We start from the raw sequence: 55,705 nt of genomic DNA on the forward strand, positions 1-55,705 counted from the left end.
GTGAAACATTCGGATTTCGATATTGTCGTGATCGGGGCCGGACATGCCGGCGCCGAGGCTGCACATGCTGCGGCACGCATGGGAATGCGTACTGCCTTGGTTTCCCTGTCCGAACGCGACATTGGCGTGATGTCCTGTAACCCGGCTATTGGCGGTTTGGGTAAGGGGCATCTGGTTCGCGAGATCGACGCACTTGACGGGGTCATGGGGCGGGTGGCCGACAAGGCCGGGATTCAATTTCGTCTGCTCAATCGGCGCAAGGGTCCTGCGGTCCAGGGGCCGCGCGCTCAGGCCGATCGCAAGCTCTATCGCCTGGCGATGCAGGAAGAAATGCGCAATCGCCCCGGACTGACCATCGTCGAGGGCGAGGTTACTGATTTTCGAATGCAAGGTGATCGCGTTGCCGGCGTCGTTCTGGCCGATGGGTCCGAGATTGCATCGCAAGCCGTGATCTTGACCTCGGGCACGTTCCTGCGCGGGATCATTCATATTGGCGATGTTTCGCGCCCCGGTGGGCGGATGGGTGACCGACCTTCAGTTCCGCTTGCCGAAAGGCTGGATGGATTTGCGTTACCGATGGGGCGACTAAAGACCGGAACGCCGCCGCGACTGGACGGACGCACCATAGACTGGTCTATCCTCGAGCGTCAGGACGGGGATGACGATCCGGTGCTGTTCTCGTTCCTGTCAAAAGGGGCCTATGCGCGTCAGATCGCCTGCGGTATCACGCATACCAACGCCCAGACGCATGAGATCATTCGCAAAAACCTGTCCCGTTCCGCGATGTATGGCGGACATATCGAAGGCGTCGGCCCTCGTTACTGCCCCTCGATCGAGGACAAAATCGTGCGTTTCGCTGACAAGGATTCGCATCAGATCTTTCTTGAGCCCGAGGGGCTGGAAGATCACACTGTCTATCCGAACGGTATCTCGACCTCGTTGCCGGTCGACGTGCAAGAGGACTATGTCCGTTCGATCCGGGGGCTGGAACAGGTTGAGATCTTGCAGCCCGGTTACGCGATCGAATACGACTATGTTGATCCCCGCGCGCTCACGTCGCAACTGTCTCTGCCGAATGTTCCGGGCTTGTACCTAGCCGGTCAGATCAATGGAACAACCGGGTATGAAGAGGCTGCGGCGCAGGGAATGGTTGCCGGGTTGAACGCAGCCACCGCGATTTTGGGTCACGAACCGGTCCCCTTCAGTCGTGCCAACAGCTATATCGGTGTGATGATCGACGATCTGACCACACGCGGTGTGGCAGAGCCCTATCGCATGTTCACCTCGCGGGCCGAATTCCGCCTGTCCTTGCGTGCGGATAACGCGGATCAGCGGCTGACGCCCTTGGGATTGGAATTGGGTTGTGTCGGTGACGAACGGCGCGACGTCTTTGCGCGTAAGGCAGAGAAACTGGCGACAGCCTCGGCGCTGCTCGATCAGAGCAGCTTTAGCCCCAAAGAGATTGCCACAGCTGGTATCACCATCAGTCAGGACGGCAATCGGAGAAACGGCTTCGCTGTCCTCGCCTTTCCGGACGTCAGGTTTGACGACCTTGTGCCACTAATCCCGGAACTTGCAGACACCGACGCCGAAACCCGCGCGCAGGTAGAGCGTGATGCGCTTTATGCCAATTACATCGCGCGGCAGGAACGGGATGTTGAGGCGATGAAACGGGATGAGGCGCTGGTCATTCCGATCGACTTCAACTTTTCTGCCCTCGATGGGTTGTCAAATGAGTTGAAGCAAAAACTCACATCCGCGCGACCGGAAAATATCGCGCAGGCCGGGCGTGTTGAGGGGATGACGCCAGCGGCGCTTGCGCTCATCCTGGCCCGCCTTCGCCGTGGCGACCGAGCACGAAGCGCATGATGGTTCCCGATGCGAACACGCTCAATGTTTCACGTGAAACATTCGAGCGGCTGAAAATCTTTGCTGATTTGGTGCACAAGTGGAATCCCCGGATCAACCTGGTATCCAAGCGTAGCCTGGAAGATCTGTGGACTCGTCACATAATCGATTCCATTCAGGTGTTTCGCAACGCCCCGAAAGGTGATCTTTGGGTCGATCTCGGCAGTGGTGGCGGGTTTCCAGGTTTGATCTGCGCTATTCTGGCTGCCGAAGAGAAACCCGAAACCCAGTTTATCTGCGTTGAAAGCGATCAGCGAAAATCGGCGTTCCTGCGTAGCGCTGCGCGCGAATGCGGCATCGCATGTCAGGTGATATCCGAGCGTATCGAGCATCTTGATCCGCTGGACGCGGACATCCTTTCCGCTCGGGCCTTGACCGATCTGACCGGTTTGCTGGGCTTTGCTGAACGGCACCTCAAGATCGGCGGAACCGCGCTGTTCCCCAAGGGGGCCGCATGGAAAAAAGAGCTGCAAGACGCCGCGAAGCAATGGAATTTCTCCTACGACGCGGTTACTAGTTTAACCGAGCCCCAGGCCGTTCTTTTGAAGATAACAGGAGTCACGCGTGTCTGATCTTTCCCGTCCTGCCGGACCCCGGATCATTGCGGTCGCCAACCAGAAGGGCGGCGTGGGAAAGACCACAACTGCCATCAACCTCGCCGCAGCATTGGTGGAATCCGGCCAGCGTGTGCTGGTTGTGGATCTTGACCCGCAAGGGAATGCCTCGACCGGGTTGGGTGTGGATGAACGAGAATTGACGACCTATGAACTGTTGGTTGATGACGCGCCGTTGAATTCGGTGATCCAGAAAACCAGCATCGACGGCCTGTCGATCGTGCCGGCCACGGTCGATCTGAGTTCGGCGGATATCGAGCTGATTTCGAATGAAAAGCGCAGTTTCCTGCTGCATGACGCCCTGCGGCAGACGGCGATGGATGCCTATTCTTGGGACTATATCCTGATCGACTGCCCGCCCTCGCTGAACCTGTTGACGGTCAACGCCATGGTTGCCGCGCATTCAGTTCTTGTGCCGTTGCAAAGCGAGTTCTTTGCGCTCGAAGGCCTGTCCCAGCTGATGCTGACCATCCGCGAGGTGCGACAGGCAGCAAACCCCAATCTGCGGATCGAGGGGATTGTATTGACCATGTATGACCGACGCAACAACCTGTCGCAGCAGGTCGAGAAGGACGCGCGCGACAATCTGGGTGATCTGGTATTCGAAACCAAGATCCCCCGCAATGTGCGGGTCAGCGAGGCACCGTCTTTTGCCATGCCGGTGCTCAACTACGATCCGAACTCTCTGGGTGCGATGGCCTATCGTGACCTGGCCGCGGAACTGATGAAGAAACATAACAAGATCGCCGCCTGACCGCGGTAGAGAGGAGCGACACATGGTTTCGAACAAGCCCCGGGGATTGGGACGCGGATTGTCCGCGTTGATGGCCGATGTGACGCAGCCGGCCGAGGCCGCCGCTAGCGAGGCAGCGCGTCGTCCGGACCGCACCGTTCCGATCGAGAAACTGCGTGCCAACCCCAACCAGCCTCGCCGCACCTTTACCGAGGACGCGTTGCAAGAGCTTGCCGCTTCGATCAAGGAAAAGGGGGTTCTGCAGCCCTTGATCGTGCGTCCCGTTGATGGCGATATGTACGAGATCGTTGCGGGAGAACGTCGCTGGCGCGCGGCGCAGCTGGCGCAACTGCATCAGGTGCCTGTTTTGGTCCGCGAGCTCGACGATACCGAAGTCCTGGAAATCGCGATCATCGAGAACATTCAGCGCGCTGATCTGAACGCGGTGGAAGAGGCGGCGGGCTATCGCCAGCTGATGGACAAGTTTGGCCACACCCAGGAAAAGCTGGCCGAAGCTCTGGGCAAAAGCCGAAGCCATATCGCAAACTTGCTGCGACTTCTGTCGTTGCCTGACGACGTTCAGACACTTGTTGTCGAGGGGAAATTGTCCGCGGGCCATGCGCGCGCCCTCATCACCAGCGACAACCCGTCAGAACTGGCCAAGATCGTCGTGCGGGACGGGCTGTCGGTGCGCGCGACCGAAGCGCTGGTCAAGAAGCAGGCCGAAGGGGACAAGCCGACCGCGACGGCGCGTCCGAAATCCATCACTGCGGACAAAGACGCCGATACCCGGGCGCTGGAAAAGGATCTGTCGGCCATTCTGGCGATGAAGGTAGCGATCAATCACAAGCCGGGAACGGAAACCGGGCAGGTGGTGCTGACCTATGAGAACCTCGATCAGCTTGATGATCTTTGTGCAAAACTCAGCCGTTAGGGCGGGTCCAGATAAAGATCAGAACCCCGCTTAGCACCACGGCCTGAATCAGCAGGACGTGCGAGGGGACTGCGAAAACGAGTGACAGGCCAAACACGGCGGCAATCGACAAGGTTGCCGCCTTTTTTGCGCCGGGCCGAATGGCACCCGATTGCTGCCAATCCAGAATCATCGGGCCAAACAGGCGATGGGTCACCAGCCATGTGTGCAGGCGCTCTGATGACCGGGCAAAGAAAAAGGCGGCGAGCAGCAGGAACGGTACGGTCGGCAGCAGCGGCAGCGCAACGCCAATCAGGGCGAGGGCAACGCAGACCAGTCCAAGAGCTGCCCAGATAAACTGCATCCTCTACTCCGACATCAGGTCCAGAATGACCGCGTTCAGCACCGCACGCCCCTGGGCGGTGGCCTTCAGCCGCGTACCTTCGATCTCGATCATGCCCAGTTCGGTCAAATGGGCAAGGCGGTTCCGGTTTAGGGGCTGCGGCGAAAGCGCCTCGTATCGGTGGATATCTAGTCCTTCGGCAATACGAAGCCCCATCATCAGGTATTCGTCGGCTTGATCTTGTAGCGAGAGGGCTACTCGGCTCAACTCACCACTTCCCTTTGCCACTGCGCCCAGCCAGGCGCCAGGGTTCAGCGGGCTTTCGGTGGCGAAACGCTGGCCATCCACGGTGATGCGACCATGTGCGCCGGGGCCGATGCCGACATAATCGCCATAGCGCCAATAGATCAGGTTGTGGCGCGATTCCGAACCGGGGCGGGCGTGGTTCGAGACCTCGTAGGCGGGCAGGCCATGCGTGGCGCAGACCTCTTGCGTGATCAGGTACATGTCGGCGGCGTCGTCATCGGCGGGTAGGCCGCGCAGCTTGCCGCGGGCATAGCGGTCGCCAAAGGCGGTGCCGTCCTCGATCGTCAACTGGTAGAGCGACAGGTGATCGACCGCCATGGCCAGCGCCTCGTTCAACTCGGCACGCCACGCTTCGGGTGTCTGGTCCTGCCGGGCATAGATCAGGTCGAAACTGACCCGCTCAAAACAGCGCCGCGCAATGTCGAAAGCTGCCCGCGCCTCGGCCACGCTGTGGATGCGGCCCAGCCGGTGCAGGTCCCGGTCGTTCAGCGCCTGCACCCCCATCGAGATCCGGTTGACCCCGCCATCGCGATAGGCGGCAAAGCGCCCGGCCTCAACCGAGCCGGGATTGGCCTCGAGCGTGATTTCCATGTCGTTGGAGGTGGGCCAGAGACGGCGGACGGTTTCGATCACTGCCGCGACCGTTTCCGGCATCATCAGCGACGGGGTACCGCCGCCAAAAAAGATGGTGTTCAGAACCCGGCCCGGCAGCTCAGCGGCACAGCGTTCAAGTTCGGAAACATAGGCTCTAACCCAGGCTTTCTGGTCGATTTCACGGGCAACATGGCTGTTGAAGTCGCAATAGGGACACTTGGCCTGGCAAAAGGGCCAATGCACGTAGAGGCCAAAGCCCCCATGCTGCCAGTCATCCGCCAAAACAGCCCTTCACGAATTTCTCCACCGCCCGTGCGCGGTGGCTGATCTTGTTCTTTTCCCAGCGATCCATTTCCGCAAAGGTCACGTCATACCCTTCGGGCACGAACATCGGATCATAACCGAAGCCTGCGGCGCCACGAATGGGCCAGACCAGATGGCCGGGGGCGACGCCTTCGAACACCTCGTCATGGCCATCGGGCCAGGCCAGAACCAGCGTGCAGCGGAATTGCGCCAGCCGGGGATGCGGGGCGCTTTTGGCTTCCAGCGCGTCATGGGCGCGGGTCATCGCCATCAGGAAATCGCGCCCATTGCCGGTCTCGGCCCAGTCGGCGGTATAGACGCCCGGCGCGCCATCCAGCGCGTCGATGGTGATGCCGCTGTCATCGGACAGGGCGGGCAGGCCGGTGGCCCGGGCCGCGGCGTGCGCCTTGATCCGGGCATTGCCGACAAAGGTGTCTTCGGTCTCTTCCGGTTCGGGCAGGTTCATTTCGGCGGCGCCAACAACCTTGACCCCAAAGGGCTGGAGGAGATGTGCCATCTCTTCCAGCTTGCCCTTGTTGTGGGTCGCGATCAGCAGTGTGTCGCCGTCGAACGCCCGTGTCATGCGGTGGCGGCCATTTGCGCGGCAACCAGTTCGCCTACGCCCTTTTCGGCGAGGCCTAGCAGCTGATCCAGCTGCGCGCGGTTGAAGACAGAGCCCTCGGCGCTCATCTGCACCTCGATCAGCTTGCCCGAACCGGTCATGATGAAATTGCCGTCAACGCCTGCCTCGCTGTCCTCGGGGTAATCTAGGTCCAGCACCGGTTGCCCGGCATAGATGCCGCAGGACACGGCGGCGACCGGATCGACCAGCGGATCGGAAATCACGTCGCCAGCCTTCATCAGCTTGTTCACCGCCAGACGCAGGGCCACCCAACCACCGGTGATCGAGGCGCAGCGGGTGCCGCCATCGGCCTGGATCACATCACAGTCGACGGTGATCTGGCGTTCTCCCAGGGCCACCCGGTCAACGCCGGCGCGCAGGGCGCGGCCGATCAGGCGCTGGATTTCAACGGTACGGCCGCCTTGCTTGCCGCTGGCGGCCTCGCGCCGCATGCGGGTGTTGGTGGCACGCGGCAGCATGCCGTATTCGGCGGTGACCCAGCCCAGGCCCGAGCCCTTGATAAAGGGGGGCACGCGGTCCTCGATGGTGGCGGTGCACAGGACATGCGTGTCGCCCATCTTGATCAGGCACGAGCCTTCGGCATGTTTGGTGAAACCGGTTTCGATTGAAACCGGGCGCATTTCGCTTAGATCTCGTCCAGAGGGTCGCATGGGTCATCCTTTGTCTGTTGCGGTGGGGATACCGCCCGCAAGGGCGTGGATGCAAGCCCGATTGACCTTTTCGGGGCAGGGGATTTAATGGCCACTCAGCCAGGGGGTACCCAGGGGTTTCGATGAGCGATGCGCGCAAAATACTGGACGATTTGAACGACCGCTCGCGCGAGGTGTTTCGCCTGATCGTTGAATCCTATCTGGACAGCGGCGAACCGGTCGGCAGCCGCACCCTGACGCGTACACTCAGCGAGAAGGTCAGCGCCGCAACCGTGCGCAACGTAATGCAGGATCTGGAGTTCCTGGGCCTGCTCGACAGCCCCCATATCAGCGCCGGGCGTATCCCGACGCAGATGGGGCTGAGGATGTTTGTCGACGGGCTGCTCGAGGTGGCGGATCTGAGCCTGGATGATCGGGCCAAGCTGGACGCGACACTGGGCACAAACGCGGGCGACGTGGGCGGGACGCTGGACCGGATCAGCGCCACGCTCAGCCGGGTGACACAGGGGGCCTCGTTGGTGCTGACGCCCAAGCACGAGGCCGAAATCCGCCATATCGAGTTTGTCTCGCTGGCGCAGGATCGGGCGTTGGTGGTGCTGGTCTTTTCGGATGGCCATGTGGAAAACCGCCTGTTTGCGCCGCCCCCGGGGCAGACCCCCAGTTCGATGCGCGAGGCGGCCAATTTCCTGAACGCGCTGATCGAGGGCAAGACCCTCAGCGAGGTGCGCCGCCTGATGCAGACCGAGATCGGCGCCCGCCAGCAGGAAATCGACCAGCTGGCCCGTCAGATGGTCGAAAGCGGTCTGGCGGTCTGGGACCGCGAGGGCGAAGAGGCCGCCCGGCTGATCGTGCGCGGGCGGGCGAATCTGCTGGAGGGAACCGGCCAGGAACAAGAGCTGGAGCGGATCCGGGTGCTGTTCGACGATCTTGAGCGCAAGCGCGACATCGCCGAGTTTCTGCAACTGACCGAAGACGGCGAAGGTGTGCGCATTTTTATCGGCTCCGAGAACAAACTTTTCTCACTTTCGGGTTCCTCTTTGGTGGTGTCTCCATATATGAACGCGGATCGAAAGGTTATCGGTGCGGTGGGGGTGATCGGCCCGACGCGCCTGAACTATGGTCGCATCGTTCCGATCGTGGATTACACGGCACAGCTGGTCGGGCGTCTGATTTCCGACCGGAGTTAGAGGTAGAAAGATGGCAAAGCCGAACAACGAAGAGTTTCTGGACGATATCGCAACCGCCGAGGCCGAGGAACTGGCCGAGGAGATGGCCGAGATCAGCGACGAGGCGGCAGAGCTGGATACGCTGCGGGCCGAGCGGGATGCGTTCAAGGACAAATTCATGCGCGCGCTGGCAGATGCCGAGAACGTGCGCAAGCGGGGCGAACGCGCCCGGCGCGAGGCCGAGCAATATGGCGGTTCGAAACTGGCCCGCGACATGCTGCCGGTCTATGACAACATGAAACGCGCGCTGGAAACCGTGACCGACGAACAGCGCGCGGTATCGGGGGCGCTGATCGAGGGCATCGAACTGACGATGCGGGCGCTGCTGGATGTGTTCGGCAAGCATGGCATCCAGGTGCTGTCGCCGCAGGTGGGCGACCGGTTCGACCCGCAGATGCACGAAGCGATGTTCGAGGCGCCGGTGCCCGGCACCAAGGCGGGCGATATCATCCAGGTTTCGGCCGAAGGCTTCATGCTGCACGACCGTCTGCTGCGCCCGGCGCAGGTCGGCGTATCGTCGATGCCCGCGGGCTGATTTGGCTGCGCCAAGCCTCCGGCAGGAGTATTTTCAGCAAAATGAAGGGGCGGTCAGCGGGCCGCCTCTTTCAGTTTATAAAGCATCTCCAGCGCCTGGCGGGGGGTCAGCTCGTCGGGGTGGATCTCCTTGAGCATCGCATCGGCGGGTGAGGTTTTGGGCGCGGGTGGTGGCAGTGGCGGCGCGGCCGAGAACAGCGGCAGATCGTCGATCAGCGCCTTTTGCTTGCCGCCCTCGCGTTCGGATTTCTCCAGCTGGTCCAGAACCACCCGGGCACGCGCGACAACCGAAGGCGGCAGGCCCGCAAGCTGGGCGACCTGCACACCATAAGAGCGGTCGGCGGCGCCTTTGCGCACCTCGTGCAGGAATATCACCTCGCCCTCCCACTCTTTGACCGCGACGGTCAGGTTCTCGACCCCGTCGAGGGTCGCGGCGAGCGCGGTCAATTCATGGTAATGGGTGGCGAACAGAGCGCGGCAGCGATTGGTCGCGTGAAGATGTTCCAGCGTGGCCCAGGCGATGGAAAGCCCGTCATAGGTGGCGGTGCCGCGCCCGATCTCGTCCAGGATGACCAGCGCATGGTCGTCGGCCTGGTTCAGGATGGCGGCGGTTTCCACCATCTCGACCATGAAGGTCGAGCGGCCGCGCGCCAGATCGTCCGAGGCGCCGACGCGGCTGAACAACTGGCTGACCACCCCGATATGGGCGCTGTCGGCGGGCACGTAACTGCCGATCTGGGCCAGCAGGGTGATCAGCGCGTTCTGCCGCAGATAGGTCGATTTACCAGCCATGTTGGGGCCGGTCAGCAGGCGGATCGCGGCGCCCTTGTCGGCGCTGAGATCGCAGTCATTGGCCACAAAAGGATCCCCCCCCTGACGGCGCAGCGCGTGTTCCACCACCGGGTGGCGGCCGCCTTCGATGGCAAAGGCGCGCGAGGGATCGACGCTGGGCCTGCACCAGTTTTCGGCGCGCGCCAGATCGGCCAGCGCGGTGGCCAGATCCAGTTCGGCCAGGCCGCGTGCGGCGATATTAAGGCGGGCGGCCTGCTCCAGAACTGCCCCGGAAAGGCTTGAATAGAGCCGCTTTTCGATCTCGAGCGCGTGATTACCGGCGTTCAGGATACGGGTTTCCAACTCGCTCAGTTCGACCGTAGTAAAGCGCACCTGATTGGCTGTGGTCTGGCGGTGGATATAGGTCTCGCTCAGGGGCGGGTTCAGCATCTTGGCCGCGTGGGTCGCGGTGGTTTCGATGAAGTAGCCCAGCACGTTGTTGTGCTTGATCTTCAGCGAGGCGATGCCGGTATGTTCGGCATATTTCTGCTGCATCCCGGCGATGACGCCACGGCCCTTGTCGCGCAGCTCGCGCGCCTCGTCCAAATCGCTGTCATAGCCTGGCGCGATAAAGCCGCCATCACGGGCTAGTAGCGGCGGTTCGGCCACCAACGCGGTGTCGAGCAGGCCAAGCAACTCGTCGAACCCGTTCAGATCGGCGCAGGCACCCGCGATCAAGCCGGGCAGTTCCAGCCCGTCGCAGAGGGCCGCAATCGCCTCGGCCTGACCCAGCCCGTTGCGGATCGCGGCAAGGTCGCGCGGCCCGCCCCGGTCCAGCGCCAGCCGCGAAAGGGCACGGTCCAGATCGGGCGTCTTGCGCAGGGCCGCACGTAGGTCGGCGGCCAGGGTCGAATGGTCGATGCAGAAATCCAGCGCCGAAAGCCGGGCGTGGATTACATCCAGGTTGCGCGACGGGCTGCCAAGGCGCTGTTCCAGCAGGCGGGCGCCCCCCGGCGTGACCGTGCGGTCGATCACCGACAAGAGCGAGCCGCCGCGCTCGCCTGACAGGGAACGGGTCAGCTCCAGATTGCGTCGCGTGGCGGCGTCGATCTGCATCACCCGATCCTCAGCCTCTTGCACCGGGGGTTGCAGCAGCGGCAGTTTGCCCTTTTGCGTGATGTCCAAATAGTCGATCAGCGCACCCATGGCCGACAGTTCGGCGCGCGCGAACGTACCGAACCCCTCCAGCGAGCCAACCTTGTACAGCTCGCACAGGCGCTTTTCGGCGGCCATGCTGTCGAAACTGGCCTTGCCCAGTGGGGTCAGCGGAATGCGGTGATCGTCAGCCAGCGGGCGCAGCTGCTGGAACACCGGTTCATCGACCACCAGCAGCTCGGACGGGGCCAGCCGCGCCAGTTCCGGGCTGAGGCGCGGGCGGGTCACCGGCATCACGTGGAAATCACCGGTCGAGATATCGGCCCAGGCCAGCGCCGCGCCACTGCGCACCTCGGCATAAGCCACCAGAAAATTGTGGCGACGCGCCTCAAGCAGCGCGTCCTCGGTCAGGGTGCCCGGGGTGACCAGCCGCACCACATCGCGCCGGACCACCGATTTCGATCCACGCTTCTTGGCCTCGGCCGGGCTTTCCATCTGTTCGCAGACCGCTACCCGGAATCCCTTACGGATCAGGGTCAGCAGATAGCCCTCGGCGGCGTGGACCGGGACGCCGCACATCGGAATATCCTCGCCCTCGTGCTTGCCGCGCTTGGTCAGCGCGATATCCAGCGCCTCGGCCGCGGCGACCGCGTCGTCAAAGAACATCTCGTAGAAATCGCCCATGCGATAGAACAGCAGGGCATCGGCATAAGCCTCTTTGATTTCCAGATATTGTGCCATCATGGGCGTGACGGTGGTCAAGGCATTATTCTCCGGCGGCTGGTGCGCGCGACCTTACAAATCCGGCCCCTGCGGCGAAAGGCGAAAACGCATTGTCGTTGAGGCGCGCGATTGCCTGCGCTATGAGGCTGAAAGCCCGCATAGCAGAGAAACGACCCATCCCATGCCCAAAGCGAAGATCACCAACGAAGAGGCGCTGGCCTTTCACCTGGAACCGACCCCCGGCAAGTGGGAGGTGCAGGCCACCGTTCCGATGACCACGCAGCGCGATCTGTCGCTGGCCTATTCCCCCGGCGTGGCAGTACCGTGCGAGGCGATCGCGGCCGATCCGGGGCTGGCCTATGACTATACCAACAAGGGCAACCTGGTTGCGGTGATCTCGAACGGGACGGCGGTTCTGGGTCTGGGCAATCTGGGTGCGCTGGGCGGCAAGCCGGTGATGGAGGGCAAGGCGGTGCTGTTCAAACGCTTTGCCGATGTGAACTCGATCGACATCGAGCTGGATACCGAGGACCCGGACGAGTTCTGCCGCGCGGTGCGGCTGATGGGGCCGACATTCGGCGGCATCAACCTGGAAGACATCAAGGCGCCCGAGTGTTTCATCATCGAGCAGCGTCTGAAGGAAGAGATGGATATCCCCGTCTTTCACGACGACCAGCACGGCACGGCGGTGATCTGTGCGGCGGGGCTGATCAACGCGCTGCACATCTCGGGCAAGAAGATCGAAGATGTGAAGATCGTGCTGAACGGCGCCGGCGCGGCGGGCATCGCCTGTATCGAACTGCTGAAAACCATGGGCGCGCGGCATGAAAACTGCATTGTCTGCGATACCAAGGGTGTGATCTTTCAGGGTCGCACCGAGGGCATGAACCAGTGGAAATCGGCCCATGCCATCAAGACCGAGCTGCGCAGCCTTGAAGAGGCGATGAAAGGGGCCGACGTGTTCCTGGGCGTCAGCGTCAAGGGTGCGGTGACGCAGGAAATGGTGCAGAGCATGGCCGACAATCCGGTCATCTTTGCCATGGCGAACCCCGATCCGGAAATCACACCCGAAGAGGCGCATGAGGTGCGTCCCGATGCCATCGTTGCCACCGGGCGCAGCGACTATCCCAACCAGGTCAACAACGTGTTGGGCTTTCCCTATCTGTTCCGCGGCGCGCTGGATATTCACGCCCGCGCCATCAACGACGAGATGAAGATCGCCTGCGCCCATGCGCTGGCGGCGCTGGCCCGCGAGGATGTGCCCGACGAGGTTGCGATGGCCTATGGCAAGAGCCTGGCTTTTGGACGCGACTACATCATCCCGACCCCGTTCGACCCGCGCCTGATCCACCGCATTCCGCCCGCCGTCGCGCGCGCGGGCATGGATACCGGCGCCGCGCGGCGGCCGATCATCGACATGGATGCCTATGAGCTGGGCCTGAAATCGCGGATGGACCCGACCGCCAGCATCCTGCGCGGCATCAACGCCCGCGCGCGCAAGGCGCAAAGCCGGATGATCTTTGCCGAGGGCGACGATCCCCGCGTGCTGCGCGCGGCGGTCACCTATCAGCGCTCGGGCTATGGCAAGGCGCTGGTGGTGGGTCGTCATGACGACGTGAAGGCCAAGCTTGAAGCCGCCGGCCTGGGCGACGCGGTGCGCGAGCTTGAGGTGGTGAACGCCGCCAACACCACGCATCTGGAGACCTATAAGGAGTTCCTGTACTCGCGCCTGCAACGCAAGGGCTTCGATAACAAGGACGTACACCGGCTGGCCGCGCGCGACCGGCATGTGTTCTCGGCCCTGATGCTGGCGCATGGCCACGGCGACGGGCTGGTGACCGGCGCGACCCGGAAATCGGCGCATGTGCTGCACCAGATCAGCCATGTGTTCGACGCCGATGCGGCGCATGGGGCGGCGGGGATCACCGCATTGTTGCACAAGGGCAAGATCGTGCTGATCGGCGACACGCTGGTGCATGAATGGCCCGACGAACACGATCTGGCCACCATCGCCGAACGCGCCGCTGACGTGGCCCGCCATATGGGTCTGGAGCCGCGCGTGGCCTTTGTCAGCTTCTCGACCTTTGGTTATCCGATCTCGGAGCGGACCGAAAAGCTGACGAAGGCGCCCAAGGTACTGGAAGCGCGCGGCGTGAGTTTCGAGTTCGAAGGCGAGATGACTGTCGATGTGGCGCTGAACCCGCGCTCGAAAGAGGCCTATCCCTTCTCGCGCCTCACCGGCCCCGCGAACATCCTGATCGTGCCCGCGCGGCATTCGGCGTCGATCTCGACCAAGCTGATGCAGGAGATGGCGGGTGCCACGGTGATCGGCCCGATCCTGACCGGTGTCGACAAGCCGATCCAGATCTGTTCGACCGTCTCCACCGCCAATGACATCCTGAACATGGCGGTGCTGGCCTCGGCCGAGATCGGCTAGGCCATGGCGATCTGGAACCTCGGTTCGATCAATGCGGACATGGTCTATGCCGTGCCGCATCTGCCCGGGCCGGGCGAAACCCTGGCCGCCTCGGGGTTGGAGCGGTTTCTGGGCGGCAAGGGCGCCAATATGTCGGTGGCCGCCGCCCGCGCCGGATCGCAGGTGCGCCATATCGGCGCGGTGGGGCCGGAGGGGCGCTGGGCTATCGACCGGCTGACCGAATATGGCGTCGATACGCGCCATATCGCGACGCTTGAGGCACCCACCGGCCATGCGATCATCGCGGTCGAGCCGGGGGGCGAGAACCTGATCGTTCTGTTGCCCGGTGCCAACCGGGCCATTTCACCCGAACGGGTCGGCAGTGTGCTTTTGGATGCCGCGCCCGGTGATCTTCTGGTGATGCAGAATGAAACCAGCGCCCAGGTCGAAGCGGCGCGGCTGGGTCGCGAACGCGGTCTGACCGTGTGTTATGCCGCCGCCCCCTTTGACGCGCAGGCGGTGCGCGATGTTCTGCCCTGGCTCGATTTCCTGATCCTGAACGCGGTCGAGGCCGAACAGCTGCAAGAGGCGACCGGGCTGACACCGGATCAGTTGCCGGTCTCGCATGTGATTGTCACGCTGGGGTCGAAAGGCGCGCGCCATTTCGACACTGACAAGGGGATTTCGACCGAGTATCCGGCCTATCGGGTCAAGGCGGTCGATACCACCGGGGCGGGCGATACCTTTACCGGCTATGTGCTGTCCGGGATGGATCGCGGCTTGCCGATGCCGCAGGCAATCACTCAAGCGATGCGCGCTGCCGCATTGATGGTGATGCGCCACGGCACGGCCGATGTGATCCCCGACCTGAAAGAGGTGCTGGCGGCGCGGTTCTAGCTGCCCGCAAAGGGCGCCGCATCCCCCCAAAGCTGTTTCACCCGCGCATCGCGGCCACAGGATTTGCGATAGAGCTTGTAGGCCTCTTGCTGCCGTTTCGGGCCGAACCGGGTCAGCACCAGCTTTTCTCCCTTGGCATAGTCCTGATGATAGGCCTCGGCCGGATAAAACCGGCCCGCCGTCAGGATCGGGGTCACGACAGTTTGGCCCAGTTCCGCTTCTGCGTTGGCTTTGGCCTGAGATGCCAACGCACTTTCCACCTTGTTAGAGACGAATATCGCGGTGCGATAGCTGTCACCGCGATCACAGAACTGGCCGCCTGCATCGGTTGGGTCGACCGAGCGGAAAAACATATGCAGCAGGCGTTCGCGTGAAACCTGATCCGGGTCGAACAGGATCTGCACCGCCTCAAAATGCCCGGTGCCGCCGCGCGTGACCTGCTTGTAGGTCGGGTTGTCGAGTGTCCCGCCAGTATAACCGGACACCGCGCCCAGCACGCCGGGCACTTTCTCGAAATCGGCCTCGACACACCAGAAACAGCCACCCGCAACGGTCAGGGTCTGGGTCTCTGCGGCCTCTGCCTTGCCCCCTTGCAGGATGGTGGCCAGGGCCATGGCGGCGATCAGGGCAATGGGTTTGAGTGTCTGGATCGGGAACATGCTGCTCCTCCTTTTCCGGGTGCGATCAGGCTGCCTTGTGTCACTGGCCCGGGCAAGCCACCGACATCAAATGTCACGCGCTGTTGAAGCGGTGTTTATCACTTGGAACCGGCCGGGCAGGGCGTTAGCGTGCGGCCAAAACCGGCAATCGGAGAGCAGAACATGAAAATCGCCATGTGGTCGGGGCCGCGCAATCTGTCGACGGCGATGATGTACGCCTTTGGCGCCCGGACCGATTGCGCGGTGATCGACGAGCCGTTCTATGCCGCCTATCTGGCGATGACCGGACTGCATCATCCGATGCGCGAAGAGGTTCTGGCCGCCCAGTCGCAAGACCCAGGTCAGGTGGCGGCAATGCTAAGCGGGCCCAATCCCGGGGCGCGGCCGTTCTGGTATCAGAAGCACATGACGCAGCACATGATCCCCGGCATCCCGCGCGACTGGATGCGGTCGGTCTGCAACGTGTTCCTGATCCGCCATCCGGCGCGGGTGATCGCCAGCTATGCCGAAAAGCGCGAGAACCCGACGCTGGAAGATATCGGTTTTCGTCAGCAGGCGGAACTTTTTGACGAGGTGTCTGGCTGGGGCGGCGACCCATTGGTCATCGACAGCCACGATATCCGCGAAGATCCGGCGCGGATGCTGGAACGGCTCTGCGACCGGATTGGCGTCCCGTGGTCGCCGCATATGCTGAGTTGGCCCAAGGGCGGCCACAAGGATGATGGAGTCTGGGCGCGGCACTGGTACGGGGCGGTCTGGAACTCGACCGGATTCGCAGGGCCCGAAGGCGATTTGCCCGAGGTTCCAGAGGCGTTGCAGCCGGTCTTGCAAGCCGCGATGCCATTTTATGAGCGCATGCGCGCCGTCAAGATTTGACCGGCGCGCTCATCCGCCCGCATGGGCGTCTTCGCGAAGAGGCCCGTCAGGGCTGATTGAGCGCGCCCTAGCCCAGCAATTGCCCCAGCTTCATCGCCACACCCATGTTGCCGCTGATCTTGAGCTTGCCCATCATCACGCCGGTCATCGGGTTCAGCTTGCCGGTCAGCAGCTTGACCAGATTGTCCTGGCTCAGGCGGATGGTGCAGTCGGTGTCGCGGTCCTGGGTGCTGGCGGTGTTGTCAGCCAGAACGATCACACCATCGTCGCCACAGTCGAATTTCAGCGACCCGTCAAAGCTTTTGCCCGCCAGTTCGGTCTGCATCTTGTCGGCGATATCCTGAAGCATGTTGCGCCTCTCATGTTGTTGGGAAAAGCGGTAAGAAACCGGCCCGCGCTTGGCAAGCCTGACCAAGCGGCAGGGTCAGCCGCCCAGCGCGCGCAGGGTCAGGGGGCAGGGCGATCCGTCATAGAACGCCTCCAGAACCGCGCGGAATTCACCCGGCGCATCCGGCACCGCGGCGAACAGCGTCATGGAAGAACGCAGCTTCTTGGCGTCGATGCTGCCAAGGATATCGTCGGGCCGTTTACCGGCATGGGTCAACATCAGGCGGCTGACCTCGATCAGTCGGGCGCGCAATGCGGGATGGGCCAGATAGGCGGCCGCCTCGTCCAGATCCCCGATCCCGTAAAGCTGCGCCATATGCGACTGGCCGAGTTCGGCCAGCTGCGGAAAGACGAACCACATCCAGTGGCTCGTCTTTTGCCCCAAAGTTAGTTCGCGCAGGACATCCGGCCAGACGGTGTCCTGCGCCTCGACGAACATCTCCAGTTCGTCATCATCGTCAAACTCGTCTTCGCCGATCACTTGCCAGCAACGCGACGGTTGCGGGTCGCAAGCAGTTTCAGCCGCAGCGCGTTCAGCTGGATGAAGCCCTTGGCATCCTGCTGGTCATAGGCGCCGGCGTCCTCTTCGAAGGTCACGTGGGCCTCGGAATAGAGCGAGTGATCCGACCAGCGGGCGACGGTGCGCGCCGAACCCTTGTAGAGTTTCAGCCGGACGGTGCCGGTGACGTGCTCCTGGCTCTTGTCGATCAGGGCCTGCAGCATCTCGCGCTCGGGGCTGAACCAGAAGCCGTTATAGATCAGCTCGGCATAGCGGGGCATGATCGAATCCTTCAGGTGGCCCGCGCCGCTGTCCAGCGTGATCTGTTCGATGCCGCGATGTGCCTCGAGCAGGATGGTCCCGCCGGGGGTCTCGTAGACGCCGCGCGATTTCATCCCGACAAAGCGGTTTTCGACGAAATCCAAGAGGCCGATACCGTGCTTGCCACCCAACTCGTTCAGACGGGTCAGGATGGTTGCGGGCGACATCGCCTCGCCGTTGATCGCCACCGCGTCACCCTTTTCAAAGGTAACTTCGATGAACTCGGGCGTGTCGGGGGCGTCTTCGACCGCGACGATGCGTTGGGCGACGTAATCGGGCGCCTCGACGCCCGGATCCTCCAGCACCTTGCCCTCGGACGAGGTGTGCAGCAGGTTCGCGTCGACCGAGAACGGCGCCTCGCCGCGCTTGTCCTTCGAAATCGGAATCTGATGCGCTTCGGCGAATTCCAGCAGACGGGTGCGGCTGGTCAGATCCCACAGGCGCCAGGGCGCGATCACCCTGATCTCGGGGTTCAGCGCATAGGCGGAAAGCTCGAACCGCACCTGGTCGTTGCCCTTGCCGGTGGCGCCATGGGCCACCGCGTCAGCGCCGTGTTCGGCGGCGATCTCGACCAGACGTTTCGAGATCAGCGGCCGCGCGATCGAAGTGCCCAGCAAATACAGCCCCTCGTACACCGCATTGGCGCGGAACATCGGAAAGACAAAGTCGCGCACGAACTCTTCGCGGACATCCTCGATATGGATGTTCTCGGGCTTGATGCCCAGCAGCTCGGCCTTTTTGCGGGCGGGTTCCAGCTCCTCTCCCTGGCCGAGATCGGCGGTAAAGGTGACAACCTCGCAGCCATATTCGGTCTGCAACCATTTCAGGATGATCGAGGTATCGAGGCCACCGGAATAGGCCAGGACAACTTTCTTGGGCGCGGACATCGGATTTCCCCTTAAACGCATGACGTGTGGGGCCTAGCGGGTTTTGCGGTTGGGGGCAAGTTGTGGTGGTTGACAGAGGCGGGGAAACGAGATGAAACAACAGAGTGCCACACAAGTTATGGTTGAGGGGTGTTTCAAAATGTTAGGTTGGCGGATTTTCCTGTATTCGATCCGGATGGTTCTGCGCAATTGGCGACACGCTCTGCGGCTGGCCCTTGTGCCCGCGATCCTTGGCAGCGTGGCGATGATGACAATAGCCTGGGTCATGCAAAGCGGCCCTGCGTTTGAACAATTTTTCGGGGCAGGGCTCAACGATCTCGACAAGACCGAGATGACCCGCCAGCATACGCTTTCCTCGCTGTTGGTCCTTGTGCCTCAAGCTGTAGCCAGCCTCTGGATCGTGATAACTTGGCATCGGTTCATTCTGCTGGAAGAAGCGCAGGACGGCTGGGTGCCGCCCTTGCGTCCGGGGCGAACCCTCGCCTATTTCGCCCTGTCGGTGGGGATCGTGTTGATCTTTGCGGCTGTCGCGTTTCCTGTTGTCTATGCGACGGTCGTTCTTGCTGCTGCGTTGGGGCTGCGTGGCATGGCGGTTGCGCTCACGTTAGCGGTATTGCTGCTTCTGTCGCCCTTGTCGCAAAGGGCACTACTTGTCCTGCCTGCCTCTGCCATCGGCCAACCGCTGAGTTTCGGTGACGCGCTGACGCTGACACGCGATCACTACTGGACCATGCTGATTGTCGCGGTATCGGGGTCTGCCATGCAACATGGGCTTTCGACCGTGCTGTCTTTCGTAGGCGGAACCTCTACCGTTGGGCCGGTCGCCGCGCTTTTCCTGACGCTGTTGTTGCAACCGCTGCTCTGGGCGAGTGTTCTGACCACTCTCTACGGGGTCTTTGTGGAGAAGCGCCCGCTTGGCTGACGCGCGTACACCAATGTATTCCTTGTCTCGGGCGCGGGGTTGCGGCAGTCAGGTGGAATGAGCGATTTCATGACCCGAGCCCGCGCCGCCGAACAGGCGATGCGCGAAGTTTTCCCCGCCACGCCGTTGCAGCGAAACGACCATCTGTCGGCGCGTTATGGCGCCGATATCTGGCTTAAGCGCGAGGATCTGAGCCCGGTCCGCTCCTACAAGATCCGAGGTGCGTTCAACGCGATGCGCAAGCAGCCGGGGCAGGGGCTGTTCGTCTGTGCAAGTGCCGGCAATCATGCCCAGGGCGTGGCCTTTATGTGTCGGCACATGGGGGTACGGGGCGTGATCTTCATGCCGGTGACCACGCCGCAGCAGAAGATCCAGAAGACCCGCATGTTCGGCGGCGATCAGGTCGAAATTCACCTGACCGGCGACTATTTCGACCAGACGCTGGCCGCCGCACAGGCCTGGTGCGCGCAGGAGGGTGGGCATTTCCTGTCGCCCTTCGACGATGCCGATGTGATCGAGGGGCAGGCCTCGCTGGCCGTCGAGATCGAGGAACAGCTGGGCGGCGTGCCCGATCATGTGGTGCTGCCGGTGGGTGGCGGCGGCATGTCGGCGGGGGTGGCGACCTGGTTCGGGGATCGCAGCCATTGCATCTTTGTCGAACCCGAGGGCGGCGCCTGCCTGCGCGCGGCGCTGGCGGCGGGGCATCCGGTAAAGCTGGATCATGTGGACAATTTCGTCGATGGCGCGGCGGTGGGCCGGATCGGGGAAAAGACATTCGAACTGCTGAAATCGCGGCACATGTCCGATGTGCTGGTGATGCCCGAAGATCGCATCTGCACCACCATCATCGAGATGCTGAATGTCGAGGGGATCGTGCTGGAACCCGCCGGCGCGCTGTCGGTCGAGGCGGTGGCCGATGTGCAAAGCTTTGTCCGGGGCAAGACGGTGGTCTGCGTCACCTCGGGCGGCAATTTCGATTTCGAACGCCTGCCCGAGGTCAAGGAGCGCGCGCAGCGCTATTTGGGGGTCAAGAAATACTTCCTGCTGCGCCTGCCACAGCGACCGGGCGCGCTGAAGGAATTTCTGAACATTCTGGGGCCCGATGACGATATCGCCCGGTTCGAATACATGAAGAAATCGGCGCGCAATTTCGGCTCGGTCCTGATCGGGATCGAAACCGCGAGGCCCGAGAACTTCGAACGCCTTTACGCCCGTCTGGACGAGGCCGGGTTTACCTATACCGATATCACCCGCAACGAGACGCTGGCGCAATTCGTGATCTGAGCGCTCTCAGATATGACCGGGCAGTTCCGATTGGAACACCGATTTCGACGCCTCGAAACTGTTGATGATGGCATCCAGGTCGACCGTGTCCGCATGACCGGCGGCCGATTGCCGCTCGCCATCCTGGCACAGGGCGGAAAAGGACTGAAACCCAAGGCTGAGCGCGCTGCCCTTGAGAAAATGCAGATCCTTTTCAAGCAGGCTGCGATCCGGTGCCTGCCGAAGACGCGTGATCACCTCTTCGACCTCTTCCAGGAACAGGTCCACAACCTCTTCGAAATCCTCCGCACCGACCTCTTCCCGCAATTGGGTCACGCGGGGCCAGTGAATCATGGCGCACCTCCGTTCTCTCTGCCCCATTCACCCATCATTAGGAGATCGAGGGTAAACAGCCGGTAAAGAGAGACGGGACCAAAAGCGGCAATTCTCTCTTTCATGAGATGTTAACGGGGACCTGCCTAGCGTGGGCCGTATCCTTGGCCTTGGTGAAATCGGGACAGACAACAGTGTTGCATGGTAGGGAAATGGAGGCCCAGACCGATATGGAACCGGGCGCAATCCGCCGGGTGCTGGTTGTTGACGACAGCCGGTTGCAGCGCCGCATCCTGTCGAGCTCGCTGAAGAAATGGGGATTCGAGGTGATCGAGGCCGAAAGCGGCGAGGAGGCGATGGAAATCTGCGCTCGCGCCATGCCCGATCTGGTGTTGAGCGACTGGGTCATGCCGGGGATGAGCGGCGTCGATTTCTGCGAGGCGTTCCGGCAACTGAATTCTGACCGATACTGCTATTTCATCCTGCTTACATCGAAGAGCGAAAAGAACGAGGTGGCGCAGGGGCTGGATGCCGGGGCCGACGATTTCCTGATCAAGCCGGTCAGCTCGGACGAGCTGCGGGCGCGGATTTCGGCCGGGGACCGCGTGATCGGCATGCAGCGAGAGCTTTCGGCCAAGAACGAAGTGATCGAACAGGCGCTGGACGATCTGAAACGCGCCCATGACGCCATCGACAAGGACTTGATCCAGGCGCGCAAGATTCAGGAATCGCTGGTGCCCGACTTCAGCCAGGATTTCGGTTCCTCGCGGATCAGCCTGCTGCTGAAACCCTGTGGGCATATCGGCGGCGATCTGGTGGGCATGTTCTCACCCGGGCCGAACCGGGTCGGGTTCTACAGCATCGACGTTTCAGGCCATGGCATCACCTCGGCGATGATGACCGCGCGTCTGGGTGGCTATCTGTCCAGCCGCTATTTCGACCAGAATGTCGCGATGGAGAAGCGGTTCAACAAGTTTTTCGCCCTGCGCCAGCCGCAAGACGTGGCCGAGACCCTCAACTCCCGCCTGATCGCCGATACCGGGATCGAGGAATATTTCACCATGGTCTACGCGATCATGGACCTGCGCAGCGGCATGTTGCGGATGGTGCAGGCCGGACACCCGCACCCGCTGCTCTTGCGTCGGGACGGTACGGCGGAATTCATCGGTGAGGGTGGCGTTCCCATCGGTCTGTTGCCGGGCGTTCCCTTTACCCAGGTCGAGGTGCAGATGGAGGTTGGTGACCGGCTTCTGCTTTACTCCGACGGGTTTACCGAATGCCGCCTTGCCAATGGCGAGATGCTGGAGCCAGAGGGGCTACTGGCGCTGGTCAATGAGTGTAATCCCGAACAGGGCGGTCAGGAGTTTCTGGATGACTTGTTCTGGCGCCTGACTCAGGTCATGTCGCCTGAACACGGGCTTGAGGATGATGTGTCGGCAACGTTTTTCGAGTTTAACGGGCCGTGATCCGCGCCAGATGCCGGGCGGCGAAATGACGGTCGCCGGCATTGCCCAGCAGTTGCGCTGCGCTGTGGGCCGGCATCCACAGGGCGGCGTGATCGGGTTCTGTCGGCGGGCCGATACGGCGCACCGGCCGGGCGCGGTAGATCAGACAGATCTTTTCGGCCCAGAGATTGTATTCCGGCATATAGGCAAAGCGGCGGAACGCCCCTATCCGGCGCGGTGCGGCGATCAGCCAGCCGGTTTCCTCGTAAACCTCGCGATGCAGCGCGGCGACCGGCGATTCGCCCGGATCGATGCCGCCACCGGGCAGTTGCAGGTCGGGATCGGGGTCATACTGGCTGGTCAGCAGCAGATCCGATCCTCGCGGCAGCAGGGCATAGGCTCCGACCCTGCGGGTGTAACGGCGGCCCGGCTCGGGGCTTTCCCCAAAACGTCTGATCATGTAGAGGCCCTTTCAACGCGGCTTGTCCGACCCTATATGGTCGCGATATGCCAAGACTTGGCGTGCAAGGAAACCCATGACACTCGGAACCAAAATCGCGTGGGACGACACTGTCCTGCCCTTTCAGCTCGATTTGCCTGACATGCGTGGCCGCGTGGCGCGGCTGGACGGTGTGCTGGACGGCATTCTGAAACAACACGATTATCCCACAGTGGTCGAGGCCCTGGTGGCCGAAATGGCATTGCTGACCGCGCTGATCGGCCAAACCATCGGCCTGCGCTGGAAACTGTCGCTGCAGGTACAGTCCAAGGGCGCGGTGCGGATGATCGCCACCGATTACTATGCCCCTCGGGCCGAGGGCGAGCCGGCGCGCATCCGTGCCTATGCCGGTTTCGACGCCGACCGGCTGACCGACGGTGCCCCGTTCGATCAGGTGGGTGAGGGCTATTTCGCGATCCTGATCGACCAGGGCAAAGGGACCCAACCCTATCAGGGGATCACCCCGCTGGCGGGTGGTTCGCTAAGCGCCTGTGCCGAGGCCTATTTTGCCCAATCCGAACAGCTGCCGACACGGTTTCAGCTGCGCTTTGGCAAGTCCACCGAACCGGGCGTGCCAGAGCATTGGCGCGCCGGCGGCGTGATGTTGCAGCATATGCCAAAGGCCTCGCCCTTTGCGGCGGGCGGACCGGGAACGGGCGATATCCTGACCGCCGCCGATCTGGTGGACGGCGCCGAGGGCGAGAACTGGAACCGGGTCAATATCCTGCTCGACACGGTCGAGGACCTGGAGTTGATCGGCCCGGCGCTGCCGCCGACCGACCTGCTGGTGCGGCTGTTTCACGAGGAACAGCCTCGTGTCTATGACGCGCAGTCGGTGCGGTTTGGCTGCACCTGCTCCGAAGAGCGGGTGCGCCAGAGTCTGTCGATCTACTCCGTCAAGGATATCGGCCACATGACCACCGACGAGGGTACAGTGACCGCCGATTGCCAGTTCTGCGGCGCGCATTACGTGTTGGATCCGGCCTCGGTCGGGTTCGAGGCGGATCAGGGTGACTGATCCGATCGACAGTTTGATGGCGGCCCTGGCCCGGACCGGGCCTGGGTCGAGCGACTTTGACCTCAACCCGGGCACCATTCTACCCGAGGGGCGCAGGCTGCGCCCCGCCGGGGTGCTGGTGCCGGTGACGCTGGCCCACGGTGCGCCCCGGGTGATCCTGACCAAGCGGTCCTCGGCGCTGAAACATCATCCGGGTCAGATCGCCTTTCCCGGCGGCAAACAGGACGAGGGCGACGCGGATGTGATCGCCGCCGCCCTGCGCGAGGCCGAGGAAGAGATCGGTCTGACCCGCACCCTGCCGCAGGTGCTGGGCACCCTGCCGGCGCATGAGACGGTGACCGCCTTTACCGTCACGCCTGTGGTGGCGGTGGTCGAGCGCACCTTCGACGTCCGGCCCGAGCCGGGCGAGGTCGAAGAGGTGTTCAGCGTGCCGCTCGCACATCTGATGCGGCCCGAGAACTACTCGGTTCAGTCGCGCCGCTGGCGCGGACAGCGGCGGCATTACTTCACCGTGCCTTTCGGGCCCTACTACATCTGGGGCGCCACCGCGCGGATGCTGAGGGGGCTGGCCGAAAGGATGCAGCAATGACCCGGATTGACGAGGCATGGCTGACCGAACCGGCGACGCAACAGGTGTGCCGGGCCCTGACCGAGGGCGGTGCGCAGGCGCTGTTCGTCGGTGGCTGTGTGCGCAACGCACTGTTGGGCGCGCCGGTCAGCGATATCGACATCACCACCGACGCCCATCCCGAGCGGGTGATGGCGCTGGCCGCCGCGGCCGGGATCAAGGCGGTTCCCACAGGCATCGCCCATGGCACCGTGACGCTGGTTGCCAATAGCATTCCGCATGAGGTCACCACTTTTCGCCGCGATGTGGAAACCGACGGCCGCCGCGCGGTGGTCGCCTTTTCCGACTCGATCCACGAGGATGCCGCGCGGCGCGATTTCACCATGAACGCGCTTTATGCCCGGCCCGACGGCACGGTTCTGGACCCGTTGGATGGGCTGCCCGATCTACAGGCGCGGCGCGTGCGGTTCATCGGTGATGCGACCGACCGCATCCGCGAGGATTACTTGCGCTCGCTGCGTTATTTCCGGTTTCACGCCTGGTATGGCGATGCCGAGGCCGGTTTCGATGCCGAAGCGCTGGCGGCGATTGCCGGTAATCTCGACGGGCTGTCCCGCCTCTCGCGCGAGAGGGTGGGGGCCGAGATGTTGAAACTGTTCGCCGCGCCCGACCCGGCGCCCTCGGTCGCTGCCATGCGCGCCGCCGGGGTGCTGGCCCAGCTTCTGCCCGGTGCGGATGATCGGGCGCTGGCGCCGCTGGTACATCTGGAAGACGGGTTGGGGGCCGATCCGATCCGGCGGCTGGCCGCGCTGGGCGACGGCGAAGCACTGGCCTCGCTCCGGTTGAGCAAGGCGCAGATGGCGTTGCTGGACACGCTGCGCCGAGCTGCTTTGGGCACCGCCGGGGCCGGAGAGTTGGGGCACGAACTGGGCGTCGAGGCGGCGCGCGATGCACTTCTTCTGCGGGCCGCGCTGCTGGAACAACCGCTTGACCCGCACGCGCCCGCCGCCATTGCGCGCGGGGCTGCGGCGGTGTTTCCGGTCACTGCCCGCGATCTGATGCCAGCCTATTCTGGCCCCGCGCTGGGCGCGCGGCTTGCCACGCTAAAGGCGCGCTGGATCGCCTCGGACTTCAGCCTGAGCAGGGCGGCTTTGCTGGTTGACAAGGATTGACGCAAGGTCAATCAATTCCTGCGTGACAGGGCGAACCTTGCAAGGTTAGGTTTGCCTCGAAACCGATAGGAGGGATGCGAATGTATTACGGGCTCTGGTTCAGCTGAGGCTGGGATAACCGACCCGTTCGGGTGGTGTCCTGCACGCCGCCTCTTTCGCATATTCCCTAACTGCTCAACGGAGCATCCTTCATGTTTCGCTTTTTCGAAAATCTTGTCGATCCCTTTGTCGCCTATGACGAGACCGACACGCCGCCCACCCGGTTGTGGCCCTTTATGCTGGATTACTCCCAGCCGTTTCTGCGCGTCTTTGTCTGGACTGCGCTGCTGTCGATCATCGTCGCCGGGGTCGAGATCGGGCTGATCTACTACATGGGCCGTGTCGTCGATGTGTTGAACGGCGAACCGGCCGAGGTCTGGGCGCGCTACGGCACCGAGTTCATCGTGCTGGCACTGTTCGTCCTGCTGATCCGGCCTGCGCTGCATGTGGCCGATGTGCTGCTGTTGAACAATGCGATCCTGCCCAATTTCGGCACCCTGATCCGCTGGCGCGCGCATAAACACGTATTGCGCCAGTCGGTCGGCTGGTTCGAGAATGATTTTGCCGGGCGCATCGCCAACCGGATCATGCAGACCCCCCCGGCGGCGGGCGAGGTGATCTTTCAGGTTTTCGACGCGATCTCGTTTTCGCTGGCCTATCTGTTGGGCGCGGCGATCTTGCTTATGGCGGCCGACATCCGGCTGCTGCTGCCATTGCTGATCTGGTTCGCGCTTTATGCTTTGCTGGTGCGCTGGACGATCCAGCGGGTTGGGCCAGCGTCGCAGGCGGCCTCGGATGCGCGTTCGACCGTGACGGGGCGGGTGGTGGACAGCTATACCAACATCCATTCGGTCAAGATGTTCGCCCATGACGACCGCGAGCTGACCTATGCCCGCGAAGCGATCGAGGAAACGCGCCGCACCTTTCAGGTGGAAATGCGGATCTTTACCATCATGGACGTGGTGCTGGTCACCCTGAACGGGCTGCTGATCGTCGGCGTGGTTGGCTGGGCCATCGCGCTCTGGATGCAGGGGCAGGCCAGTGTCGGCCTGGTGGCCGCAGCCTCGGCCCTGACCCTGCGGCTGAACGCGATGACCGGCTGGATCATGTGGGCGCTGACCAGTTTCTTTCGCCAATTGGGTGTGGTGGCCGAGGGGATGGAAACCATCGCCCAGCCCATCGACCTGGTGGATGCGCCGGATGCCCGGCCGCTGGAGCTGAGCGAGGGCCGGATCGAACTGCAACAGCTGTCGCATCACTATGGGCGCGGCGCCGGCGGGCTGGACCAGTTGGACCTGACAATTGCGCCGGGTGAAAAGATCGGGCTGATCGGACGCTCGGGCGCGGGCAAGTCGACGCTGGTCAAGCTGCTGCTCCGGTTCTACGACCCCGATAGCGGTCGCATCCTGATCGACGGACAGGATATCGCCCGGGTGACCCAGAACAGTCTGCGCAGCCATATCGGCATGGTGCAGCAGGACAGCGCCCTGTTGCACCGCTCGGTCCGTGACAACCTGCTTTATGGTCGTCCCGACGCGAGTGAGGACGAGATGATCGCCGCCGCCAAACAGGCCGAGGCGCATGACTTCATCCTGGACCTCGAAGATCCGCAGGGCAGGCGCGGCTATGATGCCCATGTGGGCGAGCGCGGCGTCAAGCTGAGCGGCGGGCAACGCCAGCGGGTGACCCTGGCGCGGGTCATTCTGAAGAACGCGCCCATTTTGCTGTTGGACGAGGCGACCAGCGCGCTAGATTCCGAGGTCGAGGCCGCCATTCAGGACACGCTCTACGGCATGATGGAAGGAAAGACCGTGATCGCCATCGCTCACCGGCTGAGCACAATCGCCCAGATGGACCGTATCCTGGTGCTGGATCAGGGCCGGATCGTTGAAGAGGGCGATCATGCCGACCTGCTGGCGCAGGGCGGGCTCTATGCCCAGTTCTGGGCACGGCAATCGGGCGGGTTTCTGAACACCGAGGCCGCTGAATGAGGTTTGCCGACCTCATCGACCCGTTTCGTGACACCGACACGCCCCCGCCCCAGCGGCTGGGGGCGTTCATTCGCTGGGCATTGAGCGGCGCCTGGCCGGTTCTATTCGTCGCCGCCCTGTTTTCTGCCCTGGCAGGCATGTTCGAGGCGATTACCGCGTGGATACTGGGGCAGGTGGTCGACCGGGCGGTCGAACTTGGTCCCGAAGGGTTTTTTGAGGGCACCAACCTGGCGACAATCCTGGTTGCAGTGGGCTTTTTCGTGTTGATCCGGCCGGTTGCCTTTGGCCTGTCGGCCTTCTCCAACAACTATATCGTCATGCCCAATATCCCGCCGCTTGTGCTGGCCAAGCTGAATCGGTGGACGCTGGGACAATCGGTGGGCTTCTTTGATGACGATTTCGCCGGTCGGATCGCGCAGAAACAGATGCAGACGGCAAGCGCGCTCAGCTCGGTGGTATCCGAGACCATCAGCGCGATCGTCTTTGCACTGGCATCGCTGATCGGCAGTTTGGCCTTGTTAGGGTCTATTCATCCACTGGTCATGTTGCCTTTTGCGGTGTGGCTTTGTGGCTATTTTCTGCTGATCCGCTGGTATCTGCCACGGGTTCGCAAACGATCGGCGGCGCGGGCGGGAGCGCGGGCGATGGTGTCGGGCCAGGTAGTGGACACGATCACCAATATCAAGACGGTCAAGCTGTTCGCACATGCCGAGGCCGAGGATGTGACCGCGCGCAATGCCATGGCCGACCTGCGCGAGAGGTCGCTGGATTTCGGCTGGCTTTCGGCCAGTTTCCGGTTCTTCCTGATGTTGCTGGCGGGTGTCTTGCCGGTGATCCTGCTGGGTTCGGCGCTGATTCTCTGGCGGGCAGGGGATGCCAGCGCGGGCGACGTTGTGGTCGCCGGATCGGTCTCCATCCGTATCGCGCAGATGTCCGGTTGGGTCAGTTTCACGCTGATGAGCCTTTATGCCAACCTGGGAGAGGTGCAGAACGGCATGAACAGTCTTGCGCGGGCTGAACGTATCGAGGATGTCGCGGATGCGCGGCCTTTGGTTGCGGGCGCTGGCAAGATCGATTTCGAGGATGTCGGCTTTGCCTATGGGCGAAAATCCGGCGGGGTCGATGCGTTGTCGCTGACCGTTGCGCCGGGCGAAAAACTGGGGATTGTCGGTGCCTCAGGGGCGGGCAAGTCGACGCTGGTTTCGTTGCTGCTCAGGCTCTATGAAGCGGAAAACGGACAAATCCGCATTGACGGGCAGGATATCACTACCGTGACGCAGGACAGTTTGCGGCGGCAGATCGGGCTGGTGACGCAAGAGACGGCGATGTTCAATCGTTCGGCCCGCGAGAACATCCTTTATGGCCGCCCAAATGCGAGCGAGGCCGAGTTGATCGCCGCCGCGCAAAAGGCCGAGGCGCATGACTTCATCCTGGATCTTGCCGACGCCAAGGGACGCACCGGATATGACGCCCATCTGGGCGAGCGTGGCGTCAAGCTGAGCGGTGGTCAGCGGCAGCGGATTGCGCTGGCGCGCGCTATCCTCAAAGACGCGCCGATCCTGGTGCTGGACGAGGCAACCAGCGCGCTTGACAGCGAGGTCGAGGCGTCGATCCAGACCGCGCTGCACCGGGTGATGGAGGGCAAGACCGTGCTGGCCATCGCGCACCGTCTGTCGACCCTGTCGGAAATGGACCGGATCGTGGTGCTGGATCGCGGCCGGATCGTCGAAAGCGGCACGCATGAAGCGCTTTTGGCGCGCGACGGTCTCTATGCCCGGTTCTGGCATCGTCAGTCGGGTGGCTTTATTCGCACCCAGGCCGCCGAGTAAGGGCTTTTCGCCTCGCGCGTGCCCCTGTATCAGGCGGCCATGACACAAGAGATCACCATTACACGGCTGGGCCATCAGGGCGACGGGATCGCCCCGGGCCCGGTCTATGTGCCGCGCAGCCTGCCGGGCGAGGTGGTCAGCGGCACGCCCGAGGGCGACAGACTGGCCGATATGCGGGTGGTGACACCGTCGCCGCATCGAGTGGCGCCGCCCTGCCGCCATTACCGCGCCTGCGGCGGCTGCCAGTTGCAGCACGCCTCGGACGGGTTCGTCGCCGAGTGGAAGCAAGAGGTGGTGCGCGCCGCATTGGCGGCGCAAGGGATCGAGGCGGTGATGCGCCCCGTTCATACCTCGCCGCCGCAGTCACGCCGCCGCGCAACCATCGCGGTGCGCCGCACTAAAAAGGGTGCGCTTGCCGGGTTTCATGGCCGCGCCTCGGACGTGATCACCGAGATTCCGGATTGCCATTTGCTCGACCCTGCGCTGCTTGCCGCCATTCCGATGGCCGAGGCGTTGGCCATGCTGGGCGGCAGCCGCAAGGGGGTCATGGCGGTCACGCTGACCCTGTCGGTGGCTGGGCTAGATGTGGCGGTGCGCGGTGGCAAGCCACTGGACGGCCCGCTTGAGGTGGCGCTGGGCCAGTTGGCCGAGGTGCAGGGGCTGGCCCGGCTGGCCTGGGAAGACGAGGTGATCGCCATGCGTCACCCGCCGGCGCAAAACTTCGGCAAGGCGGCGGTCGTGCCGCCGCCGGGCGCCTTTCTGCAGGCCACCCGCGACGGGGAACAGGCGTTGTTGGCAGCGGTGCGGGAAACGATTGCGGGCGCCCGCCGGGTCGCCGATCTGTTTGCCGGCTGCGGCACCTTTGCCCTGCCGCTGGCCGAAACCGCCGAGGTGCACGCGGTCGAGGGTGAGAGCGCGATGACTGCCGCGCTTGATCGGGGCTGGCGTCGTGCGCAGGGCCTGAAGCGCGTGACCACCGAGGCGCGCGATCTGTTCCGCCGCCCGCTGCTGCCCGACGAACTGGCCGCATTCGACGCGGTGGTGCTGGACCCGCCCCGCGCCGGGGCCGAGGCGCAGGTGGCCGAACTGGCCCGCGCCAAACCACCCGTCATCGCCTATGTCAGCTGTAACCCGGTGACCTTTGCCCGCGATGCCAAAACGCTGGTTCAGGCTGGATATAGCCTGAATTGGGTGCAGGTGGTCGATCAGTTCCGCTGGTCGGCACATGTGGAGCTTGCGGCGGCCTTCTCGCTGGCCCATATCGGCGGCTAAGCAACGAGGAGCGCGCGATGCAAAGAATGCAGGCCTTTATCGACCGGCCCGGTTTCGGCCGGTTCATTACCGCCGTGATCATGCTGAACGCCGTCGTGCTGGGGATGGAGACGTCGCCCTATCTGATGGAGCGGTGGGGCGGGCTGATCCTGGCCGCTGACCGTATCTGCCTAGGCATCTTCATCGTCGAGATCGCGCTGAAACTGACGGCGCAGCGGCAGCGCTTTTTCCTGAACGGCTGGAACCTGTTCGATTTCGTGATCGTCGGGATCGCCCTGATCCCCGCCGCCGGGGGTCTGTCGGTGCTGCGGGCGCTGCGCATCCTGCGGGTGCTTCGCGTGATCTCGGTCGCGCCGCGCTTGCGCCGCGTGGTCGAAGGCTTCATCACTGCGCTGCCCGGCATGGCCAGCGTGTTTCTGTTGATGACCATCATCTTCTACATCGGCGCGGTGATCGCGACCAAGCTGTTCGCCGCCTCCTTTCCCGACTGGTTCGGCGATCTGGGTCTGTCGGCCTATACGCTGTTCCAGATCATGACGCTGGAAAGCTGGTCGATGGGCATCGTTCGCCCGGTGATGCAGGTCTATCCCTATGCCTGGCTGTTCTTTGTCCCCTTCATCATGATCACCACATTTGCGGTGGTTAACCTGCTGGTCGGTCTGATCGTGAACTCGATGCAGGACGCTCATCACGCCGAGGATGGCGAGCGGACCGATGCCTATCGGGACGAGGTTCTGGCCCGCCTGGAACAGATCGACCAGCGGCTGAATGCGCTTGGTGAAACCAAAAAGTGATTTTGCCCGACCCCGATTCCGGGGTATTCCGGGGACCATTGAGAAAAAGAACGAGGCAGTGATTATGGATCGTCGGCATTTTGGTCTTGGCGCGGCCGCCGCGCTTGGCCTGTCGGCCTGCGGCAGCCAGGACAGCAAGTTCCGCCGCTATTACGGGCCTGCGGTCACCTCGATCGTGATCAACAAGGGCGCGCGTAAGATGTACCTGTTGAACAACGAAAAGGTGCTGAAGGAGTACAAGGTCGAACTGGGTTTTGCCCCGGCAGGGCACAAACAGTTCGAAGGCGACGGCAAGACGCCCGAGGGCACCTATCTGATCGACCGGCGCAATCCCAACAGCGCATTCCATCTGTCGCTGGGCATCTCTTATCCCAACTCGCGCGATGTGGCCTATGCCCAGGCGATGGGCAAGAAGCCGGGCGGCGAAATCTTCATTCATGGCGAGCCCAATGGGTTGCGCGACCGCAAGAAGGCAAAGAAACAGCCGGATTGGACCGCTGGCTGCATCGCCGTCAAGAATGACGAGATCGAAGAGATCTATGCCATGGTGCGCGATGGGACGGTGATCACCCTGCGCGCCTGACGGCGGGCGACCCTGGATGTTCAAAGATCAGACCGCTGCCGGGAGAGACCCAAACCGTCCTGGCGGAGGTGCTGCGCCGATGGTCCACCAGAAATCCGATATCGGCCAGAAGATGGGGCGCGGTCTCTGCAAGGCGGATAAGTTCGGCCTCCAGCGTCGCATGTTCCGACACCTTGGGTTGTCTAAGAAAGCTGATCCAGCCAAAGAGCCGTAAGCGCGGTGCTTTGATGGGTGTTTCGCAAGGGGCAATGGATGCCATGGCCTTTCTCCGGGTGCATTCGCTCACCTTTCAGATTGGGCGCGCGGGCGCTTGCCTTCAACGCAAGCTTTCTCGTAACTTGGCTTAGAAAACCTGATCCAAGGGACATGTGATGCGCTTGCCGCCGCTGAACGCCCTGCGCGCTTTCGAAGCCGCCGCACGCCATAACGGCTATATCGCGGCCGCCGAAGAGCTCTGCGTGACCCGTGGCGCTGTCAGCCGTCATATCAAGCTGCTCGAGGATCATCTGGGCGTTACCCTGTTTCACCGAAATCACCGCGGGGTCGAGCTGACCGCGGCGGGGCGGCAGTTGCTGCCCGTGCTGACCGAGACCTTTGCCCGGATCGCGCGCGAGGCCGAACAGATCTCGGCCATGACGCGGGATGTGCGGATCATCTGCCCGCCGGCGCTGTCCATTCGCTGGCTGTTCCCGCGTCTCGAGGAGTTTCAGGCCGCGCATCCTGACATCCGGGTGCGGCTGACCACCGAGTTCTATGGCGCCAAGGGGTTTGACGATACCGAGCATGATCTGGGTGTTTCGGTCGAACATGTTTCCGGCCGAGGCGCCGGAATCGCCAGCATGCCGCTGTTTCCGATGGTTCTGTCACCGGCCTGTTCGCCGGCGCTGCTGCGCCAGCGACCGCTAAGCGCTCCGGCCGATCTGGCGCGGATGACGCTGCTTCATGAATCCCCTCAGCGCAGGGACTGGGCGCATTGGTTGTCCAGCTTTGGCGTGCGCGGTGTTGATGCGGGCAGCGGGCCGACCTTTCCGAACCTGGATATGGCGGCACGGGCCGCAACGATGGGCGCGGGTGTGGTCATGGCGGATCTGGCCCTGTGTCAGGAAGAGCTGCGCGCCGGAACGCTTGTGCTTCCCTTTCCCGAGATGACCTGCACCACACCGCAAGGAGGGTATGTCCTGCTTGGTGCGCGCGCGCGGTGGGACGAGCCCCATCTGCGGGCGTTTCGCGACTGGGCGGCCAGTAGCTCGGCCGATCTTGTGGCGTGCATGGGCGCCTGACCGGCTGCTGTTATGCCTGTCCGCCTGCCCATTTCCCGAACCCGAACACGATATAGTCGCGCTGATAGACATCGGCGGCCAGCGCCTCGAGCGCGTCGTCATAGATATCACTCAGCGGGATCGGGGTATCGGGGGCGGCGCGCGGCGGCTCGGGCGGTTCGGCATGGCCAAAGCGGCGGGCCAGCGACGGCAGATCGGTGGCGATTTCGTCCTCGCGCAGGATCAGGTCGGGGCTGACGAATTCCGCAAAGCTGCTCAAGGCCTGCGCCTGGCTGCACCACGACCCGTCGATGCGGATTGCGGTCTGCCCGGCCAGGTTCATGCGGACAAATTCCAGAAACGCCTCGAACGCAGCACGGTGATCGGCACGGCCGTAATCCAGCCCCGGGGTGCCTTCGGGAATGGGCAGGCTGAACTGCCGGCGCAGGGTGTTCCGGATCTTGGTGAAACAGCCGGGTCCCTTGTTCAGGATACGGTGGCAGAATGCGGAATGCGCGCGTGCCAGCGGGTGGCGCAGCACAGTAAACGCGCGGTGACCCTCGTTTCCTTTCAGCCAGCCGCGCACCTGTTTCTGGTTCAGCCCGGTGCCCAGCGCCGCATCGACCACCCCGTCGAGATCGGCCATCCAGCGGCGCACCTCATCCTCGGGGCCGCCGCGCACCGGCAGATAGATCAGCGGCGTCACCGCCCCGGTGACATAGGTCGGCACGGCGGGGCCGCGGCGCGGTTCGAAATTGGGGGTTCGGGTCAGGTTGAACCGATCGAGCCCGCTGAGCGCCTCGACCATCTCGCCCGCGTTCACCACCTTGGAGGTAACCGGGCTGGGGTTCTGCCGTTTCAGGCTGTCATCCAGTTGTTCCAGCCGCGCGGAGACGCCCAGCCATTGCGCCAGACCGTTCATTACCGACAGGTCCTGCAGATCCTCGTAAGCGACATAAAACGGGGTCTGGCCGCTGCGTTGCAGGCTGTTGAGAAGGAAGACCTGAAAATCCTGCAACGCCTCGACATGGCGGGCAAATTCCTCGGCATCAAAGCGGGCCTGTGCCTCCTTTCGGCGCTTGATATTGGTCAGCTTCCACTGGCCGGTTTCCTTGGCGATCTTCCACGAGACATAGCTGTCAAGCGGATTGCGGGTCAGGATGATCTTGGCGCAGCGCGGATCGGACAGGACCAGGTCCAGAACGCGCGGATCGTGGTCGTGAAAGAACCGGAACCCCGCCAGCACGCCGCGCGCGTCCCGCACCGCGTCGATCAGGCATTGCGGATCGGCATCGCGCATGTCCTGGCTGACTTCCAGTATCTCGGTCTTGTTGGGATAGCCGATGAAATGGGGGTTGAACGCCTCACCCACGCAGGCAACCCCGTCAAGCGCGTTCAGGTTCGCTTCGAGAAAGTTGGAGCCTGTCCGCATCTCGGCGAAGACGACGAAGTAATCAAAAGGGCTGCTCATGCGTCGTTATCGCACCAGATAGGGTTTGCGTGTCGGTTTGGGGTTGTTGATCGGGGCCGGTTCGACCGGGAAATCCCCCATCAGATAGGGGTGCATGCCCTGGTTCTTGAGGTTCTGCAGGAACTGGCCGAAGCCGGTCAGATCCACCATGGTTGGCGCTTCGGTCAGGCGGCGCGGGCTTGATTGCCCGATCTCGTCCACGATGGTCTGGATCGGCTCCATAGGCGCCTCGACGAATTCGGCCATCGTCCAGATCCGCACCCGCGCCTTGGTCCAGACCGAACGCAGGATTTCCAGATGCTTGCTTTCGATCCGTTGCAGGCGCGCGGCCTCTTTGCGCAGGTCGGCGAAGTTGCGGTTCGATTTGAACAGCGGCACCGCCCAGGCGCCGGTGATGACCGAAATCTGGGCGTTGGGGTCGCGCGCCAGCAGCCAGTCGATTTTCTGATTGTCGGCGGGGCCGAACTGGAAACACTGCCGCTCGCCCCTTGTGTTCCAGATCAGCGAGGTCAGGAAACTGGTCGGGTTATAGTCGCGCAGCAGGGCGCAATCGCTGAGCGCGCCGTTGACCAGCCGCTCGCCGCCGGCGAATTCGGCCCTCTCGGGGCCAAAGAGATGCCCATGCACACGGGTGCCGGTGGCCTTGGCCAGCCAGGGCTCGAAATCCTCGAACAGTTCGGTAAAGCCCTGGAACACGGAATAGGGGTTCGAGGTCAGGCCGTTCTCGTTGCCGTGGCGGGGAAAGCGGCTTTGCATATACAGGCCGTCGCGGCCCCGCGTCCGCCGCTCGACCGCCTTGGCAAAGATGCGGTCGATCTTGCCCGGGTTCGGCTCGGTCCGTTTCATGGCGCCGGCCTGATCGGTCAGAAAGGCCTGATACAGCCGTTCCGCCCGGGGCCATATCTTGCGGGCGACGAAACAGTCGGACCGCCGCAGCAATTGCAGGTGATCGTCGTAGAAGATATGCGGTTTGCCCTGGAAATCGAACTTGCTCAACGTCAGCGAGCGGCTTTCGATATTGGCCGAGAACTGCCGCGCCAGAGTCTGGAAATAGCTTTCATCCGGGATCCAGACCTTGCGGAAATACGCGTCATAGACGGTGCGCTCGGGGTCCTCGAGGATAGCCGAGAGGGTGTGCCGCGTCAGGCACCACCACTGGCTTCCCATATGCGGCACCAGCCCGGCAGGTATCCTGCGTTTGAACCCCAGGCGCCGTTGCAGATTGACGTATTTGTCGAACAGATAGCGGTGCTTTTTCCACGAGAAGGGAAAGCGCAGGGTAAAGCGTTCCTGATCCAGCCCGCCCACGGTCCAGGGCACATCTGCGGTGGTGGCGCTTTCGATGAAATCGGTGCGCGGCCGGGCGGCGAGATAGTCGATCAGCTCTTGCACCGGACGCAGCGGCAGGCAGGAACCGGAGGCAAGGTAGACATGGCGCACATCGGCGAATTCGGCCAGCATCTGCTCGGACGCGGCCTGCGAGGCGGCGACGATCCCCCAGGTGCCCCATTCGCAGCGGTGGCGGGTGCTGAACCGGATCAGCGGGTCCTTGACGCAGGCATCGTGAAACGCCTTGAACGTCTTGCGGGACACCTTTCGGTCGACATGGATCACAACAGGACAGCCCGAGGCGGTCCAATGCTGCGCCACCTGCTGCGCCCGGTCGAGCGCGGTGTGAACCAGCATGACGATGCCAACCGTGCTCATGCCCAGTTCCCCTTGGACATGAGGCCCAGGATCTCGAGCTGGCGCCAGTTGATGTATTTCTCGGACCATTTGCACCACAGGTCCGGCTGGTCCTGCACGCGGTCCGCATAGGCCTTGTATTCAACCGAGTTGGAATAGTGCTGGCGGCGGGTCAGTTCCTCGGCCGCCTTGACGGTGAACGTATCCAGAAACTTGGTATGCAGCAGGGCGCCGCTGGCCTTTTCGCCGCCCCATTCGTCATAGACCTGATTAAGGCCGCGCGGCAGCAAGGCGTGGGTCGAGCTGACATAGGCATACCGCCGGTTCCATTTCACCAGCGGGGTCTTGTTCAGCGCGGGGGCCTTCTTGGGGTTGTCGGGAAAGAACACCCGGCTGCGCGGCCCGCCCTGGATCCACAGATTGCCGTATTCGGGGTTTTTCTTGATCATGTAATTGCCGCTGTCGAACCAATTGGCGATCTCCAGCGGATTCTGCCCTTCGACATAGGGAACGTCGTCAATCCGCCCCTTGGGATAAACGTCGATCAGCATCGCGCTGAAAGACCGGATCGAGGAATTGTCGAGCCAGTCAGTCAGCGCCTGGATCGGGCGGGTATCGCAGAACGGATAGATAAAGAACTCGTCCGGGTCGACCACCAGCACCCAATGGTCATGGGCATAGCTGCGTTTCAGCCAATTCATCCAATCGACGCCGAACGTGGCCGATTTGTAGCTGTGCGTGGTGTGCCAGACCGATACGTCAGATTGCCCGCCGAGATAATCGAGCGTGCCATCGGTGCTGTCATTGTCCACGATCAGGAAATGGTCGATCCCCAGCTCGCGGTAATAGCGCAGGAAATAGGGCAGGCGGATTTTCTCGTTCCGGACGGTGCTGACCAACAGCACGTCGCTTGGGCGAATTGCGGCGGTATTGTTCTGAACGGCGCGCAATTCCCGGGACTTGCGTATGCAACGCAAAAGACGGCGCTTGCGCCGCACTCTCATCCGATAGGAGTCCCAAAGGCTCACGCTGCTATCCACTCTTCTTCTGACGCGAGCATGCCCGGCACCGAAATACCAACAAACCCAAGTGGTATTGCCCGTTTATGTCACTGAAACATCTATGGAAGCAACGGGTTTAGAAAGGGTTACGTCATTCCTGACATTTCTGACTCGTCTTTCCCCCGGTATCGGTTGCATTTTAACCTTCCTCCCAACCTCCGGGTGAAAGAAGCCCGAGATCGTGCAATTGCCGCCAACCCGTGAACCGGGTCGAGGAGGGAGTCCAGAAATCGGGCGAGGCGGTCAGGTCGTCATAGTAATGGTCGAAATCGGCGGGGGTGTGAAAATGCTGTTGGCGGGTCTTCTCTTCGGCCGATCTGGAAACAATGTCGGGCAGGAACTTGGTGTGCAGCAGCACCCCCGAGGGCGCACTGTCGCCCGGCCCGCCATAAACCGCGTTCAGCTGCCGGGGCAGGGCGGAATGGCAAGAGTTCACATAGGCATAGCGCCGGTCCCAGCGGATCAGCGGTATCTTGTTCAGCGTCGGTGAGCGGCGCGGATCATCGGCAAAGAACATCCGTTCGCGCGCACCGCCCTGCACCCACAGATTGCCCAGCGGTTGCTGGCGCTGGGCGCGATAGGGGGCGGCGTCGAACCAGTGCAGGATATCCAACGGATCCTCGCCCGGCGCATGGGTCTGCGCGGCGACCGGCCCCTTGGGGTAAAGGTCCAGCATATGTGCGCCAAAGCAGTTGCGCCCCTGCCGCTCCAGCCAGCCGGTCAGCGCATGCAGGTCGCGGCGGTCGTGATGGGCATAGATCAGCAACTCGTCCACATCGACCATCAGGCACCAATGCCCATGCGCGTGGCGTATTTGCAGCCAGGTCATCCAATCCAGCCCAAAGCGCGCGTCGCGATAGCTGGCCCCGGTCTGCCAGAGCGAGACATCGGGCTGCGCGGCCAGCATCTCGACGCTGCCATCGTCGCTGCCGTTGTCGACCATCAGAAAGTGGCCGACGCCTAGGGTGCGGTAATAGTCCAGGAACCAGGGCAGGCGCAGCACCTCGTTCCTGAGCGTCGTGACGGCCAGAACCTGACCCGGGCGGATCGCCGCCGTGCGGTCGGCCAGTGCGGTCAGCGCGCGTCGGCTGCGGAACGCGCGCCACAGCAGCCGCTGCCGTTTCCACCGCAACCGATAGGCATCGGCCCATCCGATCGGCGATAGCGGCGGTGCGGGGCTGCTGGTCATCCGGTGCCTCGTGTCAGTCCAGCCCCATCGCGGCCATCATCTCTTCGATCCGGGCCACGTCCTCGGGGTTGTTCAGCTCCCAGAACTGGCGCCCGCGCGCCTCGACCTCGACACACAGAACCTTGCGCCCGTTTTCCATGAAACGCAGCTGTTCCAGCCCTTCGAGCGTTTCCAGCGGCCCCATCGGCCAGGTCGGATAATCCGCCAGCGCGCCAGGCCGATAGGCATAGACGCCGACATGGTGGAACACCGGAGTGGGTGCGTCATCGGCATAGATCTGCGAGGTGAAGGGGATCACCTCCTTGGAGAAATAGAGCGCGCTGCGGTCGGCCGCGAACACCGCCGTGGTGCCACCAACCCGGCCATGTTTGCGATCGTTCAGAAACCCGTTCAGCGCCATGCCGTCACAGCGCAGCACCGGTGTTGCGATATCGGCCTCGGGCGCGGCGCGCAGGCCCGCGATCAGATCCTCGACAAACCAGTGCGGGGTCAGCGGCGCATCGCCCTGCAGGTTCACCACGATGTCGAAACCGCCACCCAGCACCGCATGTGCCTCGGCGCAGCGCTCGGTCCCGTTGACGCAATCTGACGAGGTCATGACGACCTCGGCCCCGAAGCCTTCGGCCACCGCGCGGATGCGGTCGTCATCGGTGGCGACCACCACCCGGTCGGCGCCGCTCACCGCCATCGCCGCCCGCCACGAGCGTTCGATCAGCGTCATTTCCGTGCCACTGGCGCCGGTCAGGCTGACCAGCGGCTTGCCGGGATAGCGGGTCGAGGCATAGCGGGCGGGAATGGCGATGAGGACGGACATTCAGGCTTCCTTGAGGGTGACGCTGGGGGCGTAGGCGATGAAGAACGGGTTGGCATAGCCGTCCTTGCCATAGGTCAGCGGCTGGTGATTGTCGAAACGTACCACCTTGCCCCCGGCTCCGGCCAGAACCGCGTGACCGGCGGCAGTGTCCCATTCCATGGTACGGCCAACACGCGGGTAAAGATCGGCCTCGCCCGTGGCCACCAGACAGAATTTCAGCGAGGATCCGGCGCTCTTGCTGTCCTTGACGGCGTATTTGCCGATGTAATCCTCGGTCGCCTGGTCGCGGTGCGATTTCGACGCCACCACCAGCAGCGCGGCATTGTCGGCCTCGGCCACCCGGATCGGAGAGAGGTCACCGGGCGTTTCCTTGTCCAGTCCGCCGGTCTCCTCGACCGAGCTGCCATCCGCCAGAGTATAGAACATCCGTCCCTTGGCCGGGGCATAGACCACGCCACGCGTGGGCGTGCCGTTTTCCACCAGCGCGATATTGACGGTGAAATCGCCGCGCCGGTTGATGAATTCCTTGGTCCCGTCCAGCGGATCGACGATCAGGAAGGTGTCGCCCGTCTGGCTGTGCGAGGCCGCCTGTTCCTCGGTCACCAGCAGGATATCGGGGAAGGCCGCGCGCAAGCCCGCCGAGATCAGCGCGTCGGCTGCCTCGTCCGCCTCGGTCACCGGGCTGGAGTCCGATTTGACCTTCACGCCGAAATCGTCGGCGTTGTAGATGGACATGATCACATCGCCCGCCTCAAGCGCGAGACGGCGAATGACGGGAATTAGTTCCTCGTAGGTCACAAAAAAGCTCCGATCATGGGATTTGTTGATCCAAGATGCAGGAGCCCTTATGCTGTGATGGCAACGGAACGGCAAGAATTCCGTGCGAAGCTTGGGCAATTCAACGGAAAGCAGCAACGTGTTTCGATATCGGCAGCACAAATCCCTATTGAGCGGCGCCATCACCATGGCCGAGCTCATCTTTCACAACGTGGTGCGCGGCGTCCGTCAGGGCCATTCCAATGCCTATGCGGCGTTGGGCAAGAACATGATGCAGATCCTGGTCTTTGTGCTGGTGTTCTACATGATGTTTTCGATGCTGGGGCTGCGCGGTTCGGCGATCCGGGGCGATTTCCTGCTCTACATCATGTCGGGCATTTTCCTGTTCATGGTGCACATCAAGACGGTGGGTGCGGTTGCCGGGGCCGAAGGGCCCAACAGCGCGATGATGAAACATGCGCCCATGAACACGATCATTGCCATCCTCTCGGCGGCTTTGGGGTCGCTCTATACCCAGCTGCTGACGCTGTTCCTGATTCTCTTTGGCTATCATGTCGCTTTCAAGCCGGTCGAGATCGCCGATCCTGCCGGTGCGTTCGGCATGTTGATGCTGGCCTGGTTCACGGGCTGTGCGGTCGGGTTGGTGTTCCTGTCGATCAAGCCCTGGGCGCCGATGCTGGTGGGGGTGATGACCACGCTTTACCAGCGCGCCAACATGATCGCCTCGGGCAAGATGTTCGTTGCCAATACCTTGCCGGGTTACATGCTGGCCATGTTCGACTGGAACCCGCTGTTTCACGCCATCGACCAATGCCGTGGCTTCGTGTTTCGCAACTATTTCCCGCATAACAGCAACTGGCACTATTCGCTGTGGCTGGGGATCATCCTGATCATGATCGGGCTGATGGGCGAATTCTATACCCGCCGGCATGTCTCGGCCAGCTGGTACGCGCGGCGATGAGGTGGCTTGTCGCCCTGCTGCTGGTGCTTGCCGCACCGCTTGCCGCCGATCCGGTGCCCGCATTGTTCGATGTGACCGGGGTTGCCGCCGATGATGTGCTGAACGTGCGCGAGGACCCTTCGGCCGGGTCCGAAGTGATCGGCACGCTGGCGCCCGATGCGGTCGGGGTCGAGGTTGTCGACCTGACCTTTGGCGGCGACTGGGGCCGGGTGAACGTGAACGAGACAAGCGGTTGGGTCTCGATGCGCTACATGCAGCAGCAGCCCGAGTCCGACGGGGTCTGGATGACCCCGCGTTTCACCTGTTCCGGGACCGAGCCGTTTTGGTCGCTGACCGTCGAACAGGGGGTCGGGGCGCGGTTCCAGATCATGGGCGAGGCAGAGCAGGCTCTGCCGGCCGGTCTGCTCAGACCCGGGGCGGGTTTGATCGACCGCTTTGCCCTGCCGCTGGGCCATAACCTCGCCATCCTGCGGCAGATGCAGTGCCATGACGGCATGTCCGACCGGGCCTATGGGCTGGATGTGGGCCTGATGCTGAACGGATCGCTTTACGCCGGCTGCTGCACGCTGTTGCCGAACTAGCCCGCAACCCGCAGCGTCAGGTTCAGCCGCCCGCCTTTGGGCAACAGCCGGGACGAGCCGAACCGGATCCGGTCGATCCCGTGATAGATCAGCCGCGCCGGTCCGCCCATCACCACCACATCGCCCGAGTTCAGCCAGACCGATTCCGTCTTGCCTCCCCGGCTGGTATTGCCGATGCGAAACAGGGCGTCATCGCCCAGTGACAGCGACACCACGGGCCAGGTCAGATCGGCTTCGTCGCGATCCTGGTGCAGGCCCATCCGGGCGCCCTCGCCATAATAGTTGATCAGGCAGCAATCGGGCGCGCGATCCTGACCCGTGACCCCGTGCCACAGATCCAGCACCTCGGGCGGAATCGCGGGCCAGGCCATGCCCTTCGGATGGGTCGGCTGATAGCGATAGCCGCCCTTGTCGGTCACCCATCCCAGCGACCCTGCCGAGGTCATCCGCACCGACAGCGGCTTGCCGTTCGGCATGGTGGGGGTGAACAGCGGCGCGGCCTTCAGAACCGGGCGCAATGCCTCGATCAGCCGTGCCTGGGCCGGCCCGTCGAGCGCGCCTTTGCGAATCTCGACACCACGCAGGTTCAACATGGTCATTCCCGGACGGACCCTTTCCTTGACGAAGCCTTGTCAAAAAGCATGCAGATTCGCGAAAACCTGCAATTCTGCATGCTTGCAGCACCTGTTTCCGCCCCCTATATACGCCGGGACGCGCCGTGGTGTAGGCCATTGCGCAAACAGATCGGGGCCGGAATGCCTAAACGGGTTCAGGCCTCGGGATATCGCCTTGAAGAGAAAGGGATCGAACAAATGGGTAAAGTTATCGGTATCGACCTGGGCACCACCAACTCGTGTGTTGCCATCATGGACGGCGCCCAGCCGAAAGTCATCGAAAACTCGGAAGGGGCGCGGACCACGCCCTCGATCGTCGCCTTCACCGATGAAGAGCGTCTGGTCGGTCAGCCGGCAAAACGCCAGGCGGTCACCAACCCCTCGAACACCATTTTTGGCGTCAAGCGCCTGATCGGCCGCCGGGTCGACGATGCCGAGGTCACCAAGGACAAGAAAATGGTGCCGTTCACCATCGTCAACGGTGGCAATGGCGACGCATGGGTCGAGGCCAAGGGCGAGAAATACTCGCCGTCGCAAATTTCTGCCGTCATCCTCGGCAAGATGAAGGAAACCGCAGAATCCTATCTGGGCGAGGAAGTGACCCAGGCAGTGATCACGGTGCCCGCCTATTTCAACGATGCCCAGCGTCAGGCCACCAAGGACGCCGGCAAGATCGCCGGTCTGGAAGTGCTGCGCATCATCAACGAGCCGACCGCGGCTGCGTTGGCTTATGGCCTGGACAAGAAGAACAGCCAGACCATCGCCGTCTATGACCTTGGCGGCGGTACTTTCGACGTGACCATCCTGGAAATCGACGACGGCCTGTTCGAGGTCAAGTCGACCAATGGCGACACCTTCCTGGGTGGCGAAGATTTCGACATGCGGATCGTCAACTATCTGGCGGACGAGTTCAAGAAAGAGCACGGTGTCGACCTGTCCGGCGACAAGATGGCGCTGCAGCGCCTGAAGGAAGCCGCCGAAAAGGCCAAGATCGAGCTGAGCTCGACCACCCAGACCGAAATCAACCAGCCGTTCATCTCGATGGGCGCCAATGGTCAGCCGCTGCATCTGGTGATGAAGCTGACCCGCGCCAAGCTGGAAAGCCTGGTTGGCGATCTGATCAAGAAGTCGATGGACCCGTGCAAGGCCGCTCTCAAGGATGCCGGCATTTCGCCGTCGGACGTGGACGAGGTGGTTCTGGTCGGCGGCATGACCCGCATGCCCAAGGTTTTCGAGGAAGTGACCAAGTTCTTCGGCAAGGAGCCGCACAAGGGCGTGAACCCCGATGAGGTGGTTGCCATGGGCGCCGCCATTCAGGCCGGTGTTCTGCAAGGCGACGTCAAGGATGTTGTCCTGCTCGACGTGACCCCGCTGTCGCTTGGCATCGAGACCCTGGGCGGCGTGTTCACCCGTCTGATCGACCGCAACACCACGATCCCGACCAAGAAAAGCCAGGTCTTCTCGACCGCCGAGGACAACCAGAACGCGGTGACCATCCGCGTGTTCCAGGGCGAGCGCGAGATGGCGGCCGACAACAAGATCCTCGGCCAGTTCAATCTGGAGGACATCCCGCCGGCACCGCGCGGCATGCCCCAGATCGAGGTGACATTCGACATCGACGCCAACGGCATCGTGTCGGTCTCGGCCAAGGACAAGGGCACCGGCAAGGAACACAAGATCACCATCCAGGCCTCGGGCGGTCTCTCGGACGAAGACATCGAAAAGATGGTCAAGGATGCCGAGGAAAACGCCGAAGCCGACAAGGCCCGCAAAGAGCTGGTCGAGGCGCGCAACCAGGCCGAAAGCCTGATCCATTCGACCGAGAAGTCGGTCGAAGAGCATGGCGACAAGGTCGACCCGACCACCGTCGAGGCCATCGAACTGGCCATTGCCGCGCTGAAGGACGATCTGGACAAGGACGGCGTGAGCGCCGAGAAGATCAAATCGGGCCTGCAGAACGTGACCGAAGCGGCCATGAAGCTGGGCGAGGCGATCTATAAGGCGCAGAGCGAAGGCGGCGATGACGAGCCCGCAGCGGCGGATGCACGTCCGTCGGACGACGACATCGTCGATGCCGAGTTCGAGGATCTCGGCGAAGACAAGCGAAAGTAACGGGTCATCCGGGCCAGAACGGGCCGGTCCGGTAGCCGGGCCGGCCCGCATTCGTTGAGGCAGAAGGGAATTCGGATGTCAAAACGCGACTATTACGATGTGCTCGGCGTGTCCAAGGGCGCTTCGGCCGACGAGATCAAGAAAGCCTATCGCGGCAAGGCCAAGGAGCTGCATCCCGACCGCAACAAGGACAATCCGGATGCCGAGTCGCTGTTCAAGGAAGTGAACGAGGCTTATGAGGTCCTGAAGGATGCCGAGAAGAAGGCCGCCTATGACCGGTTCGGCCATGCCGCGTTCGAAGGCGGCATGGGCGGCGGTCAGCGTCCCGGTGGCGGTTTCGGGTCGGGCGATTTTTCCAGCGCCTTCTCGGATGTGTTCGAGGACCTGTTCGGCGATTTCATGGGTGGCCAGCGGGGTGGCGGTGGCCGCCGCGCTGCGCGCGGCTCGGACCTGCGATACAACCTGCGGGTCACGCTGGAAGAGGCGTTCTCGGGCCTGCAAAAGACCATCAACGTGCCCACCGCGGTTGCCTGTTCGTCCTGCGAGGGCACCGGTGCCGAAGGCGGGGTCGAGCCGACCACCTGTCCGACCTGTTCGGGCATGGGCAAGGTGCGCGCACAGCAGGGCTTCTTTACCGTCGAGCGGACCTGTCCGACCTGTTCGGGTCTGGGTCAGATCATCAAGAACCCCTGCAAATCCTGCCGCGGTCAGGGTCGGGTCGAAAAGGACCGTGCGCTGAGCGTCAATATCCCCGCCGGGGTCGAAACCGGCACCCGCATTCGCCTGGCCGGTGAAGGCGAGGCCGGGATGCGCGGTGGCCCGCCGGGCGATCTCTATATCTTTGTCGAGGTCGCCAAGCACGAGCTGTTCGAACGCGACGGCGTGAACCTCTATTGCCGGGTGCCGGTCAGCATGGCTAAGGCGGCGCTGGGTGGCGCCATCGAGGTGCCGACCATCGACGGCGGCCGGGGCCGGGTGCAGGTGCCCGCCGGCAGCCAGTCAGGCCGGCAGATGCGCCTGCGCAGCAAGGGCATGCCAGCCCTGCGCGGTGGCGGCATCGGTGACATGTTCATCGAACTGGCGGTGGAAACTCCGGTCAACCTGACCAGCAAGCAGAAAGATCTGCTGCGCGAGTTCGACGAGCTGAGCGAGGACAACAATCCCGAGACCAAGAGCTTCTTTTCCTCGGTCAAGTCGTTCTGGGACGGGATGAAGGGTTAGGGGGCGCTGCTCCCGTCGCCAGACGGCGACTCCCCCGGAGTTTTTTCGGCGAAATGAAAACAAGGGCGGGTGCCGAGGGGTATCCGCCCTTTTCGTAAAGATTCCCTCTTGATTGTCGTCACGTCACCTGAGATTGTTCGCGCCAACCGTTGGGGTGCCCTGTGTGGGGCTGAGAGGCGCGGGTGCGTCAACCCATCGAACCTGATCCGGGCAATACCGGCGTAGGGAACGGTCTATCGCTATCGGACGTTTTCCATGCCCTCGTTGCCCCTGAACCGGAGTGACGGACATGGTTCCGATTGCCTTGACGATTGCAGGATCCGACAGCGGCGGCGGCGCGGGCATTCAGGCCGATCTGAAGGCGATGTCGGCGCTGGGCATCTATGGTGCCTCGGTGATCACGGCGGTGACCGCACAGAACACATGCGCAGTGACGGCGGTGCATGAGATTCCCACCGAAATCATTCGGGCGCAGATCGAGGCGGTTCTGGACGATCTCGACGTGCGCGCGATCAAGATCGGCATGCTGGCAACGCCCGAGATCATCGGGGCAGTCGCCGACGCCATTGCCGGGTTTGACGGGCCTGTGGTGCTCGATCCGGTGATGGTGGCGAAATCGGGCGATGCGCTGCTGGCGGCAGAGGCGGTGGCCAGCCTGAAAGAGCGGCTGCTGCCCCGTGCGACACTGCTGACACCAAACCTGCCCGAGGCGGCGCGCCTGCTGTCGTTGCGCGATGCGGCCGACCAGGATGAAATGGTCAGCCAGGCGCGCGCCTTGATCGCGCTGGGGGCCGAGGCCGTGCTGATGAAGGGTGGGCATGCCAAGGGCGCGATTTGTCATGATCTGCTGGTGGGGCGGGCCGGGGTGCTGGCAGAGTTCTCGGCTCCGCGCCGCATGACAAAGAACACCCATGGTACAGGTTGCACGCTCAGCTCTGCCATTGCCGCCGGGCTGGCCAAGGGCCGGACGCTGAAAGCCGCGGTGCGGGATGCGCATACCTATCTGCAAGGCGCGATCGTGGCGGCGGATCGCTTGGGTGTGGGGAAGGGTCACGGACCGGTTCATCACTTTCACAGGGTCTGGTCGGCATGACGCTGTGGTCGGTCATCGGGGCCGGTGTGGCCGGATTGACCGTCGCGACCGAGATGGTCGCGCGCGGTGCCAGAGTGCAGGTGTTCGATCCGGGTGGCCCACCGGGCCCGCATGGCTGCAGCTGGTGGGCGGGCGGCATGCTGGCGCCATGGTGCGAGTACGAGAATGCCGAGGAACCGGTCTTGCGCCTGGGCCAGCAAGCCATCGGCTGGTGGGAGCAACATACCACCGTCACGCGTCGCGGCACACTTGTGGTGGCCAATCCGCGCGATCTGCCCGATCTGCGCCGGTTCGGTCGCCGGACAGAAGGGTTTCGCGAAATCAATCAGACGGAAATCCTTGGCTTAGAGTCTGATCTCGGTGCGTTCTCCAAAGGGCTTCATTTCCCGGACGAGGCGCATCTGGATCCCCGCCGCGCACTCTCTGATCTTTATCGCGGTTTGCTCGACAAGGATGTGGATTTCCACCGAAAACCCGCCCCCGCCGGGTTGGAAAATGCCATCGATTGCCGCGGGCTGCATGCGCGCGAGGTGCTGCACGACCTGCGCGGCGTCAAAGGGGAGATGCTGGTCATTCGCGCCCCGGATGTGGCTCTGACACGCCCGGTCCGATTGCTTCATCCCCGCATGCCGCTTTATGTCGTGCCCCGCGCTGACCATGTCTACATGCTCGGCGCAACTATGATCGAGAGTGAGGACAGCGGCCGCATCACAGCGCGCTCCATGCTGGAGCTGCTCAGCGCCGCCTATGCCCTGAACCCCGCCTTTGGCGAGGCCGAGGTGCTGGAGATCGGCGTCGATCTGCGCCCGGCCTTTCCCGACAACCTGCCGCGCATCCGGCGGTTGGGGCGGACCATTTATGCCAATGGCCTTTATCGCCACGGCTACCTGCTGGCGCCCGCGCTGGCGCAAGGGGTGGCCGACCTGGCGCTCAATAACACGCATACGGAGTTGGTCGATGAAGATCGTGCTTAACGGCGAGCCACGCGAGGTCGAGGCCGAAACCCTGGCCGCACTGCTGGCGGAATGCGGCCTGTCAGGCCGCGTTGCTACTGCGGTGAACGAAAGCTTTGTGCCCTCGTCCCTGCGCGGGGCGCATCGGCTGAACGATGGCGATCGGGTCGAGGTGCTCGCGCCCATGCAAGGGGGCTGAAACATGCGCGCCTTTTACGGAACCGAATTGCCGAACCCGCTGATGCTGGGCACCGCGCAATATCCCAGCCCCGCGATCCTGGAACAGGCGTTTCGCGCTAGCGGGGCCGGGGTAGCCACCGTATCGCTGCGGCGCGAATCCGGGGCTGGACAGACCTTTTGGTCGATGATCCGCGATCTGGGTGTGCTGATCCTGCCCAATACCGCTGGTTGCCACACGGTGAAAGAGGCGGTGACCACCGCCCATATGGCGCGCGAGGTCTTTGGCACGCCCTGGATCAAGCTGGAACTGATCGGCCATACCGACAGCCTGCAACCGGATGTCTTCGGCTTGATCGAGGCTGCGCGCATTCTGACCGAAGACGGGTTTCAGGTGTTTCCCTATACGACTGACGACCTGATCGTCGGCGAACGGCTGCTGGCGGCGGGGTGCGAGGTGCTGATGCCCTGGGGCGCGCCCATCGGCTCGGGCCGGGGGCTGAACAACGAATATGCGCTGCGCGCCATGCGGGCCGAGTTCCCGGACACGCCTCTCGTGGTCGATGCGGGCATCGGCCTTCCCAGCCATGCCGCCCGTGCCTTGGAACTTGGCTATGACGCGGTTCTGCTCAACACCGCCGTGGCCCGTGCGGGCGACCCGGTGGAGATGGCGCGCGCCATGGCACTGGCCATTCAGGCCGGGCAACTGGCGCATCGCGCCGACCCGATCGAGGCACGCGATATGGCCAGCGCCTCAACCCCTGTGATCGGAAAGGCATTCCTGTCATGACGCTCGACCGGTTTTATCCGATCTTCGACCATACCGACTGGCTGCGCCGGATGCTGCCGCTTGGGGTCAAGCTGGTGCAGCTCAGGATCAAGGACCAGTCCGACCCGGTGATCCGCGCCGAGATTGACACCGCGCGCGACCTCTGCCGCGCGCATGGCGCGGTGCTGGTCATCAACGACTATTGGCAGGCCGCCATCGACGCGGGCTGCGACTGGCTGCATCTGGGGCAAGAAGATCTGGATCAGGCCGATCTGCCCGCGATCCGCAAGGCGGGTCTGCGGCTGGGTGTCTCTACCCATGACGATGACGAGTTGGAGCGGGTTCTGGGCATGGACCCGGACTATGTCGCGCTGGGCCCGGTCTATCCGACCATCCTGAAACAGATGAAATGGCACCAACAGGGCCTGCCGCGCGTGACGGAATGGAAGGCGCGCGTGGGTTCCATCCCGCTGGTCGGTATCGGCGGCATGAGCGTCGAGCGTGCGCCGGGCGTGCTGGGTGCCGGGGCCGATATCGTCTCGGTCGTCACCGACATCACCTTGAATGCCGACCCCGAGGCACGGGTGCACCAATGGATCGAGGTCACGAGATGAGCCGCTATGCCCGCCAGATGATCCTGCCGCAGGCCGGGGGTGAGGGGCAGGCACGATTGGCTGGTGCCCGCGTGTTGGTGGTCGGGGCCGGGGGCCTCGCGGCCTCGGCGCTACCGCTGCTTGCCGGGGCAGGGGTCGGGCAGATCGACATTTTCGATGGTGACCACATCGAGCTGTCGAACCTGCACCGGCAGACGCTGTTTGCCGAGGGCGATGTTGGGCGGGCCAAGGCCGAGGTCGCTGCCGAACGCTGTGGCGCGCTCAATTCCGGGATTGTCCTGACCGGTACAAAACGGTCGATCACCCCGGAAAACGTGATCTTGGCCTGCCGGGACACCGATCTGGTGCTGGATTGTGCCGATAGCTATGCCGCAAGCTATCTGCTCAGCGATACCTGTCAGGCGTTGGGCAAACCGCTGATCAGCGCTTCGGTTCTGGGGCTGGGCGGATACGTCGGCGGCTTTTGTGGCGGCGCACCCAGTCTGCGCGCGGTGTTCCCCGACGCACCGGACAGCGCAGCAAGCTGCGCGACCGCTGGCGTGCTGGGGCCGGTAGTCTCCATATTAGGCTCTATACAGGCGCAAATGGCGCTTTCGGCGTTGCTTGAATTGGCGCCTTCACCGCTTGGGCAGATGGTGCAGATCGACGCGCTATCCTGGCGCAACAGCACGTTCCGCTTTGACGGCGCGCCGGAACCGGCAACTGCCTTCCGCTTTGTCGCGCCCTCGGACCTGAGCGCCGATGACCTGATCGTCGAACTGCGGACCGAAGGTGAGGCGCCCCAACCCGCGCACCCATCCGCCCGCCGAATGACGGTATCCGAGATCGAAATATCAGACACTAACAAAGAAAAACGGCTGGCTCTCTGTTGTGCCACCGGCCTCAGGGCCTGGCGCTCTGCGGAACAGTTGCAACCGATTTGGCCGGGCGAGATCGTTCTCGTTGCGGCCGCCACATCATGAAAGGAAACGCGACATGAAACACCTGGTAACCGCATTGGCGCTGCTGGCCGCCACGCCCGCCCTGGCGCAGGACAAGATGACCCTGCTGCTCGATTGGTTCATCAACCCTGACCACGGCCCGATCATCGTGGCGCAGGAAAAGGGATACTTCGCCGAACGCGGGCTGGAGGTCGAGATCGTGGCCCCCGCCGACCCCTCGGCCCCGCCGCGTCTGGTCGCTGCCGGTCAGGCCGATCTGGCGGTCAGCTATCAGCCGCAACTGCACCTGCAAATCCACGAGGGGCTGCCCCTGAAACGTGTCGGCACGCTGGTCGCCACCCCCCTCAACTGCCTGCTGGTACTGGACAACGGCCCGATCAAATCGCCCGCCGACCTCAAGGGCAAGAAGATCGGCTTCTCTGTTGCAGGCGTCGAAGAGGCGATCCTGACCACGGTTCTGGGTAAATACGATGTCGCGCTCAGCGATGTCGAGATGATCAACGTGAACTTCTCGCTCTCGCCCGCGCTGATGAGCGGACAGGTCGATGCGGTGATCGGCGCCTATCGCAATTTCGAGTTGAATCAGATGGATATCGAGGGCGAGCCGGGTCGCTGTTTCTATATCGAGGAAGAAGGCGTGCCGTCTTATGACGAGCTGATCTATGTCGCCAACCCCGACCGGATGGATGCCGGCAAGATCGCGCGCTTCCTTGAGGCCACCGAAAAGGCGACGCAGTTCATCGTCAACAACCCGCAAGCAAGCTGGGAAATCTTCTCGGCGACTTCGCCCGAATTGCAGGACGAACTGAACAAGCGCGCCTGGGCCGATACGCTGCCGCGCTTTGCGCTGCGTCCTGCTGGGTTCGACGCGGGCCGCTATGCCCGGTTCGAGACGTTTCTGAAGGACAGCGGGATGATCGACAGCGTGAACTCAGTCTCGGCCATCACCATCGACGTGACCGCCGAATGAGCGCGCCCGATTATGGCCGCGCATTCGGTCTGATGCGCGCGGCGGCGGGCCAGCCGTGGCGGGATTATACCCGCCACGCCTTTGTCGAGGGGATGAAGGATGGCAGCCTGGCGCGCGATGCATTTGTGCACTATCTGCGGCAGGATTACGTGTTCCTGATCCACTTTGCCCGCGCCTGGGCGCTGGCCGTGGTCAAGGGCGAAACCCATGCCGAGATGCTGGCCGCCGTTGGCACTGTCAACACGCTGGTGGTCGAGGAAATGCAGCTGCATGTCGGTGTGTGCGAGGCGGCCGGGATCTCGAAGGACGCGCTGTTCGCCACGCCCGAGCGACCCGAAAACCTCGCCTATACCCGCTTCGTGCTCGAGGCCGGGTATAGCGGCGATCTGGCCGATCTGCTGGCGGCGCTGGCGCCCTGTGTCATGGGCTATGGCGAGATCGGCGCGCGGCTGGCGACAGAGGCCACCAGCGAGGCCTACAAGGACTGGATCGACACCTATGCAGGGCCCGAGTATCAAGCCGCGTGCAAGGCGGTGGGCGAGTTGATGGATCAGGCTCTGACAAGGCGTATCGGCGCGGATTTCGAAGCCTCTCCACGATGGGAGCGCCTGTGCCGGACCTTTCGCACCGCGACCGAGCTAGAGGTCGGTTTCTGGCAGATGGGGTTGACCCCGTGACTCCGGCCCCCGCGATCACCGTTGCCGGCAGCGCCAGCATCGACGGCGCGCGCCTGTTTGCGCCGCTGACCCTGACATTGGAGGCGGCGCAATGGACCTGCCTGCTGGGGGGGTCGGGCGTTGGAAAGTCGACGGTGCTGCGGCTGATTGCGGGGCTGGAAACCGGGGCAGAGTTCAGCGGTGCCATTACCGCATCGGACGATGCGCCGGTGTTGAAACGGGTGGCCTATATGGCGCAGGACGACCTCTTGTTGCCCTGGGCCACGGTGGCGCAGAACGTGGGCTTGGGCGCGCGGTTGCGGGGCGAACAGGTGGACCGGGCCCGGCTGGACGACCTGCTGCGCCGGGTGCGGCTGACCGCTCACGCCGCCAAGCGTCCGGCAGAGCTGTCCGGTGGCCAACGCCAGCGGGTGGCGCTTGCGCGTACCTTGATGGAGGACAAGCCCGTTGTGCTGCTGGACGAGCCTTTCTCGGCGCTCGATGCCCGCACGCGTGCGGATATGCAGGAGCTGGCCGCCGAGCTATTGGCCGGGCGAACCGTGCTGCTGGTGACGCACGACCCGGCCGAGGCCGCACGGCTGGGCCATTCGATCCAGGTGATGACCGCCGCAGGGCTGACGCCGGTGGCGCCGCCGACGGCACAGATACCGCGCGCGGTGGATGACGCGGCGACGCTGGAATGTCAGGCCGCGCTGCTCAGGATGCTGCGGGAGGGTGTGCAATGACACGCTGGCTCCCCGCTGTTGCGGCAACCCTTTTTGCGCTGGCAATCTGGCAGGCGGTGGTCAGCCTGACCGACCTGCCGCGCTTCATCCTGCCGGGGCCGGTGCTGGTGGCCGAAACCTGGTGGCAGAGCCGCTGGCTGATCGCCGAACATACGGCGGTGACCGCGCTCGAGGTTCTGATCGGTCTCGCCTGTGGCGCGGTGCTGGGTGTGGCGACGGCGTTGCAGCTGGCCAGTTCGCGGATCGCGCGGGTTCTGGTGCAGCCGATGCTGGTCTTTACCCAGGCGCTGCCGGTCTTTGCGCTGGCTCCGATCCTGACGCTGTGGCTGGGCTATGGGCTGTGGTCCAAGGTCGCTATGGCCGTGCTGATCATCTATTTCCCGATCACGGCGGCGTTTTTCGACGGGCTGATGCGGACGCCTGTCGGCTACCTCGACCTTGCCCGCACCATGCAGGCCAGCCCGCGCGCGGTGCTTTGGCATATCCGAGTGCCGGCGGCGCTGCCGCAACTTGCCTCGGGCCTGCGGTTGGCGGCGGTCTATGCGCCGATCGGTGCGGTGATCGGCGAGTGGGTGGGCGCGTCAAAGGGGCTGGGGTATCTGATGCTGTTGGCCAATGGACGCGCCAAGACCGACCTGATGTTCGCCGCCATGCTGACGCTGGGCGTGTTGTCGGTTCTGCTGCATCTGGCGATGCGGCGGGCGACGCGGCGGATGGCGGGCGAGCGTTAACCTCTCGGAAACCGATTCGGGGCGAGGCTGTGTGTCATGCGCCAGAAAGGTCTTTCCGAGGCCCCGATGCTGTTCGACATGGACGAAGCGCCGGAGATGCCGCTGCCCTCGGGGCGGTTGCCATCCTATATTCGGGATCATCGCAAACGCCTGCGGGAACGGTTCATGACGGGCGGAGCGGCGGCGCTGCCGGATTACGAATTGCTGGAACTGGTGCTGTTTCGATCAATCCCGAGGCAAGACGTCAAGCCGCTGGCGCGGCTGCTGCTGGATACGTTTGGTGATTTCAACCGGGTGCTGACCGCCCCGGTGGAACGGCTGGCCGAGGTCAAAGGCGTGGGCGAGGCGGTGATCACCGACCTCAAGATACTTGAGGCCAGCGCCCACCGGATGGCCCGCGCACGGGTGATGCAGCGGCAGGTGATTTCCAGCTGGGACGCGCTGCTGGATTATTGCCACACCACCATGGCGCATCGCGAGACCGAACAGTTCCGGGTCTTTTACCTCGACCGCAAGAACGTGCTGATCGCGGATGAGGAACAGGCGCGCGGCACGGTCGATCACGTGCCGGTCTATCCGCGCGAGGTGGCCAAGCGGGCGCTGGAGCTGAACGCCTCGGCGCTGATCCTGGTGCATAATCACCCTTCGGGGGATCCGACCCCGTCACAATCGGATATCGACATGACGGCGCGGATCCGTTCCGCGTGTGAGGCGCTGGGGCTTACGTTGCATGACCATCTGATCATCGGCAAATCGGTCGAGCTGAGCTTTCGCGCCGAGGGATATCTTTAGGGGTTCTGCCCCCGTCGCGGCAACGCCGCGACTCCCCGGATTATGTCAGGCGGAATGAAGGGTCATTTCACCCAGACCTCGACCCGGCGGTTGACCTGGCGGCCCCAATCGCTGTCGTCACAGGCCATCGGCAGCGCCTCGCCAAATGCGTCGACCGAGACTTCCACCCGGGCCGGGTCGAGTGTTTCGGCGGTCTGCAAGACCGCGTCGCGTACCGCTTCGGCCCGCTTCAGCGCGATGCGGGTATTGCCCTCGGCCGCGCCGTCGCCATCGCTGAACCCGACAAAGAGCAATTGGCGCGCGTCATAGGCACCGCTTTCAAGTTCCTGGGCCAGTTGCGAGATATTGGTGCGCGACTGGGCATCGGGGCGCGAGGATCCGGTCTCGAACCGGAAAGACAGGCTGAGCCGCTGCATGCCGGACAGGGTCGAGACGAGGCGTTGCAACTCGGTCAGCGGCACCTCGGTGCCGGCTGCGGCGATGGCATTGGCCAGCCGGTTGCCCTGGACGGCGACCGGGATCAACTCGGGTGCCTGATCGACGAAACCGGCGCGGCGGATCACGATCTGTGCCGCCGGGCTGCGCATATAGGCCATGAATTCGCGCGCCAGCTTGGGCAGGCGGCGCGCGGGCATGTAAAGAAACATGGGCGAGTTGAGCGGATAATCCTCGGTCTTGATATTGCGGCGGGTGGCAGCAAGGGAAAAGCCGCAATCTCCGGTCAGGGTCAGTGCCCGCGCGGTGCCTGTCTCGGAGTAGCTGGCGATGCCGATGGCAAACGGGTCGATGGCAACTGCGCGGGCCAACAGGCTGGAGCGGTCATGGCGGGCGACCGTTTCGGGCAGGGATTTACCGGCGGGCAGAAGCAGGCGGTCTTCGACCGCTTGCGCCAACCCCGAGCCCGCTGCGGGCAGATGCAGCGCGATGGGGGCGTCCGGGCCGCCAAGCTGCGCCCAGTTGTCGATCTCGCCGGCGAAGACCTGTGCCAGCTGCGGGACCGAGACCTGGCGCACCGGATTGACGGGCGCCACCACCGGCACCATCGCATCCAGCGCTAGCACCCGCGAGCGGTTGCTGTCGGTCATGTCGCCCAGACCCAATTCCAGCGCCCGCCGGCGTTCGTCGGGGCGGATTTCACGCAGCGCCATCACCAGATCGGCCTCGTCCGCCAGCAGGTCGGCAAAGCCCTCGTCGGTGGTGCTGACGCGAAAGGTGAAGCGGGCCTGCGGTCTGTCACTGCCGGCCTGGAACAGCAGATAGCTGAAGCGCGCCTCGCTATCGGTCTCGCGCCGGGTCTGCATGCGGTTGCGCAGGGCAAACCCCTCGATCAATGCAGGCAGCAGCACCTCGGCCATGGTCGAGGATCCGCTCAGCGCCAGTTCGGCGACAAAGTCGGTCAGGTTCGGACAGGCCGGACCGTCACAGGTGACG

At 63.3% G+C, this 55,705-nt stretch carries 56 protein-coding genes and 1 riboswitch (1 of these 57 cut by a window edge); of the genes, 36 read left to right on the forward strand and 20 right to left on the reverse strand.

What is annotated here, in order from left to right; translation table 11 throughout:
• The 4 genes from mnmG to SPO_RS00020 are packed head-to-tail and all read left to right on the forward strand — an operon-like array spanning position 1 to position 4,189.
• Complete coding sequence (gene mnmG / locus SPO_RS00005; RefSeq protein ID WP_011045773.1) at positions 1–1,869, forward strand: tRNA uridine-5-carboxymethylaminomethyl(34) synthesis enzyme MnmG; 1,869 nt, start codon at positions 1–3, stop codon at positions 1,867–1,869.
• Complete coding sequence (rsmG, locus tag SPO_RS22355) at positions 1,866–2,480, forward strand: 16S rRNA (guanine(527)-N(7))-methyltransferase RsmG (RefSeq protein ID WP_011045774.1); 615 nt, start codon at positions 1,866–1,868, stop codon at positions 2,478–2,480. Before mnmG ends, rsmG begins: the two co-directional genes overlap by 4 nt.
• Complete coding sequence (locus SPO_RS00015) at positions 2,473–3,276, forward strand: ParA family protein (RefSeq protein WP_011045775.1); 804 nt, start codon at positions 2,473–2,475, stop codon at positions 3,274–3,276. Before rsmG ends, SPO_RS00015 begins: the two co-directional genes overlap by 8 nt.
• Before the next feature lie 22 nt (positions 3,277–3,298).
• Positions 3,299–4,189, forward strand: coding sequence for a ParB/RepB/Spo0J family partition protein (locus tag SPO_RS00020; RefSeq protein ID WP_011045776.1), 891 nt, complete (start codon positions 3,299–3,301; stop codon positions 4,187–4,189).
• On the opposite strand, the gene SPO_RS00025 is transcribed toward SPO_RS00020, so the two are convergent.
• The 4 genes from SPO_RS00025 to rph are packed head-to-tail and all read right to left on the reverse strand — an operon-like array spanning position 4,179 to position 7,007.
• On the reverse strand, positions 4,179–4,532 hold the full coding sequence (locus SPO_RS00025; protein WP_011045777.1) for a YbaN family protein: 354 nt from the start codon (positions 4,530–4,532) through the stop codon (positions 4,179–4,181). The two genes, SPO_RS00020 and SPO_RS00025, sit on opposite strands and share 11 nt — an antisense overlap.
• Positions 4,533–4,535: 3 nt before the next feature.
• Positions 4,536–5,693 carry a radical SAM family heme chaperone HemW gene (gene hemW / locus SPO_RS00030; protein WP_011045778.1) on the reverse strand — a complete coding sequence of 386 codons (1,158 nt, stop codon included), beginning with the start codon at positions 5,691–5,693 and terminating at the stop codon, positions 4,536–4,538.
• Positions 5,683–6,297 (reverse strand): RdgB/HAM1 family non-canonical purine NTP pyrophosphatase, encoded by a 615-nt coding sequence (rdgB, locus tag SPO_RS00035; RefSeq protein ID WP_011045779.1) that lies wholly within the window; start codon positions 6,295–6,297, stop codon positions 5,683–5,685. Before rdgB ends, hemW begins: the two co-directional genes overlap by 11 nt.
• Positions 6,294–7,007, reverse strand: a complete 714-nt coding sequence (gene rph, locus SPO_RS00040) for a ribonuclease PH (protein WP_011045780.1) — start codon at positions 7,005–7,007, stop codon at positions 6,294–6,296. Before rph ends, rdgB begins: the two co-directional genes overlap by 4 nt.
• Before the next feature lie 122 nt (positions 7,008–7,129).
• Here rph and hrcA point away from each other — a divergent pair, with 122 nt between their 5' ends.
• Positions 7,130–8,194: a heat-inducible transcriptional repressor HrcA gene (gene hrcA / locus SPO_RS00045; RefSeq protein ID WP_011045781.1), complete on the forward strand. Its 1,065-nt coding sequence runs from the start codon at positions 7,130–7,132 to the stop codon at positions 8,192–8,194.
• 10 nt (positions 8,195–8,204) lie between these two features.
• Positions 8,205–8,768: a nucleotide exchange factor GrpE gene (locus SPO_RS00050; RefSeq protein ID WP_011045782.1), complete on the forward strand. Its 564-nt coding sequence runs from the start codon at positions 8,205–8,207 to the stop codon at positions 8,766–8,768.
• A 53-nt stretch (positions 8,769–8,821) separates the two neighbouring features.
• On the opposite strand, the gene mutS is transcribed toward SPO_RS00050, so the two are convergent.
• Positions 8,822–11,437 (reverse strand): DNA mismatch repair protein MutS, encoded by a 2,616-nt coding sequence (gene mutS / locus SPO_RS00055; protein WP_044027713.1) that lies wholly within the window; start codon positions 11,435–11,437, stop codon positions 8,822–8,824.
• A 160-nt stretch (positions 11,438–11,597) separates the two neighbouring features.
• Here mutS and SPO_RS00060 point away from each other — a divergent pair, with 160 nt between their 5' ends.
• Entirely contained in the window at positions 11,598–13,853 is a 2,256-nt protein-coding gene (locus tag SPO_RS00060) for an NADP-dependent malic enzyme (protein ID WP_011045784.1), read from the forward strand.
• Positions 13,854–13,856: 3 nt separating this feature from the next.
• A complete protein-coding gene (locus SPO_RS00065) occupies positions 13,857–14,729 on the forward strand; it encodes a ribokinase (RefSeq protein ID WP_011045785.1) in 873 nt (290 codons plus the stop codon).
• Here SPO_RS00065 and msrA read toward each other — a convergent pair.
• Positions 14,726–15,388: a peptide-methionine (S)-S-oxide reductase MsrA gene (gene msrA / locus SPO_RS00070; protein ID WP_011045786.1), complete on the reverse strand. Its 663-nt coding sequence runs from the start codon at positions 15,386–15,388 to the stop codon at positions 14,726–14,728. The two genes, SPO_RS00065 and msrA, sit on opposite strands and share 4 nt — an antisense overlap.
• Before the next feature lie 162 nt (positions 15,389–15,550).
• Here msrA and SPO_RS00075 point away from each other — a divergent pair, with 162 nt between their 5' ends.
• Entirely contained in the window at positions 15,551–16,264 is a 714-nt protein-coding gene (locus SPO_RS00075) for a hypothetical protein (RefSeq protein WP_044027714.1), read from the forward strand.
• 67 nt (positions 16,265–16,331) lie between these two features.
• On the opposite strand, the gene SPO_RS00080 is transcribed toward SPO_RS00075, so the two are convergent.
• The 3 genes from SPO_RS00080 to SPO_RS00090 all read right to left on the reverse strand — a co-directional run bounded on the left by SPO_RS00080 (position 16,332) and on the right by SPO_RS00090 (position 18,358).
• On the reverse strand, positions 16,332–16,613 hold the full coding sequence (locus SPO_RS00080; RefSeq protein WP_011045788.1) for an SCP2 sterol-binding domain-containing protein: 282 nt from the start codon (positions 16,611–16,613) through the stop codon (positions 16,332–16,334).
• A gap of 75 nt (positions 16,614–16,688) precedes the next feature.
• Positions 16,689–17,090, reverse strand: a complete 402-nt coding sequence (locus tag SPO_RS00085; RefSeq protein ID WP_051420411.1) for a DUF1810 domain-containing protein — start codon at positions 17,088–17,090, stop codon at positions 16,689–16,691.
• Positions 17,091–17,128: 38 nt separating this feature from the next.
• A complete protein-coding gene (locus SPO_RS00090) occupies positions 17,129–18,358 on the reverse strand; it encodes an argininosuccinate synthase (protein ID WP_011045790.1) in 1,230 nt (409 codons plus the stop codon).
• Between the two features lie 91 nt (positions 18,359–18,449).
• Between SPO_RS00090 and SPO_RS00095 the strand changes: the two genes are divergently transcribed.
• Positions 18,450–19,280 carry a hypothetical protein gene (locus SPO_RS00095; protein WP_011045791.1) on the forward strand — a complete coding sequence of 277 codons (831 nt, stop codon included), beginning with the start codon at positions 18,450–18,452 and terminating at the stop codon, positions 19,278–19,280.
• A gap of 57 nt (positions 19,281–19,337) precedes the next feature.
• On the forward strand, positions 19,338–20,564 hold the full coding sequence (gene ilvA, locus SPO_RS00100; RefSeq protein WP_011045792.1) for a threonine ammonia-lyase IlvA: 1,227 nt from the start codon (positions 19,338–19,340) through the stop codon (positions 20,562–20,564).
• Between the two features lie 6 nt (positions 20,565–20,570).
• On the opposite strand, the gene SPO_RS00105 is transcribed toward ilvA, so the two are convergent.
• Positions 20,571–20,897: an Hpt domain-containing protein gene (locus SPO_RS00105; protein WP_044027719.1), complete on the reverse strand. Its 327-nt coding sequence runs from the start codon at positions 20,895–20,897 to the stop codon at positions 20,571–20,573.
• A 191-nt stretch (positions 20,898–21,088) separates the two neighbouring features.
• Between SPO_RS00105 and SPO_RS00110 the strand changes: the two genes are divergently transcribed.
• Positions 21,089–22,342, forward strand: a complete 1,254-nt coding sequence (locus SPO_RS00110) for a PP2C family protein-serine/threonine phosphatase (protein WP_044027720.1) — start codon at positions 21,089–21,091, stop codon at positions 22,340–22,342.
• Here the strand turns inward: SPO_RS00110 and SPO_RS00115 are convergent.
• On the reverse strand, positions 22,329–22,781 hold the full coding sequence (locus tag SPO_RS00115; protein ID WP_011045795.1) for an NUDIX hydrolase: 453 nt from the start codon (positions 22,779–22,781) through the stop codon (positions 22,329–22,331). The two genes, SPO_RS00110 and SPO_RS00115, sit on opposite strands and share 14 nt — an antisense overlap.
• A gap of 76 nt (positions 22,782–22,857) precedes the next feature.
• Between SPO_RS00115 and SPO_RS00120 the strand changes: the two genes are divergently transcribed.
• The 8 genes from SPO_RS00120 (at position 22,858) to SPO_RS00155 (ending at position 32,086) form a co-directional block, all read left to right on the forward strand.
• Positions 22,858–23,838 (forward strand): Hsp33 family molecular chaperone HslO, encoded by a 981-nt coding sequence (locus SPO_RS00120; protein WP_011045796.1) that lies wholly within the window; start codon positions 22,858–22,860, stop codon positions 23,836–23,838.
• A 16-nt stretch (positions 23,839–23,854) separates the two neighbouring features.
• Complete coding sequence (locus tag SPO_RS00125; RefSeq protein ID WP_011045797.1) at positions 23,855–24,427, forward strand: CoA pyrophosphatase; 573 nt, start codon at positions 23,855–23,857, stop codon at positions 24,425–24,427.
• Positions 24,424–25,578 (forward strand): CCA tRNA nucleotidyltransferase, encoded by a 1,155-nt coding sequence (locus SPO_RS00130; protein ID WP_011045798.1) that lies wholly within the window; start codon positions 24,424–24,426, stop codon positions 25,576–25,578. Before SPO_RS00125 ends, SPO_RS00130 begins: the two co-directional genes overlap by 4 nt.
• Before the next feature lie 191 nt (positions 25,579–25,769).
• Positions 25,770–27,608 carry an ABC transporter ATP-binding protein gene (locus tag SPO_RS00135; RefSeq protein ID WP_011045799.1) on the forward strand — a complete coding sequence of 613 codons (1,839 nt, stop codon included), beginning with the start codon at positions 25,770–25,772 and terminating at the stop codon, positions 27,606–27,608.
• Positions 27,605–29,437, forward strand: a complete 1,833-nt coding sequence (locus tag SPO_RS00140) for an ABC transporter ATP-binding protein (RefSeq protein ID WP_011045800.1) — start codon at positions 27,605–27,607, stop codon at positions 29,435–29,437. The genes SPO_RS00135 and SPO_RS00140 overlap by 4 nt, the downstream gene beginning before the upstream one ends.
• 39 nt (positions 29,438–29,476) lie before the next feature.
• Entirely contained in the window at positions 29,477–30,709 is a 1,233-nt protein-coding gene (locus tag SPO_RS00145; RefSeq protein WP_044027721.1) for a class I SAM-dependent RNA methyltransferase, read from the forward strand.
• Positions 30,710–30,726: 17 nt separating this feature from the next.
• Positions 30,727–31,503, forward strand: coding sequence for an ion transporter (locus SPO_RS00150; protein WP_011045802.1), 777 nt, complete (start codon positions 30,727–30,729; stop codon positions 31,501–31,503).
• A gap of 64 nt (positions 31,504–31,567) precedes the next feature.
• Complete coding sequence (locus SPO_RS00155; protein ID WP_030003157.1) at positions 31,568–32,086, forward strand: L,D-transpeptidase family protein; 519 nt, start codon at positions 31,568–31,570, stop codon at positions 32,084–32,086.
• On the opposite strand, the gene SPO_RS00160 is transcribed toward SPO_RS00155, so the two are convergent.
• Complete coding sequence (locus tag SPO_RS00160) at positions 32,070–32,345, reverse strand: hypothetical protein (protein ID WP_144083935.1); 276 nt, start codon at positions 32,343–32,345, stop codon at positions 32,070–32,072. The genes SPO_RS00155 and SPO_RS00160 overlap by 17 nt on opposite strands.
• Positions 32,346–32,457: 112 nt before the next feature.
• On the opposite strand from SPO_RS00160, the gene SPO_RS00165 reads away from it, so the two are divergent.
• On the forward strand, positions 32,458–33,366 hold the full coding sequence (locus SPO_RS00165) for a LysR substrate-binding domain-containing protein (protein WP_011045805.1): 909 nt from the start codon (positions 32,458–32,460) through the stop codon (positions 33,364–33,366).
• 10 nt (positions 33,367–33,376) lie between these two features.
• On the opposite strand, the gene SPO_RS00170 is transcribed toward SPO_RS00165, so the two are convergent.
• From SPO_RS00170 to cysQ, 6 genes are all read right to left on the reverse strand, one after another.
• Positions 33,377–34,816 (reverse strand): sulfotransferase family 2 domain-containing protein, encoded by a 1,440-nt coding sequence (locus tag SPO_RS00170; protein ID WP_011045806.1) that lies wholly within the window; start codon positions 34,814–34,816, stop codon positions 33,377–33,379.
• A gap of 6 nt (positions 34,817–34,822) precedes the next feature.
• Positions 34,823–36,523, reverse strand: coding sequence for a beta-1,6-N-acetylglucosaminyltransferase (locus tag SPO_RS00175; RefSeq protein WP_044027728.1), 1,701 nt, complete (start codon positions 36,521–36,523; stop codon positions 34,823–34,825).
• Positions 36,520–37,506, reverse strand: coding sequence for a glycosyltransferase family 2 protein (locus tag SPO_RS00180; RefSeq protein WP_044027729.1), 987 nt, complete (start codon positions 37,504–37,506; stop codon positions 36,520–36,522). Before SPO_RS00180 ends, SPO_RS00175 begins: the two co-directional genes overlap by 4 nt.
• 196 nt (positions 37,507–37,702) lie before the next feature.
• Entirely contained in the window at positions 37,703–38,752 is a 1,050-nt protein-coding gene (locus tag SPO_RS00185) for a glycosyltransferase family 2 protein (protein ID WP_011045809.1), read from the reverse strand.
• Positions 38,753–38,765: 13 nt separating this feature from the next.
• Positions 38,766–39,566, reverse strand: a complete 801-nt coding sequence (locus tag SPO_RS00190) for a 3-deoxy-manno-octulosonate cytidylyltransferase (protein ID WP_011045810.1) — start codon at positions 39,564–39,566, stop codon at positions 38,766–38,768.
• The gene (gene cysQ / locus SPO_RS00195) at positions 39,567–40,364 is read right to left on the reverse strand and encodes a 3'(2'),5'-bisphosphate nucleotidase CysQ (RefSeq protein ID WP_011045811.1); all 798 of its coding nucleotides are present in this window, start codon (positions 40,362–40,364) and stop codon (positions 39,567–39,569) included. It lies immediately after the preceding gene.
• 166 nt (positions 40,365–40,530) lie between these two features.
• Between cysQ and SPO_RS00200 the strand changes: the two genes are divergently transcribed.
• Both SPO_RS00200 and SPO_RS22085 read left to right on the forward strand, forming a co-directional pair.
• Positions 40,531–41,304, forward strand: coding sequence for an ABC transporter permease (locus SPO_RS00200; RefSeq protein WP_144083936.1), 774 nt, complete (start codon positions 40,531–40,533; stop codon positions 41,302–41,304).
• Positions 41,301–41,885 carry a COG3650 family protein gene (locus SPO_RS22085; RefSeq protein WP_011045813.1) on the forward strand — a complete coding sequence of 195 codons (585 nt, stop codon included), beginning with the start codon at positions 41,301–41,303 and terminating at the stop codon, positions 41,883–41,885. The genes SPO_RS00200 and SPO_RS22085 overlap by 4 nt, the downstream gene beginning before the upstream one ends.
• On the opposite strand, the gene SPO_RS00210 is transcribed toward SPO_RS22085, so the two are convergent.
• Entirely contained in the window at positions 41,882–42,484 is a 603-nt protein-coding gene (locus tag SPO_RS00210; RefSeq protein WP_044027730.1) for an alpha-ketoglutarate-dependent dioxygenase AlkB family protein, read from the reverse strand. The two genes, SPO_RS22085 and SPO_RS00210, sit on opposite strands and share 4 nt — an antisense overlap.
• Before the next feature lie 213 nt (positions 42,485–42,697).
• Here SPO_RS00210 and dnaK point away from each other — a divergent pair, with 213 nt between their 5' ends.
• The 13 genes from dnaK (at position 42,698) to radC (ending at position 54,274) form a co-directional block, all read left to right on the forward strand.
• Positions 42,698–44,611, forward strand: coding sequence for a molecular chaperone DnaK (gene dnaK, locus SPO_RS00215; protein ID WP_011045815.1), 1,914 nt, complete (start codon positions 42,698–42,700; stop codon positions 44,609–44,611).
• Between the two features lie 75 nt (positions 44,612–44,686).
• Positions 44,687–45,832, forward strand: coding sequence for a molecular chaperone DnaJ (gene dnaJ, locus SPO_RS00220; protein WP_011045816.1), 1,146 nt, complete (start codon positions 44,687–44,689; stop codon positions 45,830–45,832).
• A 140-nt stretch (positions 45,833–45,972) separates the two neighbouring features.
• Positions 45,973–46,077, forward strand: a riboswitch (TPP riboswitch).
• A gap of 44 nt (positions 46,078–46,121) precedes the next feature.
• A complete protein-coding gene (gene thiD, locus SPO_RS00225) occupies positions 46,122–46,925 on the forward strand; it encodes a bifunctional hydroxymethylpyrimidine kinase/phosphomethylpyrimidine kinase (protein WP_011045817.1) in 804 nt (267 codons plus the stop codon).
• Entirely contained in the window at positions 46,922–47,899 is a 978-nt protein-coding gene (locus SPO_RS00230; protein WP_011045818.1) for an FAD-dependent oxidoreductase, read from the forward strand. Before thiD ends, SPO_RS00230 begins: the two co-directional genes overlap by 4 nt.
• Entirely contained in the window at positions 47,883–48,077 is a 195-nt protein-coding gene (gene thiS / locus SPO_RS00235) for a sulfur carrier protein ThiS (RefSeq protein WP_011045819.1), read from the forward strand. The genes SPO_RS00230 and thiS overlap by 17 nt, the downstream gene beginning before the upstream one ends.
• Before the next feature lie 3 nt (positions 48,078–48,080).
• The gene (locus SPO_RS00240) at positions 48,081–48,845 is read left to right on the forward strand and encodes a thiazole synthase (protein ID WP_011045820.1); all 765 of its coding nucleotides are present in this window, start codon (positions 48,081–48,083) and stop codon (positions 48,843–48,845) included.
• Positions 48,842–49,438 (forward strand): thiamine phosphate synthase, encoded by a 597-nt coding sequence (locus SPO_RS00245; protein WP_011045821.1) that lies wholly within the window; start codon positions 48,842–48,844, stop codon positions 49,436–49,438. Before SPO_RS00240 ends, SPO_RS00245 begins: the two co-directional genes overlap by 4 nt.
• Positions 49,435–50,400 (forward strand): ThiF family adenylyltransferase, encoded by a 966-nt coding sequence (locus SPO_RS00250; protein ID WP_084790932.1) that lies wholly within the window; start codon positions 49,435–49,437, stop codon positions 50,398–50,400. Before SPO_RS00245 ends, SPO_RS00250 begins: the two co-directional genes overlap by 4 nt.
• Before the next feature lie 13 nt (positions 50,401–50,413).
• Positions 50,414–51,349, forward strand: coding sequence for an ABC transporter substrate-binding protein (locus SPO_RS00255; RefSeq protein WP_044027732.1), 936 nt, complete (start codon positions 50,414–50,416; stop codon positions 51,347–51,349).
• Complete coding sequence (gene tenA, locus SPO_RS00260) at positions 51,346–52,026, forward strand: thiaminase II (protein WP_044027739.1); 681 nt, start codon at positions 51,346–51,348, stop codon at positions 52,024–52,026. Before SPO_RS00255 ends, tenA begins: the two co-directional genes overlap by 4 nt.
• Positions 52,023–52,751, forward strand: coding sequence for an ABC transporter ATP-binding protein (locus tag SPO_RS00265; RefSeq protein WP_044027741.1), 729 nt, complete (start codon positions 52,023–52,025; stop codon positions 52,749–52,751). Before tenA ends, SPO_RS00265 begins: the two co-directional genes overlap by 4 nt.
• Positions 52,748–53,482, forward strand: a complete 735-nt coding sequence (locus SPO_RS00270; RefSeq protein ID WP_044027743.1) for an ABC transporter permease — start codon at positions 52,748–52,750, stop codon at positions 53,480–53,482. The genes SPO_RS00265 and SPO_RS00270 overlap by 4 nt, the downstream gene beginning before the upstream one ends.
• Positions 53,483–53,518: 36 nt before the next feature.
• Complete coding sequence (gene radC, locus SPO_RS00275; RefSeq protein WP_044027744.1) at positions 53,519–54,274, forward strand: RadC family protein; 756 nt, start codon at positions 53,519–53,521, stop codon at positions 54,272–54,274.
• 62 nt (positions 54,275–54,336) lie between these two features.
• Here radC and SPO_RS00280 read toward each other — a convergent pair whose 3' ends face one another.
• Positions 54,337–55,705 carry the 3' portion of a substrate-binding domain-containing protein gene (locus SPO_RS00280; RefSeq protein ID WP_011045828.1) on the reverse strand. The gene runs 188 nt beyond the window's last position, so the window shows 1,369 of its 1,557 coding nt (coding positions 189–1,557); its start codon lies off the right edge, out of view — the gene reads right to left on this strand; the stop codon is at positions 54,337–54,339.

Origin of the sequence: Ruegeria pomeroyi DSS-3 (assembly GCF_000011965.2) — a bacterium.
Lineage (GTDB): Bacteria > Pseudomonadota > Alphaproteobacteria > Rhodobacterales > Rhodobacteraceae > Ruegeria_B > Ruegeria_B pomeroyi.

Excerpts from the sequence above, each read along its gene's own strand:
- rsmG (WP_011045774.1), top strand. The coding sequence starts at position 1,866 with ATGATGGTTCCCGATGCGAACACGCTCAATGTTTCACGTGAAACATTC.
- SPO_RS00020 (WP_011045776.1), top strand. The coding sequence starts at position 3,299 with ATGGTTTCGAACAAGCCCCGGGGATTGGGACGCGGATTGTCCGCGTTG.
- SPO_RS00025 (WP_011045777.1), bottom strand. The coding sequence starts at position 4,532 with ATGCAGTTTATCTGGGCAGCTCTTGGACTGGTCTGCGTTGCCCTCGCC.
- rdgB (WP_011045779.1), bottom strand. The coding sequence starts at position 6,297 with ATGACACGGGCGTTCGACGGCGACACACTGCTGATCGCGACCCACAAC.
- rph (WP_011045780.1), bottom strand. The coding sequence starts at position 7,007 with ATGCGACCCTCTGGACGAGATCTAAGCGAAATGCGCCCGGTTTCAATC.
- hrcA (WP_011045781.1), top strand. The coding sequence starts at position 7,130 with ATGAGCGATGCGCGCAAAATACTGGACGATTTGAACGACCGCTCGCGC.
- SPO_RS00050 (WP_011045782.1), top strand. The coding sequence starts at position 8,205 with ATGGCAAAGCCGAACAACGAAGAGTTTCTGGACGATATCGCAACCGCC.
- mutS (WP_044027713.1), bottom strand. The coding sequence starts at position 11,437 with ATGATGGCACAATATCTGGAAATCAAAGAGGCTTATGCCGATGCCCTG.
- SPO_RS00060 (WP_011045784.1), top strand. The coding sequence starts at position 11,598 with ATGCCCAAAGCGAAGATCACCAACGAAGAGGCGCTGGCCTTTCACCTG.
- SPO_RS00065 (WP_011045785.1), top strand. The coding sequence starts at position 13,857 with ATGGCGATCTGGAACCTCGGTTCGATCAATGCGGACATGGTCTATGCC.
- msrA (WP_011045786.1), bottom strand. The coding sequence starts at position 15,388 with ATGTTCCCGATCCAGACACTCAAACCCATTGCCCTGATCGCCGCCATG.
- SPO_RS00075 (WP_044027714.1), top strand. The coding sequence starts at position 15,551 with ATGAAAATCGCCATGTGGTCGGGGCCGCGCAATCTGTCGACGGCGATG.
- SPO_RS00080 (WP_011045788.1), bottom strand. The coding sequence starts at position 16,613 with ATGCTTCAGGATATCGCCGACAAGATGCAGACCGAACTGGCGGGCAAA.
- SPO_RS00085 (WP_051420411.1), bottom strand. The coding sequence starts at position 17,090 with ATGTTCGTCGAGGCGCAGGACACCGTCTGGCCGGATGTCCTGCGCGAA.
- SPO_RS00090 (WP_011045790.1), bottom strand. The coding sequence starts at position 18,358 with ATGTCCGCGCCCAAGAAAGTTGTCCTGGCCTATTCCGGTGGCCTCGAT.
- SPO_RS00095 (WP_011045791.1), top strand. The coding sequence starts at position 18,450 with ATGAAACAACAGAGTGCCACACAAGTTATGGTTGAGGGGTGTTTCAAA.
- ilvA (WP_011045792.1), top strand. The coding sequence starts at position 19,338 with ATGAGCGATTTCATGACCCGAGCCCGCGCCGCCGAACAGGCGATGCGC.
- SPO_RS00105 (WP_044027719.1), bottom strand. The coding sequence starts at position 20,897 with ATGATTCACTGGCCCCGCGTGACCCAATTGCGGGAAGAGGTCGGTGCG.
- SPO_RS00110 (WP_044027720.1), top strand. The coding sequence starts at position 21,089 with ATGGAGGCCCAGACCGATATGGAACCGGGCGCAATCCGCCGGGTGCTG.
- SPO_RS00115 (WP_011045795.1), bottom strand. The coding sequence starts at position 22,781 with ATGATCAGACGTTTTGGGGAAAGCCCCGAGCCGGGCCGCCGTTACACC.
- SPO_RS00120 (WP_011045796.1), top strand. The coding sequence starts at position 22,858 with ATGACACTCGGAACCAAAATCGCGTGGGACGACACTGTCCTGCCCTTT.
- SPO_RS00125 (WP_011045797.1), top strand. The coding sequence starts at position 23,855 with ATGGCGGCCCTGGCCCGGACCGGGCCTGGGTCGAGCGACTTTGACCTC.
- SPO_RS00130 (WP_011045798.1), top strand. The coding sequence starts at position 24,424 with ATGACCCGGATTGACGAGGCATGGCTGACCGAACCGGCGACGCAACAG.
- SPO_RS00135 (WP_011045799.1), top strand. The coding sequence starts at position 25,770 with ATGTTTCGCTTTTTCGAAAATCTTGTCGATCCCTTTGTCGCCTATGAC.
- SPO_RS00140 (WP_011045800.1), top strand. The coding sequence starts at position 27,605 with ATGAGGTTTGCCGACCTCATCGACCCGTTTCGTGACACCGACACGCCC.
- SPO_RS00145 (WP_044027721.1), top strand. The coding sequence starts at position 29,477 with ATGACACAAGAGATCACCATTACACGGCTGGGCCATCAGGGCGACGGG.
- SPO_RS00150 (WP_011045802.1), top strand. The coding sequence starts at position 30,727 with ATGCAAAGAATGCAGGCCTTTATCGACCGGCCCGGTTTCGGCCGGTTC.
- SPO_RS00155 (WP_030003157.1), top strand. The coding sequence starts at position 31,568 with ATGGATCGTCGGCATTTTGGTCTTGGCGCGGCCGCCGCGCTTGGCCTG.
- SPO_RS00160 (WP_144083935.1), bottom strand. The coding sequence starts at position 32,345 with ATGGCATCCATTGCCCCTTGCGAAACACCCATCAAAGCACCGCGCTTA.
- SPO_RS00165 (WP_011045805.1), top strand. The coding sequence starts at position 32,458 with ATGCGCTTGCCGCCGCTGAACGCCCTGCGCGCTTTCGAAGCCGCCGCA.
- SPO_RS00170 (WP_011045806.1), bottom strand. The coding sequence starts at position 34,816 with ATGAGCAGCCCTTTTGATTACTTCGTCGTCTTCGCCGAGATGCGGACA.
- SPO_RS00175 (WP_044027728.1), bottom strand. The coding sequence starts at position 36,523 with ATGAGCACGGTTGGCATCGTCATGCTGGTTCACACCGCGCTCGACCGG.
- SPO_RS00180 (WP_044027729.1), bottom strand. The coding sequence starts at position 37,506 with ATGAGAGTGCGGCGCAAGCGCCGTCTTTTGCGTTGCATACGCAAGTCC.
- SPO_RS00185 (WP_011045809.1), bottom strand. The coding sequence starts at position 38,752 with ATGACCAGCAGCCCCGCACCGCCGCTATCGCCGATCGGATGGGCCGAT.
- SPO_RS00190 (WP_011045810.1), bottom strand. The coding sequence starts at position 39,566 with ATGTCCGTCCTCATCGCCATTCCCGCCCGCTATGCCTCGACCCGCTAT.
- SPO_RS00200 (WP_144083936.1), top strand. The coding sequence starts at position 40,531 with ATGGCCGAGCTCATCTTTCACAACGTGGTGCGCGGCGTCCGTCAGGGC.
- SPO_RS22085 (WP_011045813.1), top strand. The coding sequence starts at position 41,301 with ATGAGGTGGCTTGTCGCCCTGCTGCTGGTGCTTGCCGCACCGCTTGCC.
- SPO_RS00210 (WP_044027730.1), bottom strand. The coding sequence starts at position 42,484 with ATGACCATGTTGAACCTGCGTGGTGTCGAGATTCGCAAAGGCGCGCTC.
- dnaK (WP_011045815.1), top strand. The coding sequence starts at position 42,698 with ATGGGTAAAGTTATCGGTATCGACCTGGGCACCACCAACTCGTGTGTT.
- dnaJ (WP_011045816.1), top strand. The coding sequence starts at position 44,687 with ATGTCAAAACGCGACTATTACGATGTGCTCGGCGTGTCCAAGGGCGCT.
- thiD (WP_011045817.1), top strand. The coding sequence starts at position 46,122 with ATGGTTCCGATTGCCTTGACGATTGCAGGATCCGACAGCGGCGGCGGC.
- SPO_RS00230 (WP_011045818.1), top strand. The coding sequence starts at position 46,922 with ATGACGCTGTGGTCGGTCATCGGGGCCGGTGTGGCCGGATTGACCGTC.
- thiS (WP_011045819.1), top strand. The coding sequence starts at position 47,883 with ATGAAGATCGTGCTTAACGGCGAGCCACGCGAGGTCGAGGCCGAAACC.
- SPO_RS00240 (WP_011045820.1), top strand. The coding sequence starts at position 48,081 with ATGCGCGCCTTTTACGGAACCGAATTGCCGAACCCGCTGATGCTGGGC.
- SPO_RS00245 (WP_011045821.1), top strand. The coding sequence starts at position 48,842 with ATGACGCTCGACCGGTTTTATCCGATCTTCGACCATACCGACTGGCTG.
- SPO_RS00250 (WP_084790932.1), top strand. The coding sequence starts at position 49,435 with ATGAGCCGCTATGCCCGCCAGATGATCCTGCCGCAGGCCGGGGGTGAG.
- SPO_RS00255 (WP_044027732.1), top strand. The coding sequence starts at position 50,414 with ATGAAACACCTGGTAACCGCATTGGCGCTGCTGGCCGCCACGCCCGCC.
- tenA (WP_044027739.1), top strand. The coding sequence starts at position 51,346 with ATGAGCGCGCCCGATTATGGCCGCGCATTCGGTCTGATGCGCGCGGCG.
- SPO_RS00270 (WP_044027743.1), top strand. The coding sequence starts at position 52,748 with ATGACACGCTGGCTCCCCGCTGTTGCGGCAACCCTTTTTGCGCTGGCA.
- radC (WP_044027744.1), top strand. The coding sequence starts at position 53,519 with ATGCGCCAGAAAGGTCTTTCCGAGGCCCCGATGCTGTTCGACATGGAC.